General features: G+C 70.4%; 46 protein-coding genes and 1 pseudogene (2 of these 47 cut by a window edge). 19 read left to right on the plus strand and 28 right to left on the minus strand.

Annotated elements, in window-relative coordinates:
- Positions 1-330, plus strand: partial view of a TIGR02452 family protein gene (locus ACIRR9_RS40520; RefSeq protein ID WP_403762985.1) — the end only. The gene continues 495 nt to the left of window position 1, outside the view; only the last 330 of its 825 coding nucleotides appear in the window; its start codon lies off the left edge, out of view; its stop codon occupies positions 328-330.
- A gap of 4 nt (positions 331-334) precedes the next feature.
- Here the strand turns inward: ACIRR9_RS40520 and ACIRR9_RS40525 are convergent, their stop codons facing one another.
- Both ACIRR9_RS40525 and ACIRR9_RS40530 read right to left on the minus strand, forming a co-directional pair.
- The gene (locus ACIRR9_RS40525; RefSeq protein WP_403762988.1) at positions 335-784 is read right to left on the minus strand and encodes a type II toxin-antitoxin system PemK/MazF family toxin; all 450 of its coding nucleotides are present in this window, start codon (positions 782-784) and stop codon (positions 335-337) included.
- Positions 785-803: 19 nt separating this feature from the next.
- Positions 804-1,604 carry an alpha/beta fold hydrolase gene (locus ACIRR9_RS40530; protein WP_403762991.1) on the minus strand — a complete coding sequence of 267 codons (801 nt, stop codon included), beginning with the start codon at positions 1,602-1,604 and terminating at the stop codon, positions 804-806.
- Positions 1,605-1,666: 62 nt separating this feature from the next.
- Here ACIRR9_RS40530 and ACIRR9_RS40535 point away from each other — a divergent pair, with 62 nt between their 5' ends.
- Positions 1,667-2,080 carry a MarR family winged helix-turn-helix transcriptional regulator gene (locus ACIRR9_RS40535; protein ID WP_403762993.1) on the plus strand — a complete coding sequence of 138 codons (414 nt, stop codon included), beginning with the start codon at positions 1,667-1,669 and terminating at the stop codon, positions 2,078-2,080.
- A 110-nt stretch (positions 2,081-2,190) separates the two neighbouring features.
- Here the strand turns inward: ACIRR9_RS40535 and ACIRR9_RS40540 are convergent, their stop codons facing one another.
- Positions 2,191-3,615 (minus strand): amidase, encoded by a 1,425-nt coding sequence (locus tag ACIRR9_RS40540; protein ID WP_403762995.1) that lies wholly within the window; start codon positions 3,613-3,615, stop codon positions 2,191-2,193.
- Positions 3,616-3,840: 225 nt separating this feature from the next.
- On the opposite strand from ACIRR9_RS40540, the gene ACIRR9_RS40545 reads away from it, so the two are divergent.
- A complete protein-coding gene (locus ACIRR9_RS40545; protein ID WP_403762998.1) occupies positions 3,841-5,229 on the plus strand; it encodes a glycoside hydrolase family 43 protein in 1,389 nt (462 codons plus the stop codon).
- A gap of 238 nt (positions 5,230-5,467) precedes the next feature.
- Here ACIRR9_RS40545 and ACIRR9_RS40550 read toward each other — a convergent pair whose 3' ends face one another.
- Together ACIRR9_RS40550 and ACIRR9_RS40555 are read right to left on the minus strand one after the other, a co-directional pair.
- Positions 5,468-5,821: a hypothetical protein gene (locus ACIRR9_RS40550; RefSeq protein ID WP_403763001.1), complete on the minus strand. Its 354-nt coding sequence runs from the start codon at positions 5,819-5,821 to the stop codon at positions 5,468-5,470.
- A 161-nt stretch (positions 5,822-5,982) separates the two neighbouring features.
- The gene (locus tag ACIRR9_RS40555; protein WP_403763004.1) at positions 5,983-7,500 is read right to left on the minus strand and encodes a helix-turn-helix domain-containing protein; all 1,518 of its coding nucleotides are present in this window, start codon (positions 7,498-7,500) and stop codon (positions 5,983-5,985) included.
- A gap of 671 nt (positions 7,501-8,171) precedes the next feature.
- Between ACIRR9_RS40555 and ACIRR9_RS40560 the strand changes: the two genes are divergently transcribed.
- Positions 8,172-9,203, plus strand: a complete 1,032-nt coding sequence (locus ACIRR9_RS40560) for a serine hydrolase domain-containing protein (RefSeq protein WP_403763007.1) — start codon at positions 8,172-8,174, stop codon at positions 9,201-9,203.
- A 153-nt stretch (positions 9,204-9,356) separates the two neighbouring features.
- Here the strand turns inward: ACIRR9_RS40560 and ACIRR9_RS40565 are convergent, their stop codons facing one another.
- Positions 9,357-10,919: a hypothetical protein gene (locus ACIRR9_RS40565; RefSeq protein WP_403763009.1), complete on the minus strand. Its 1,563-nt coding sequence runs from the start codon at positions 10,917-10,919 to the stop codon at positions 9,357-9,359.
- Positions 10,920-11,438: 519 nt separating this feature from the next.
- Between ACIRR9_RS40565 and ACIRR9_RS40570 the strand changes: the two genes are divergently transcribed.
- From ACIRR9_RS40570 to ACIRR9_RS40580, 3 genes are read left to right on the plus strand one after another with little or no spacing between them, the layout of a single operon-like run.
- Positions 11,439-12,380, plus strand: coding sequence for a heavy metal-binding domain-containing protein (locus tag ACIRR9_RS40570; protein WP_403763012.1), 942 nt, complete (start codon positions 11,439-11,441; stop codon positions 12,378-12,380).
- A 13-nt stretch (positions 12,381-12,393) separates the two neighbouring features.
- Positions 12,394-13,254, plus strand: a complete 861-nt coding sequence (locus ACIRR9_RS40575; RefSeq protein WP_260328524.1) for a heavy metal-binding domain-containing protein — start codon at positions 12,394-12,396, stop codon at positions 13,252-13,254.
- Positions 13,255-13,305: 51 nt separating this feature from the next.
- Entirely contained in the window at positions 13,306-13,743 is a 438-nt protein-coding gene (locus ACIRR9_RS40580) for a hypothetical protein (protein ID WP_403763016.1), read from the plus strand.
- Between the two features lie 67 nt (positions 13,744-13,810).
- Here ACIRR9_RS40580 and ACIRR9_RS40585 read toward each other — a convergent pair whose 3' ends face one another.
- The 5 genes from ACIRR9_RS40585 to ACIRR9_RS40605 all read right to left on the minus strand — a co-directional run bounded on the left by ACIRR9_RS40585 (position 13,811) and on the right by ACIRR9_RS40605 (position 21,657).
- On the minus strand, positions 13,811-15,220 hold the full coding sequence (locus tag ACIRR9_RS40585) for a M1 family metallopeptidase (protein ID WP_403763019.1): 1,410 nt from the start codon (positions 15,218-15,220) through the stop codon (positions 13,811-13,813).
- Complete coding sequence (locus ACIRR9_RS40590) at positions 15,217-19,173, minus strand: Pls/PosA family non-ribosomal peptide synthetase (protein ID WP_403763022.1); 3,957 nt, start codon at positions 19,171-19,173, stop codon at positions 15,217-15,219. The genes ACIRR9_RS40585 and ACIRR9_RS40590 overlap by 4 nt, the downstream gene beginning before the upstream one ends.
- 484 nt (positions 19,174-19,657) lie before the next feature.
- Positions 19,658-20,107: a DUF6884 domain-containing protein gene (locus ACIRR9_RS40595; RefSeq protein ID WP_403763025.1), complete on the minus strand. Its 450-nt coding sequence runs from the start codon at positions 20,105-20,107 to the stop codon at positions 19,658-19,660.
- Between the two features lie 150 nt (positions 20,108-20,257).
- Complete coding sequence (locus ACIRR9_RS40600; RefSeq protein ID WP_403763028.1) at positions 20,258-20,986, minus strand: DNA-3-methyladenine glycosylase; 729 nt, start codon at positions 20,984-20,986, stop codon at positions 20,258-20,260.
- Between the two features lie 302 nt (positions 20,987-21,288).
- The gene (locus ACIRR9_RS40605; RefSeq protein WP_403763031.1) at positions 21,289-21,657 is read right to left on the minus strand and encodes a MarR family transcriptional regulator; all 369 of its coding nucleotides are present in this window, start codon (positions 21,655-21,657) and stop codon (positions 21,289-21,291) included.
- A 341-nt stretch (positions 21,658-21,998) separates the two neighbouring features.
- Here ACIRR9_RS40605 and ACIRR9_RS40610 point away from each other — a divergent pair, with 341 nt between their 5' ends.
- Positions 21,999-24,791, plus strand: a complete 2,793-nt coding sequence (locus tag ACIRR9_RS40610) for a multifunctional oxoglutarate decarboxylase/oxoglutarate dehydrogenase thiamine pyrophosphate-binding subunit/dihydrolipoyllysine-residue succinyltransferase subunit (RefSeq protein ID WP_403763034.1) — start codon at positions 21,999-22,001, stop codon at positions 24,789-24,791.
- A gap of 8 nt (positions 24,792-24,799) precedes the next feature.
- Positions 24,800-25,417 (plus strand): hypothetical protein, encoded by a 618-nt coding sequence (locus tag ACIRR9_RS40615; RefSeq protein WP_403763036.1) that lies wholly within the window; start codon positions 24,800-24,802, stop codon positions 25,415-25,417.
- A gap of 96 nt (positions 25,418-25,513) precedes the next feature.
- Here ACIRR9_RS40615 and ACIRR9_RS40620 read toward each other — a convergent pair whose 3' ends face one another.
- Complete coding sequence (locus ACIRR9_RS40620) at positions 25,514-26,662, minus strand: TDT family transporter (RefSeq protein ID WP_403763039.1); 1,149 nt, start codon at positions 26,660-26,662, stop codon at positions 25,514-25,516.
- Positions 26,663-27,081: 419 nt separating this feature from the next.
- Positions 27,082-28,365: pseudogene (locus ACIRR9_RS40625) on the minus strand (MFS transporter); the annotation flags it as partial.
- A 118-nt stretch (positions 28,366-28,483) separates the two neighbouring features.
- Between ACIRR9_RS40625 and ACIRR9_RS40630 the strand changes: the two are divergent.
- The 3 genes from ACIRR9_RS40630 to ACIRR9_RS40640 all read left to right on the plus strand — a co-directional run bounded on the left by ACIRR9_RS40630 (position 28,484) and on the right by ACIRR9_RS40640 (position 31,702).
- Complete coding sequence (locus ACIRR9_RS40630; RefSeq protein WP_403763042.1) at positions 28,484-29,359, plus strand: helix-turn-helix transcriptional regulator; 876 nt, start codon at positions 28,484-28,486, stop codon at positions 29,357-29,359.
- 348 nt (positions 29,360-29,707) lie between these two features.
- A complete protein-coding gene (locus tag ACIRR9_RS40635) occupies positions 29,708-30,289 on the plus strand; it encodes a hypothetical protein (protein ID WP_403763045.1) in 582 nt (193 codons plus the stop codon).
- 498 nt (positions 30,290-30,787) lie between these two features.
- Positions 30,788-31,702: an RNA polymerase sigma-70 factor gene (locus ACIRR9_RS40640; RefSeq protein ID WP_403763048.1), complete on the plus strand. Its 915-nt coding sequence runs from the start codon at positions 30,788-30,790 to the stop codon at positions 31,700-31,702.
- Positions 31,703-31,735: 33 nt separating this feature from the next.
- Here the strand turns inward: ACIRR9_RS40640 and ACIRR9_RS40645 are convergent, their stop codons facing one another.
- The 4 genes from ACIRR9_RS40645 to ACIRR9_RS40660 all read right to left on the minus strand — a co-directional run bounded on the left by ACIRR9_RS40645 (position 31,736) and on the right by ACIRR9_RS40660 (position 36,365).
- Entirely contained in the window at positions 31,736-32,266 is a 531-nt protein-coding gene (locus tag ACIRR9_RS40645; RefSeq protein ID WP_403763051.1) for a hypothetical protein, read from the minus strand.
- A 403-nt stretch (positions 32,267-32,669) separates the two neighbouring features.
- Positions 32,670-33,425: an SDR family NAD(P)-dependent oxidoreductase gene (locus ACIRR9_RS40650; RefSeq protein WP_403763054.1), complete on the minus strand. Its 756-nt coding sequence runs from the start codon at positions 33,423-33,425 to the stop codon at positions 32,670-32,672.
- A complete protein-coding gene (locus tag ACIRR9_RS40655) occupies positions 33,422-33,997 on the minus strand; it encodes a TetR/AcrR family transcriptional regulator (protein ID WP_403763057.1) in 576 nt (191 codons plus the stop codon). The genes ACIRR9_RS40650 and ACIRR9_RS40655 overlap by 4 nt, the downstream gene beginning before the upstream one ends.
- 187 nt (positions 33,998-34,184) lie before the next feature.
- Entirely contained in the window at positions 34,185-36,365 is a 2,181-nt protein-coding gene (locus ACIRR9_RS40660; RefSeq protein WP_403763060.1) for a SpoIIE family protein phosphatase, read from the minus strand.
- 230 nt (positions 36,366-36,595) lie between these two features.
- On the opposite strand from ACIRR9_RS40660, the gene ACIRR9_RS40665 reads away from it, so the two are divergent.
- Together ACIRR9_RS40665 and ACIRR9_RS40670 are read left to right on the plus strand one after the other, a co-directional pair.
- The gene (locus ACIRR9_RS40665) at positions 36,596-38,839 is read left to right on the plus strand and encodes a PAS domain-containing protein (protein WP_403763063.1); all 2,244 of its coding nucleotides are present in this window, start codon (positions 36,596-36,598) and stop codon (positions 38,837-38,839) included.
- 120 nt (positions 38,840-38,959) lie between these two features.
- Positions 38,960-41,818: an AAA family ATPase gene (locus ACIRR9_RS40670; protein ID WP_403763066.1), complete on the plus strand. Its 2,859-nt coding sequence runs from the start codon at positions 38,960-38,962 to the stop codon at positions 41,816-41,818.
- A 30-nt stretch (positions 41,819-41,848) separates the two neighbouring features.
- On the opposite strand, the gene ACIRR9_RS40675 is transcribed toward ACIRR9_RS40670, so the two are convergent.
- The 9 genes from ACIRR9_RS40675 to ACIRR9_RS40715 all read right to left on the minus strand — a co-directional run bounded on the left by ACIRR9_RS40675 (position 41,849) and on the right by ACIRR9_RS40715 (position 50,706).
- A complete protein-coding gene (locus ACIRR9_RS40675) occupies positions 41,849-42,379 on the minus strand; it encodes a DUF1003 domain-containing protein (protein WP_403763069.1) in 531 nt (176 codons plus the stop codon).
- Positions 42,380-42,386: 7 nt separating this feature from the next.
- Positions 42,387-43,592, minus strand: a complete 1,206-nt coding sequence (locus ACIRR9_RS40680; protein ID WP_403763072.1) for an acyl-CoA dehydrogenase family protein — start codon at positions 43,590-43,592, stop codon at positions 42,387-42,389.
- A gap of 94 nt (positions 43,593-43,686) precedes the next feature.
- Positions 43,687-44,310, minus strand: coding sequence for a DUF5134 domain-containing protein (locus tag ACIRR9_RS40685; protein WP_403763075.1), 624 nt, complete (start codon positions 44,308-44,310; stop codon positions 43,687-43,689).
- A gap of 70 nt (positions 44,311-44,380) precedes the next feature.
- The gene (locus tag ACIRR9_RS40690) at positions 44,381-44,824 is read right to left on the minus strand and encodes a cupin domain-containing protein (protein ID WP_403763078.1); all 444 of its coding nucleotides are present in this window, start codon (positions 44,822-44,824) and stop codon (positions 44,381-44,383) included.
- Positions 44,825-44,985: 161 nt separating this feature from the next.
- Positions 44,986-45,663 (minus strand): HAD family hydrolase, encoded by a 678-nt coding sequence (locus ACIRR9_RS40695; RefSeq protein ID WP_403763081.1) that lies wholly within the window; start codon positions 45,661-45,663, stop codon positions 44,986-44,988.
- The gene (locus tag ACIRR9_RS40700) at positions 45,660-47,285 is read right to left on the minus strand and encodes a cytochrome bc complex cytochrome b subunit (protein WP_403763146.1); all 1,626 of its coding nucleotides are present in this window, start codon (positions 47,283-47,285) and stop codon (positions 45,660-45,662) included. The genes ACIRR9_RS40695 and ACIRR9_RS40700 overlap by 4 nt, the downstream gene beginning before the upstream one ends.
- Before the next feature lie 155 nt (positions 47,286-47,440).
- The gene (locus ACIRR9_RS40705; protein ID WP_403763084.1) at positions 47,441-49,141 is read right to left on the minus strand and encodes an FAD-binding oxidoreductase; all 1,701 of its coding nucleotides are present in this window, start codon (positions 49,139-49,141) and stop codon (positions 47,441-47,443) included.
- On the minus strand, positions 49,138-49,860 hold the full coding sequence (locus ACIRR9_RS40710) for a lysophospholipid acyltransferase family protein (RefSeq protein WP_403763087.1): 723 nt from the start codon (positions 49,858-49,860) through the stop codon (positions 49,138-49,140). The genes ACIRR9_RS40705 and ACIRR9_RS40710 overlap by 4 nt, the downstream gene beginning before the upstream one ends.
- 39 nt (positions 49,861-49,899) lie before the next feature.
- Positions 49,900-50,706 carry an SDR family NAD(P)-dependent oxidoreductase gene (locus tag ACIRR9_RS40715; RefSeq protein WP_403763089.1) on the minus strand — a complete coding sequence of 269 codons (807 nt, stop codon included), beginning with the start codon at positions 50,704-50,706 and terminating at the stop codon, positions 49,900-49,902.
- Positions 50,707-50,977: 271 nt separating this feature from the next.
- Here ACIRR9_RS40715 and ACIRR9_RS40720 point away from each other — a divergent pair, with 271 nt between their 5' ends.
- The 5 genes from ACIRR9_RS40720 (at position 50,978) to ACIRR9_RS40740 (ending at position 55,927) form a co-directional block, all read left to right on the plus strand.
- A complete protein-coding gene (locus ACIRR9_RS40720; protein ID WP_403763092.1) occupies positions 50,978-51,805 on the plus strand; it encodes a hypothetical protein in 828 nt (275 codons plus the stop codon).
- Positions 51,802-54,117, plus strand: a complete 2,316-nt coding sequence (locus ACIRR9_RS40725) for an SDR family oxidoreductase (protein ID WP_403763094.1) — start codon at positions 51,802-51,804, stop codon at positions 54,115-54,117. The genes ACIRR9_RS40720 and ACIRR9_RS40725 overlap by 4 nt, the downstream gene beginning before the upstream one ends.
- Positions 54,117-54,911 (plus strand): ferritin-like domain-containing protein, encoded by a 795-nt coding sequence (locus tag ACIRR9_RS40730; RefSeq protein ID WP_403763097.1) that lies wholly within the window; start codon positions 54,117-54,119, stop codon positions 54,909-54,911. The genes ACIRR9_RS40725 and ACIRR9_RS40730 overlap by 1 nt, the downstream gene beginning before the upstream one ends.
- A 344-nt stretch (positions 54,912-55,255) precedes the next feature.
- Positions 55,256-55,654: a hypothetical protein gene (locus ACIRR9_RS40735; RefSeq protein WP_403763100.1), complete on the plus strand. Its 399-nt coding sequence runs from the start codon at positions 55,256-55,258 to the stop codon at positions 55,652-55,654.
- A gap of 36 nt (positions 55,655-55,690) precedes the next feature.
- Positions 55,691-55,927 (plus strand): hypothetical protein, encoded by a 237-nt coding sequence (locus ACIRR9_RS40740; protein WP_403763103.1) that lies wholly within the window; start codon positions 55,691-55,693, stop codon positions 55,925-55,927.
- Positions 55,928-56,144: 217 nt separating this feature from the next.
- Here ACIRR9_RS40740 and ACIRR9_RS40745 read toward each other — a convergent pair whose 3' ends face one another.
- Together ACIRR9_RS40745 and ACIRR9_RS40750 are read right to left on the minus strand one after the other, a co-directional pair.
- Positions 56,145-57,050, minus strand: coding sequence for an alpha/beta fold hydrolase (locus ACIRR9_RS40745; protein ID WP_403763106.1), 906 nt, complete (start codon positions 57,048-57,050; stop codon positions 56,145-56,147).
- Positions 57,051-57,134: 84 nt separating this feature from the next.
- A protein-coding gene (locus ACIRR9_RS40750) for a YceI family protein (RefSeq protein ID WP_403763109.1) crosses the window boundary here: on the minus strand, positions 57,135-57,671 show its 3' portion. Its footprint extends 60 nt past the window's final position; only the last 537 of its 597 coding nucleotides appear in the window; its start codon lies off the right edge, out of view — the gene reads right to left on this strand; the stop codon is at positions 57,135-57,137.

The raw sequence follows: 57,671 nt of genomic DNA on the forward strand, positions 1-57,671 counted from the left end.
ACCGCCGCCGCGCCCAACGCGGGCGTGATCCGCCGTACCGCCCCGGAGCGGGTCGCGGAGCTGCCCGCGGCCCTCGCCGTACGGGCCGAGCGGGTGCTGGAGGTGGCCGCGGCCCAGGGCTACCGGCGCCTGGTCCTCGGCGCCTGGGGCTGCGGGGTGTTCCAGAACGACCCCGCGCAGGTCGCGGGGGCCTTCCGGGGACTGCTCGGCTCCGGCGGACGGTTCGGGCGGACCTTCGAGCACGTGGTGTTCGGGGTCCTGGACCGCACGCCGGGATCGGTGGTCAGGGAGGCCTTCGCCGAAGTGTTTCAGGCCTCGGCGGCGAGCTGACGCGTCACTTCCAGCCGTAGCGCTCGTGCAGCCGGTTGCGTACGAGGTTGAAGCGGCCCCGGTCCAGCGCGCACGCCTCGCGGCGCATGCCGTCCTCGTGCAGCCGCAGGACGCGGTCCACGTCCACCCAGGAGTCGCGCCCGGTGCGGTCCCACGGCCCGCTGCCGATCGCCACCCACTCGCGGTCGTTGTCGTGCCGCTTGCTGGACAGCTGCACGGCGAGCAGGGTGCCGACCGCCTCGCGGGCGACGACCAGCACCGGCCGGTCCTTGCCCCGCCCGTCGTTCTCCTCGAAGGGCACCCAGGTCCACACGATCTCGCCGGGGTCCGGGTCACCGTCGTGGGCGGGCGCGTACTCGGTGCGCACCTCGCCGACCTCGCGCGGGTCGGCCTCGGTGGTCGCGGTGGGGCCGTAACGGCCGGGGACGTTCTCGTCGTCGGTAAACGCAGTCACGAGGGCACCCTAAGGGGCCTCAGCCTGCGAGAACAGGCCGGGTCCCGGTACTGGGCAGTTCCCCCTCGATCAACTCGACGGTGACATCGGGGCGTTCGAGGTGCGGAAGGTGACCGGCTTCCGCGATCAGCTCGAACCGGCCCTGGGGGAAGGCCTTCGCGAAGGCGGCTCCGTAGGCGGGGGTGACGATACGGTCGCTCGCTCCCCACACCAGCAACGCGGGCTGCCGTACGCGTCCCAGTCGTGGCAGCAGCTTCGGATCCGACATGCGCCCGCCGTCGGTGAGCAGCCGCATGGTCGCCATGTTGGCCTGACGGCGGGCGAGTTCGGCGGCGGGCAGGGTGGCGGGGTCGACGTAGAAGCGGTCCGGGTCGTGCCAGGAGTGCTCGGCGGCGGAGCGCGGATCCAGTGCGAAGAAGTCCGTGACCGGCTCGTCCTCGATGTCCGCGCCGACCGCGTTGACGAGCACCAGGCCGGTGATCATCCCCGCGGTGTCCCGTACGGCCATCTCGGCGGCGAGCCGGCCGCCGAGCGAGGAGCCGACGATCAGCACATCGCTCAACTCGCTGTCCTGGAGCAGGTGGAGGTAGGCGACGGCGAGGTCGTCGACACCCGTGAGCCAGTCCGGGCGCGGTGTGCCGTCCCAGCCGGGGTGGACCGGGGTGATGGTGCGGGCCGAATCGGCGAGCCGGGCGGCCAGGGCGGCGACCGTGACGGGGCCGCCGCCTCCGTGGAGGACGAGCACCGGGCGGCCGGTGCCGGCCTCGGTGAGGGAGAGGGGGAGGTCGGGATACACCTGGGCGATGCGGTTCTGCGTCATGCCGCACAATCTAACTAAGGATGTTTATATAAACAAGCTTAGTCATCGGTTAGGCTGGCCCCATGCACGATGACCTGCAAGTCCTCGGAAGAGCGGTCAAACAGACCCAGTACCGGCAGCACCGGGCGCTGGACAGCGCGCTCTCGGCCGTCGGCACCACCCTCGCGCAGTGGGACGCGCTGCGCGCGATCGACCGGTCACCGGGCGCCTCGGCACGCGAACTGGCCGCGGCCACCTTCCAGAGCGAGCAGGCCTTCGGCACGCTGGTGGGCCGGCTGACCGCGCAGGGCCTGGTGGAACGGCGACCGGGCCACGGGCGGCGCATCCAGCACCACCTCACCCCCGAGGGCGAGCGGATGCTGGCGGCCGGGCACGGGGTGGCCGACGAGGTGCTCGCCGACTGCTTCGCCGGGTTGTCGGCGAGGGAGCGGGCGGCGCTGCTCGGTCTGCTGGAGCGGCTCAACGCGCGGGAGTGAAGCGGCTGTTCTCTGTGGGGCTCGGCGCTGCCTCGGTGCACGGGGTGCGGAGCCGGACACGGCTGCTCGCCGCCCTGCCGCACCGGACCTGCTGCGTGGGTCGCCCGCTGCTATGCGGCCGGGGAGCCGGCGGTCACGGTGTGCGGCGGCCGGAGTTCGTGCCAGCGCAGTTCCGACTCCAGCTCCGCGGCGACCGAGACGAGCAGTGGCTCGCTGTTCGCCGGGCCGAGCAGTTGCGCGCCCACCGGCAGCCCGTCGCCGACGAATCCGGCGGGCACGTTGACCCCCGGCCACCCGAGCACGTTCCACGGCCAGGCGTAGGGGCAGGCGGCGATCATGGCCCGGTCGGTGGCGAACTGGCCGAGGCTCAGCATCGCGCCGATGCGGGGCGGGGGAGCGGCGGTGGTCGGCGCGAGGATCACGTCGTACGACGTGAAGAAGGTGCCGATCCGCCGCTGCAGACCGGCCTCCGCGCGCCGGGCGGCCCGCAGCGGGGCCCCGCCGAGCAGCCGGCCGAGGCGGGCCGCCTCCAGGGTGCGCCTGTCGAGCAGGCCGGGATGCGGTGCCTCGCGGACACGTTCCGCGATCCCGACCGTGGCGCGCGGCATGAAGGTGAGCCCGATCTGGCCGTAGGGCGGGTCCGCCTCCTCGACGGTATGGCCCAACGAGGCCAACTTCTCGGCCAGTTCGACGACCCGGGCGCGTACGTCCGACTCCAGGCGGGCGGGCAGCGCGGTGAACGGCGGTTTGAGGGAGAGCGCGATACGCAGCCGGCCGGGGTCCCGGCCCACTGCCTCGGCGAGCGTCAACTCGGCCGGCCGGTGCGGGTCCTCGGGGTGGTTCCCGCTCGCCGCGTCCAGCAGCAGGGCCGCGTCGGCGACGGTGCGGGCCAGGGTGCCGTTGACCGTGATGCCCTGGAAGGACTCAGCGCGCGGCCAGGTGGAGATACGGCCGCGCTGCGGTTTGATGCCGATCAGATGCGTCCAGGACGCCGGTATGCGCACGGAGCCGGCGCCGTCGGAGCCCAGCGCGGCCGGCACGAGCCCCGCCGCGACGGCGGCCGCGGACCCGCCGGAGGACCCGCCCGGGGTGTGCCCGGGGTGCCACGGATTGCGCGTGTCGCCGAAGGCCGGCCCCTCCGTGAACGGCCACTGCCCCAGCTCGCAGGTGTTGGTCTTGCCGACGATCACCGCCCCGGCCGCGCGCAGCCGTCGTACGGCTTCCCCGTCCTCGCGCACCGGCGGGAAGTCGCCCCGGCAGCCGAATGCGGTCGGCTCGCCGGCCACGTCCATGTCGTCCTTCACCGCTACCGGCACGCCGAGCAGCGGCCGGCGCACTCCGGCGGCCAACTCACGGTCGGCGGCGTCCGCTTCGGCGAGGGCGGCCGAAGTACGCACGATCCGGAAGGCGTTGAGGGAACCCTGGGTGGCCTCGATCCGCGCCAGGCACGCCTCGACCAGCCGGCGAGATGTCAGTTCACCGTCGGCCAGGGCGCGTGCAGACGAGGCGAGGCCCGCGGAACGGTCGTAGGACATGGAGGACCCACCTTCGGCGGCGCTGCGTCTACCGGAGGGTAACGTCGATCCGGCTCCCGCAGTACAGGTTTCGCACAGCAGGTGTTCAGCTGCGCCCAAGTCCCGCCCAAAGCATTGACGTGAACCTGCCGTTCCTCTTACTTTCTGCGCGACTTCTCGAACCAAGTTCGAAATACCGGACGCGCCGCTGTGTCCGGGTCTGCACGAGCCACCGGGAGAGCCGCCGTGACCACACGTCCCCCCACCCCGTCCCGCCGCACCCTGCTCCGTGCGCTGGCCGCCCTGCCCGCGTCGGCCCTGGTCCTGGGCGAACTGCCCGGGCTGCTCGGCACGGCCGATGCCGCCGCCCCCGCGAGCGGCTACGCCACCCGCTACACCATCGTCCCGTTCCTCAACAGCGACGACGGCACGGTCAACGTCTACCAGTCCGACGACGCGACGGACTTCCGCCTCCTCCAGTCCTCCGCCTACACCCCGCCCAGCAACCGCATCCGCGACGCCAGCGTCTTCAAGCACACGGACGGTTACTACTACATCACCTACACCACCCACACCTGGGAGGACGAGAGCACCACCATCGGCTTCGCCCGCAGCTCCGACCGGGTCAACTGGACCTTCCTGTACGACTACACGATCCCGATCACCGACCTGTCCCGCGCCTGGGCGCCGGAGTGGTTCGTGGACAGCGACGGCAGCGTCAACGTCATCGTGTCCTGCTCGACGACGGACGACGAGTGGATCTTCACGCCGTATGTCCTGACGGCGAGCAACTCGGCACTCACCGCCTGGAGTTCACCGGTCGCCCTGTCCGGCATCGGCACCAACCACATCGACACGTACATCGTGAAGGTCGGCTCGACCTACCACGCGTTCACCAAGAACGAGACGGCGAAGTACATCGAGTACGGCACCGCCGCCAGCCTCAAGGGCCCCTACACCATCTCCAAGACCGGCGACTGGGCCGGCTGGGGCAGCTACCGCGAGGGCCCCTCGGTGATCCAGCTCGACAACGGCGGCTGGCGGATCTTCTTCGACGGGTACGGCGACGGCAACTACTACTACAGCGACAGCTACGACACGTTCGCCACGTGGAGCACCCCGACCGCGCTCGCGACCCTCTCGGGCACGGCCCGCCACTTCACCGTGATCAAGGAGACGGTGTCGGGCGGCACTTCGGTGACGAAGAACGTGACCCGCTCCTTCCAGTCCGCCAACTACACCACCCGCTACTGGGAGGAGGTGTCCTCCCTCCTCAACCTCCCGGTCGTGACCAGCTCCAGCGCCTCGGCGGACAAGACGGCCGCCACCTTCACGGTCGTGGCGGGCCTGGCGGACTCCAACGGCTACTCCTTCCGCGACTCGTCCGGCAACTACCTGCGCCACTACAACTTCCGCGGCCGCTTCGACGCCAACGACGGCACGACGGCCTTCGCCAAGGACGCCACCTTCATCGCCCGCACGGGTTCGTCCAGCGGCTCGGTGCGCTTCGAGTCGTACAACTACCCGGGTTACTACCTGCGCCACTACAACTACCAACTACGCGTCGACATCTCGGACGGCACGGATCTGTTCCGCCAGGACAGTTCGTTCGTTCCGGTGGCATCCTGGGCCTGACCTGCACTGTTGCTGACCTGGGTGAATGCTTTGGCGGCCAGTCGGTAGTTCCCGCGAGAAGAGCCTGGCGAGTACCAGAACGCTCGCCAGGTCCTCGATGCCGAGGCCTGGGTGCGGCCTCGGTGCTCGGGGACGCCTTCGATGCTGAGATGGTGGCGGTGGTGGCCGGGACCAGCCAGGCGCGTCGCGGGGCGCCGTGGCCTGCCTGTGGGAGGTTGGCGGGCCGGACGGCCTTTGGCTAGGCGCGGCTGACGCTGACGCCGCCGATCAGGCCCCAGGCGTCGATCCGGACCGTCGGGCCGCCCGGCTCGCTCGGGCCGTCGTCCTTCACCCCGCCCAGGCGCAGCCCGTGGACCTCCACCCGGACGTCGCGGCGGACCTTGAGACTGACGCCGCCGATCAGGCTCAGTTTGGTGATGCGGAGATCGGCGCCGTCCGGGATGGCGATGTCCGTCAGATCGACGTCGGCACCACCGATGAGGGAAGCGGTGACGGTCCGCTCGTGGAGGGTGGCTCCTGCCAGGCGGTGACCGCCGATCAGGCTCACCTTGATGTCGGTCTTCTGCGGGTTCTCCCCGTTGTTCTTCGTCATGGGAAGTACCGTACGGACGTCGGCCCGTGGGCCCCAGTGCCCTGCATCCGGCGTTGTGCATGACAGGTGTCATGCCGGAGCCGGCGCCGAACCCGAGTGGAACGCGGCGGGCGTTCCCGGCCGAAGCGGCAGCAATCGGCCCGAGCGGCTCCCACGTTCCCTCAAGAGTCGGTGGGCACCCACTGACGTACACCGTGGCCGTTCGTGCCGTACCAGTAGTGGGGCAGGCCCTTGATGCCACTGGTGCGGAACGGGTGACCGTGGTCGTCGATACGGACCGTGCCGGTGCGGCCCTGGGAGGACCAGTCGAGTTCCAGGTACCAGGTGCAGTCATGGGCCTCGGTCGTCGCGGTGACCTGCAGCACCTCCGGGTCCTCGGCGGAGACGCGGTAGGGGAACTGCACCGCGGGGAAGGGCTTCCCGCTGTCGTTGCCGGGGCGCGCGTGGGCGATCGGGCGGTTGACGTCCAGGTCCACGGAGAAGTTGCGGGGCGGCAGATCGCTGCCGCAGCCCTGGCCCATGGCGTATGCGTTGCCGGTGACCGGGGTGCCGCGGCTGACGATACGGACCCGGAGGGCCGTGAGGACCACGGCCGTGGACGACTTCCCCTGCACCGAGATCTGCACCATCGTCTCCCGCCCAGGGACCGCCTGCTGCGTCGCTGCCCACACTCCGGCGTCCTGCTCCACCGGCGGCGGGGGCACCTGGACCGGCTCCTTCTCGATGACGTAGTCGTGGCCGCAACCGCCGTCCCAGATCTGCGAGTCGGCGGTCCACGCGAGCGGCACACCGGTTGGCGCGGGGGCGTTGCTCTTCGTGTCCGCCGACGGTCCACCCTTCGACTCGGGGCTTCCGGAAGCCCGTACTCCTGTGGAGGGCGAGGCCGAAGCACGGCCGTGGGAGGGGCCGGCCGCAGTGGCCGAGGGGTGGTGTGACGTACCGGCTCCTGTCGTACGGGACTGACCGGGGGCCTTGGCGGAGTTGGCGTGAGACCGGTCGGCCGACAATGCCGACACAGCGCTCAGCGTCGCCAGCAGTACGGTCGCCGCGGCGGCGCCGACGACGGTGCGGCGACGGCGGTACCAGGGCCGGGTTGAGCGGACCGCATCCCACAGGGCCGTCGACTCGGGACCGCCCGGTCCGGGAGCGGCGGGAGCAGGCGGCGCGGCGTCGGGTGAGCCCCCGTCGAGTCGCGGTGGTGAACCGCTTGGGCCGCCCCCGTCACCACGGATGCCGTCAACGCCGCCACCCACACTGCCCGCGCTGCCACCGGCACGCCCTGCCGTCCGGCTGTCCGGACCCGAAGTCCGCTCATCCCCTGTCGGTTCCAGCGGCCCCTCGGTCTTTGCCGGATCCGCTGCCTCCTCGCCCGCCCGTGGCCGCTGACGTGCCGTCATCGCGAGCAGCCACAGGCGGTGCAGATCGAGGCGTTCCTCCGAGGTCGCCCCGCAGAAGGCGGCCAAGCGCTCCACCGGGGCGTAGTCCTGCGGGACCGCCTCGCCCGTGCAGTAGCGGTGCAGCGTGGAGGTGTTCATGTTGAGACGGCGGGCCAGGGAGCCGTAGCTCCTGTCCGTGCGGTTCTTCAGCCGGCGCAGCAGCGCGGCCAACTGCTCGACGTCCTCCTCGGTCGACACCGTTCCCCTGTCCTCCGACGTGTCCCCATATCCCAGGCGGTCCATGTAGCTGCACGTCAGATGGGCTGGGATGGTTCCACCGTCGCCGGACGGGCGTCAGGCGTTGCGTCGGGCCGTAGTGATGACTGATGTTCTTGGTGTCGCACCGGCCAGGACCGGGCCGACCAGTTGGCGGCGGGCGATGAACGACACTCATGCACTCTCCGCCACGGGGGCGCGGAGGGCGGCCCATCGAACACTGACAGAGCCAAGCCAAGTAACCGATACTCATCCTTTTCACCCTGCCTTCGGCTATCCTCCGAAGGATTTCCCAGGGCTGTGCAGCGCCCACCGGAGCCGGCTTCGCCTCAGTGCCGGGCGGCAACTCGCCATGCACAGCCCCGTGTTCTTCTCCTCGTACCCCGATCGTGCCCCACGGCCTTCCCGGACTCTCGAAGGAGCATGAATTGCGAGTGGATGTGCGTGTCCGACGGCGCCCGCAACTGACGGGGTTTCGCGCAGTGGCAACAGTTGCGGTGTCCGCGGCCCTCGTCGTGCCCCTCGCCGCGACCCCGTCGAGTGCGAACACGGTCCGCGCGAGTGCGGCGGTCCGCGCGAGTGCGGCCGTCGGCCCTCGGACGCTTTCGGCGGTCCGGCAGGACGGCGACGGCACTGCGAAGACACGCGCTCACCTGCGGGAGTTGGCGCGGAAGTTGGTGGAAGCAGGAGTGCCTGGGGTGATCGTCCGGGTTGACGACGGTCACGGCAGGCCCATCGAGATCTCCGAGCAGGCCGCCTGGACGAAGAAGGACCATCGGCTCAGGGCGGACGACGAGGTGCGAGAAGCGTCCAACACCAAGACGATGATGGCCACCCTCGTCCTCCAACTGGTCGCTGAGCACAGACTCGCCCTCACCGACCCGGTCGACAAGTGGCTGCCCGGCCAGGTGCGCAACGGCAGAGCGATCACCCTGCGCATGCTGCTCAACCACACGAGTGGGTTGTTCGACTACACCGACGACCCCGCCCTCGCACCGGCCCTGACCGGCCGGGACTCCCACGTATGGACGTCGACGGAAATCCTGCGCCTGGTGAGCGGACACCCGGCACTGTTCGAGCCCGGCACCGAGTGGTCATACAGCAACACCAACTACATCGCGATCGGCGCCGTCCTGGAGAAGGCCACCGGTAAGAGCCTCGCGGCGCTGGTGCGGGACCGGATCGCCGGACCCCTGGGGCTCCGGCACACCTTCTACGCCACCGGTTCCGCCTGGCGCGACCGGCACGCGCACGGCTACGAACCCGACGCCGCCCACATGCCACCGGACGTCCCCGACGAGTTCAGGAACTATGCCGGACCGCAGCACGACGACCACGTGGACGTCACCGGCGACTACGTCACGGCCGACGGAGCGGATGCCGCGATCGTGTCCACCGCCGGTGACTGGTCCCGTTTCTACGGCGCGTTGATGTCGGGCCGCCTGCTGCCCGCCGCCCAACTGGCCGAGATGCGCACCACCGTGCCTGAGGACGGGCCGGGGGACCCGGACGAACTGGGCTACGGGTTGGGCATCGAGACGGCGAAGACCTCCTGTGGCACGGTCTGGGACCACGTCGGCATCGTCCCGGGCTATGCGACCTACAACGTCACCGACTCCACGGGGCGTCGCACGGCCGCCTTCTTCTTTGCCACGTCCACTCTCACCAAGCAGGCGCACCAGACCGGCGCGGCCCTGATGGACGCGGTCAACTGCGCCATTTTCGACTGACCTGCGCGTTTCCGTGGAGGAGCCGCCTCCGGATCATGATGTGAACCGCCCAACTGAGTGATTTCAACTTGGGTGACCGGGCGACGAGTTGGCGTTGGGTCGCCGGCCGGTGACGAGTTGTCCGGCCGGGCGACGCGGGGACCGGTGTGACTGTCAGGAACTGTGGCGGTGGTCTCCATGGGACCGCTGTGCCTTCGGGGACGTGGGGGCACTGGTCGGCGCGGTGGGTCGGGCGGTGGCGGTGGCGGTGCCGGTGGCGGTGCCGGTGGCGGTGGCGGTGGCCGTGGCGGTGGCCGGACTGTTGCTTGTGCCGGACGACGGGGTGCTCGGTGACGCGGACGGGGGAGGTGTCTGGCCGAGCGCTGTCAGTATCGCGTCGGCGACCGTTCCGTCCGCGTTCGTGGTGAGGGTGACCGGGTCGGCGGCGCCGAGCAGTTGATCGCAGCCCAGGTTGATGAACGTCTGGTTGGCACGTGAGGCGAGGAAACCGAAGAGGTTCGGTGCCACGCCCGTGTCCGGCGAGGGCGCCTTCTCGAAGAGTGCCTTGTCCCTGAAGACGCGCTGGATGCCGGCCGGGTCGCGGAAGAGGGTGGTGCAGAAGGCCGCACCGTCACCACTGTCGGCGCCGGCACCGACCGCGGGCATGTTGACTCCGATGCGGTACGCGTTGGTCTTCGCGACGCTGCCACGGCCGTCGACGAGTGTCATCGGGTCGTTCTGCGGGACCAGCGCGATCGGCGCCTTCTGGCCTGCCGCGGCGGACAGTTCGTCCAACGCGAGGGCGGACGTGGCCCGGCCGTCGCCGGACTGGTCGCGCGCGGTGAACGGCTTGCAGCCAAGAGCAGGGTCCATGAACTGGGTCAGCAACAGGTTGTCGCTGCCGTTGGCCAGGTCCCTGGGGGTATAGGCGGCCGCCGACTTGGCCTTGCCGTAGGGCCGGTGGTGTCGGTCGCCGCGGTTGTCCAGCCGGGCGGCCTTCGCGAGTGCGGCCCTGCTCGCGGCGTTGTTCTGGGCGATCCGGCCGCGCCCGTCCGCGAGGTAGTGGGTCACCACGTTGTCGCTTCCGTCCTGGTCCACGACGGAGAAGTCCCGTGTGGTCGGGCAGGGCAGGCCGTCCTTGGCGGTGCCGAGCGCCGGAATCCTGAGGTGCTTCCTGGCGATCTGCGCGTTGGCCGCCCGGAAGAAGGCCGGTGCGTTGCAGTACGCGAACTGACCGAAGATCGATCCCGGCAGGCCGTTGACGCACTTGCCCTGCGCGAGGCCGTTCGTACGACCACTTGTCCGCAGGGTCAGATTGGCGTTGTTGAAACCGAACCAGATGCCCACGGTCGAGCCGCGCGGCACCGAGGCCTTGGCGGGGCGCGCAGCCGGCCTCGTTCCCTTGTCGATCACCAACGGGTTGTAGACGGTCAGCTTGCCGTTCGGGGTGACGATCGCGGCCTCCACGAACGCCGACTGGTCGGGGTCGGCTTCGTGGCAGGGGCCCTGTGCCGGATCGGTCGCGACGAGTCTGTACGGCGTGGCCAGTCCTCTGGCGGTGAGCGGGTTGCCCGGCACCAACAGGGTGCAGTTCGGGTCGGGTTGGCCGGCCGCCTCGGGCCGCGCGGCGGCTGCCTGGTTCCCTTGCGGGCGGTGCTGGTCGTGGCCTTCCGCCGCGAACACCGAACCCGCGACGACGGCGAGAACGACCGGCCCGCCGAGGAGGGCGAGTGACATCTTCGACCGCTTCAGGCGTAGGGCGTGTTCCCGCCGTGAAGCACGCGATGACTGTGTCAGGTTCTTGCGGGCCACTGAGCTGCTCCTCACTGTGCGTCCTTCCGTGGGAGTGACCCACGGTCGCGCGGGCGCACGACGGTCGTGATGGTGCGGACCCTTCTCGGCGTGGCGGAGGGGCGGTCAACCCGATCGCGCGGCAGGGCGGATCCACTCGCGGTACGCACCGGGCACACAGCATGCTCAAAGGTTGCATCAGCCGTTGCCGAACCATGCCGAACCTTGAACGAGCGGGCGTTCGGCCTGGTGGCAGAGGGGGTCCCGGTCCGGTCTTCCACGGCGTGGCCGGGCTCGGACGGATCGGTGACCTGCGCGGCCGGAACCGACCCGCCGGTGAACGGGCCGCCACCGCCGATGCCGCCGGGCTCCGCGGCGTCGGCCTCACCCAGGTCGATCCGGCGGCCGGGCATACACTTGAGCCGCTGTGCCTCGGGCCGGGCATGAAGCGGGGAGTTGGTGTCCATGAGCGGGGACTGGGCGGGAGCGGGGCTGCCCCCGGCGGCAGCGGCGCGCATCGCGGAGGTACGGGACAGCGGCACGTGGTCCTCGGCGCTCTCCACGGGGGAGTTCGCCGCACTGCGCGCCGTGGGGTTCGAGCCGGTGGGCCAGGTCATGGGCTCGGCCGTGTACCACGTGGGCCGCAGCGGCCGGTACTGGGGCTATCACGACTGTCTTTACGGGGGCGTGCAGTACGCCTTCAGCAGCGCCCCGGCGCCCGTCGCCCTCTCCGGACACGGTGCCCCGTCCGCCGGGCTCGTCGAGGTGCTCGACCGGGCGCGTCGTTCGGCCCTCGACCGGATGACCGCCGAGTGCTCGGCTCTCGGCGGCGACGGCGTCGTCGCCGCGCAGTTGACCGTGGCGCCCTTCGTGGCGCAGGCCAACTGCCTGGAGTTCAAGGTGATCGGGACCGCGGTGCGCGCGGCCGGGACGGTACGGGCGCCGCAGCCGTTCACCTGCCACCTCGACGGCCAGGGGTTCGCGAAGCTGGTGACCGCGGGATGGGTCCCGGTGGAGCTGCTGTACGGGATGTCCGTCGGCGTACGCCACGACGACTACCGCGTCCGCTCACAGGCGCGCTCGTGGAACAACACCGAGGTCGGCGGTTGGAGCGAGCTCGTCCAGGCCGTGCGCTCCGACGCCCGTGCGCACCTGCGGGCGCAGACGGGGCGGCGCGGCGGCGACGGCGTGATCCTCTCCGCGGGCGGCCTGCGCATCTGGGGCGAGTCGTGCATGCGCAGGAGCAACGACGACCAGCGGGACCATGTGGCCGAGGCGACGTTGCTGGGTACCACCGTCGCCCGCTTCACGGTCCGCGAGCAATCGCCCCGCACACTCACCGTGATGCCGCTCGACCCCGAACGACGCCGGCGGATCATGCGTCGCACCGCCACCGACATACGATGAGGGGAACCCGTTCATGAGCGTCTTCAACCCCGCCGATGGCAGCCCTGACGGGATGTCCGCCCAGGGCGTGCCGGCCGACGCGATGCGGCGGCTGGCCGAGCTGCAGCCGGGCAAGCCGGGTTCGATCTTCACCAGCGACCTGTCGGTCAACGAGTTCCTGCTGGTGCGCGAGGCGGGATTCCGGCCCATCGGCCTCGTCCTGGGCAGCTCGATCTACCACGTGGGCATCCAGCTGGGCCGCTGGGGCAAGAACCAGGAGCTGACGACGCTCAGCCAGGCGATGTACCACGCCCGTGAGCTGGCGATGACCCGCATGGAGGCGGAGGCGGCCCAACTGGGCGCGGACGGTATCGTCGGCGTGCGGCTGAGCGTCGAGGCCCGTGAATTCGGCAACGACGTCGCGGAGTTCATCGCGATCGGCACCGCGGTCAAGGCCGATCACCCGGCGCCGGGCGGCAACGGCGGCAGCTGGCGCAACCTCAAGGGCCAGCCGTTCACCTCGGACCTCAACGGTCAGGACTTCTGGACGCTCATCCGCGCCGGCTACGCCCCGCTGGGCATGGTGATGGGCACCTGCGTCTACCACATCGCCCACCAGAAGATGGGACAGATGTTCTCCAACATCGGCAAGAACGTGGAGATCGAGCAGTTCACGCAGGCGCTGTACGACGCGCGGGAGCTGGCGATGGCGCGGATGCAGCACGAGGCGGAGGAACTGCGGGCGGAGGGTGTCGTCGGCGTACAGCTCAACGCGCACAACCACCGCTGGGGCGGTCACACCACCGAGTTCTTCGCGATCGGCACGGCCGTACGGCCGCTGCGCGAGGACCACGTCATCGAGCGACCGACGATGGTGCTCAGCCTGGACGGCTGAGCGTCCGGCCCAGCAGACTCGGACCAACCGCACACCACGAGAGGCCCCGCGATGACCTCGCCACCCGACCCCGTCCCGTTCGAGCCCGACGGCGCATCGGACTCCATCGACCTGCTGACGGCCGCGCTGCGCAGGGACGCCGCCGATCTGGACGTCTACGCCCAGGTGGTCACCGTGACACTCTCGGAGGCGCTGCCGCCGGGTTCCGTCGTCGTCGAGCGCAAGCGGAGCATGGCCGATCGGCTCTCGGGCCGCGCCGGCCGCGTCGACCGGCTCGAGGTCTTCCTCGGCGAGCAGCGTCTCGTGCTCGACCTCAAGGGCGGGCAGCCCACGGGCGAGGTGTGCAAGGAGGTCCGCGGCGTGGTGCTCTCGCGGCGCCCGGTGGCGCTCGACGAGTGGGTACGGGAGCTCGCGGTGGCGATCGCGGCCCGTGCACAGTCCGACGCGCGGGCACGGGCGGCGCTGGAGCGACTGGTACTCGGGGAGTGAGGGCGCAGCCTCGCTGAAGGCCGGCGCCCGACAGGGAGAACGTCGGCCTCAGAGCCGCGCCGGGGCGTCAGGGCATGGCCGGCGGCAGTGGTGGGAGGCGGTCGTCATAGAGCCAGGCGTGCAGCAGCGGCTCGACCGTCGCGGGCATGGAGCGTCCGGCGTGGGCGATGAAGGTCGCGGTGTCGGCGCTCCTGCCGCGGTGGGCGTGGTGCCAGCCGCGCAGCATCGCGAAGAACCGTTCGTCGCCCGCTGCCAGCCGCAGCGCGTGCAGGGTGCACGCGCCGCGGGTGTAGACGCGGTCGTCGAACATGTGGTCCGGTCCGGGGTCGGCGATCCGCAGGCCGTCCCGTTTCCGCGCCAGCGTGTGCCAGGCCGCCCTGGCGATGGTGTCTGCCGAGTCCTCGCGGATGTGCTCCGACCACAGCCACTCCCCGTAGGTGGCGAAGCCCTCGTTGAGCCAGATGTCCCGCCAGTCCCGCAGGCTCACGCTGTTGCCGAACCACTGGTGGACGAGTTCATGGGCGACGAGCGTCTCCCAGGTCCGGCCGCCGTCGATGTGGTTGCGGCCGAAGACGGACGCGGTCTGGTTCTCGACGGGCTCGTCCAGGTCGGCGTCCACCACGACCGCGCCGTACGTCTCGAAGGGATACGCACCGAACCAGCCCGTGAACGTCTCGAACATCTCGGGCTGGCGGGCCAGGTCGTACCCGGCCTGCCGGGAGAGACGGGTGGGGTACGCGTCGCGGCCGGTGACCAGGCGGCCGGTCGCGGTGTCGCGGGCCCGCCAGGTCCGGTGGTTGAAGCGGCCGGTGTACAGCGCGGCCAGATAGGGAGCCATCGGCCCGGGGTGGTGATACGTCCAGCACTCGGTCGTCCCCGTGCTGCTGTGCTCCAGCAGCGTGCCGTTGGCGAGCACCTGGTGGCCGCGTGGCACGGTCACCCGGAAGGTGAACTCGGCCTTGTCGTCCGGCCGGTCGTTGCACGGGAACCACGACGGCGCGCCGAGCGGCTGGGCGGCCACCAGGGTGCCGTCGTGCGGGTCGCCGGTGCGGTCCCAGCCGATGAGGCCGAACGGGGTGCGCACCGGGCCCGGCCGGCCGCCGTAGCCGATCTCCAGGGTGAACGGCGTGCCCGCCCCGATCGGGCGCGGTGCGGGCAGGACCAGCTTGCGTCCCGTGCGGCGCGGGCGCACGGACACCCCGTCGACCCGGGCGTCGCGCACGCTCAGCCCGGCGAGGTCGAGGTTCACCTGACCTAGTGTCCGCTCGGCCACCGCGCGGATGTGCGCCCGGCCGTCGAGCGTCGCGGCGACCGGGTCGTAGGTCAGCCGCAGGTCGTAGGCGACGGTGCGGTGATCGTGGGTGCCATGGCCCGCGAAGTAGCGTTCGGCCTGCCGGGGCGGACTGTCCATGGCCGTCACCGCGAGCGGGGCGAGCGCCGCGCCGCGGATCAGCGCGCGTCGGCTGCACCACGTCATGCCGCCTCGCCCTCCCCGAAGCGGGCCACGCCGTCGGCCTCGGAGACACCGGCGATGGGGTTGCCGGCCCAGCGTGTGCCGTCGGGCACCGTCTCACCGCGCATCACGAGGGAGGCCGCGGCGACGGACGCGCCGGCGCCGATCGTGGTGCCGGGCAGGGCGATGCTGTGCGGGCCGAGAGACGCTCCGGCGGCCAGGCGTACGGCGTCCATCCGCATGATCCGGTCGTGGAACAGATGGGTCTGCAGGACGCATCCGCGGTTGACGCTGACCCCGTCGCCGAGGCTGACCAGGTCGGTCTCCGGCAGCCAGTACGTGTCGCACCACACCCCCCGGCCGACACGCGCGCCGAGCGAGCGCAGCCACCAGTTCAGCGCGGGCGTGCCGAGGTGCGCGCCCGCGCCCCAGGGCACGGCCAGCGTCTCCACGAACGTGTCGAACAATTCGTTGCGCCACACGAACGACGACCACAGGGGTCGTTCGACCGCCCGGAAGCGCCCCACGAGCAGCCACTTGGCGCCGGTCGTGGTCAGACATGCCAGCACGGACGCGGCAAGCAGCAGAGGGGCGCCGACCAGTGCGGCAAGGGGAAGCCCGCCGCGGTCCAGGGCGTCCTGCTCGGTGAGGAACACGCCCTCGGCGAGGAGCGTGCCGAGGATCACGGGCAGCAGCCGGCACAGCTCCACGGCCGCGCGGGCCGCCACCAGCCGTCGGCGCGGGGCGAACGTCCGCGCGGGGTCGGTGCTGTCGGCCACGCGCGGCAGCGGCATCACGGGCCGGCCGATCCAGGACATGCCCGGCCCGCCGTGGGCCGGTGCGTCGGAGAGCACACCCACGAGTGCCCGGTCGGGGACGTCACGGCCGGGTGCGACGATCCCCGAGTTCCCCACGAACGCGCGCGCCCCGATCCGCACGGGTCCCAACCGCATCCATCCGTCGCGCAGTTCGAACGGTGCGACGAGCGTGTCGTCCGCCAGGAAGGCCCCGTCGTCCACCTGGAGCAGGGACGGCAGCGGCAGCACGGTGGAGATCTCGGTACCGCGGCCGACGCGGGCGCCGAGCAGCCGCAGCCAGTACGGCGTGGCCAGACTCGCGTAGAGGGGGAACAGGCTGCCGCGGGCACCGTCGACCAGCCGGGTCACCAGCCACGCCCGCAGGGCCACGCCCCCGTCCGCGTGGTGCACACCGGGCTTGATCGAGCGGCTCAGCAGACGCACGGCGACCGCGGTGACCAGCGCCCCGCACACCATGGTCAGGACCGCGAGCAACGGCGCGGCGACGAGCAGATGCCCGGCCGCGCCCGGCAGCGTCGGCGTGTGGCGCACCAGCAGCCAGGTGACGAGCAGTGCCGGGGCCGCCGAGAGCAGCGACAGCAGGGGCAGCAGGCCGAGGCACAGCGCGTAGGCCAGGTGCCGGCCGCGCGAGCGGACCGCCGGCCGTGCGGGCCAGCCGACGCCCGCGAGGCGTTCGGCGGGCTCGGCCGGCCGGGCCGGCGAACCGGTCCATACCTGGCCGTCGGGGACCCGGCCGTCGAGACAGCTCCCGGCGGTGAGTTCCGCGCCGCGTCCCAGCACGGCGCCCGGCAGCAGTGTGCTGCGGTGGCCCACCCGGGCGCCCGCCCCGACGGTGACGGTGCCGATGTGCAGCCGGTCGCCGTCGAGCCACCAGCCCGCGATGTCCGCCTCGGGCTCGACGCTGCAACCGTCGCCCAGTTCGGCCAGGCCTGTCACCGGGGGCATGGTGTGAAGCCGTATGTCGCGCCCGGTCCGGCAGCCGAGGGTCCGGGCGTACAGCGCGGCCCACGGGGTGCCGAGCAGGGCGGGAACACCGAACGCGGCCACCGCCCGTTCCGCGGTCCACAGCCGCAGATGGACACGTCCGCCGCGCGGATACTCTCCCGGGATGATCGAGCCGGCCAGCGTACGGGCGAGGACCGCGCCGATCAGGCAGCGCAGCGGCGCGCTGAACAGCACCGCCCAGCCCACCAGGACCAGCCACCACGACGTGTGCGGGGCCCAGCGGTGCGGGGCGATCCAGCCGAGCACGTTGTCCACCGCCGCGAGGCCGACCAGGCCGCGCAGCCCGGTGATGCCGTAACCGGCCTGGGTGACGAGGAACTGGACGACAGCGGTCCGCCGCGGTACCGGCCGGACGGGGCGTAACTCCCGCACGGAGCCGGTCAGGGAGTCGAGGTGGTCCGCCATGCTCTGGAGCACGGGGTGTCGGTAGAGGTCGGCGACGGAGAGACCCGGGTGGTCCTCGCGCAGCATCGAGGCCATCCGGGCGGCGGTGAGGCTGCTGCCGCCGAGAGCCACGAAATGGCTGTCGGGGCCGGGCCGCAGGCCCAGCAGTTGCTCCCAGACGTCCGCCAGCCGTGCGGCCGTCCCGTGCAGGTGCTGCGCGGCGCCGTCGTCGTCGGCGTCGGCCAGGGGCACCGGCCAGGGCAGCGCCTTCCGGTCGACCTTGCCGGACGCCCGGGTGGGCAGGTCCGTCACCTCGGCCAGGACCGGTACCAGCGGTGCGGGCAGCCGCTCGCTCAGCAGTGCCCTGGCCTTGGCGGGCTCGAAGGCGGAGCGGCCCTCGGCGGCCTGCTGCGGGATGACGTAGCCGACCAGTACCTGGGCACCGGCCGCGGTCGACTGCACGGCCGCGGCTGCCCCGCGCACGCCCGGCAGAGCGAGGAGGGCCGCGTCGATCTCGCCGAGTTCGACACGGCGTCCGCCGAGCTTGATCTGGTCGTCCACGCGTCCGAGGAAGACCAGTCCCTCGGCGTCGGCGCGCACCAGGTCGCCCGAGCGGTAGGCGCGCGGCGAGTCCAGCGCCGGGCACGGCCTGAAGCGCTCCGTGTCCTTGACGGGGTCGAGGTAGCGCGCGGTTCCGGCGCCGGCGATGACCAGTTCGCCCTGCTCGCCGTAGGCCACCGGTTGCCCGGTCTCGTCCACCACCGCCAACTCCCAGCCGGCCAGCGGCAGTCCGATGCGCACCGGCTGCCCGGGCGTCAGCAGGGCGGCGCAGGCCACGACGGTGGTCTCCGTGGGGCCGTAAGTGTTCCACATCTCCCGCCCGGGGCGGGCGAACCGGTCGACGAGACCGGGAGGGCATGCCTCGCCGCCGAGGATCAGCAACCGCACCTGGGCCAGCGCCTCCTGGGGCCACATGGCCAGCAGCGTGGGGACGGTGGAGACGACGGTGATCCCACGCCGCGTCAGCCAGGGGCCCAACTCGTGGCCGGCCCGTACCAGGGACCGTTCGGCCGGCACCAGGCAGGCGCCGGAACGCCATGCCAGCCACATCTCCTCGCAGGAGGCGTCGAAGGCGACGGACAGCCCCGCCAGCACCCGGTCGCCGGGGCCGAGCGGACGGCCGCGCAGGAACAACGCGGCCTCGGCGTCCACGAAGGCGGCGGCGGAACGGTGGGTGACGGCCACGCCCTTGGGCGCACCGGTCGAGCCGGACGTGAAGATGATCCACGCGTCGTCCCCGGGAGCGGGCACGGTTCCCGCCAACGCTCCGGACGGCGGGGCGAGGTCGGCCGGCTGCGGGTGCGGCCCCAGGACGTGGCACACGCCGGCCTCGCGGAACACCGTGGCGGCGCGCTCCTCGGGATCGTCGGCGTCGACCGGGACATAGGCCGCACCGCAGTGCAGTACGGCGAGGATCGACAGATACAGCTCGGCGCCACCCGACGGCACACGAATACCGACCCGGTCGCCGGGGCCGATTCCCAGCTCGGTGAGGTGTCGGCCCCGTCGGTGGGCCTCGGCGCGCAGTTCGAGGTACGACAACACCTCGGCGCCGGTGTCCAGGGCGGGTGCGTCCGGGTGCAGGGCGGCGGTGGCCTGCAGGACATCGACGAGGGTGCGGGGCGACGCGGCCGCCGCGGAGCGGAAGAGGGCCCGGTCCTCAGGGGGCTCGGGAGACGGTGGCAGGGCATCGAGTGCGGTCGATGTCAAAGTCGTGCCTCTGGATTTCGGTACCTACGGGCTTCAAGCCCCTTATGCACTGTGAGAGGGCTGTGAGCATCGGCACGTTCGCCAACTCCGAGCAATTGATTAACTGCCCTGCCATGGGAGGAAATTGACGAACCGTAGACCCTGGCGGTGTGATTCGATCACCTTGCGCGGACTCTTTTCGATTTCGGAAAGAACTGGACGAGAGTCTGGTTCGTTTCTCCGGGCGAGCTCTGTCGAAGCCGTAAAGGAAAAGCGCGTCGGACCGCAGCCGGGTCGCAGTGCGGTCGCGATGACGGAATAGCCGCCTCGGAGGTTGCCGACGGTGTTTTCGCCTCTGTGTGTGCTGGTTGTGGCAGGAGCCGCAGCGCATGCGTCTTGTGTGCATCAGCGGTCGTTCGCATGGCTCGGTCACGTCGGCAGACGTGCTGCGTCGCCTCGGGCGCCGAGGACCGGCGGCCTGGCGGCCGCCACACGTGGCGTCATGTCAGAGGTGGTCCCGATTCTCGCGCAATGCTGCAAGCCGGGCCATCTGCTCACCCATACCGCGTGCTCCGGCCAGCGGCGTGTAGACGTGGGGCCAGACGGAGCGCACGAGGCTGATGTGTCGTGCACCGCCGAGGGCGACCACGGGGTCAAGGCCGACGATGTCACGCACGGTCGCCTGCTCCAGAAGGACCTGGCTCGTCACCGCGTCGGCAGCGCCATGGGGTGTGTCGTACGGCTCGATGACGTCGTCCAGTTCGAGGAGTCCGTGGCGTGCGGAGAGAATGAGCAGCCGGTCGGGTTGCAGTGCGTCGGCCGCCTTGCGGCATGCCCGGTGGTAGGAGCCGACGTACATGTCTGCCGAGCGTGCGGGCACGCCGAGTTTGCGGCTGCCGCACGGGATGACGACGAGTTGTGGCTTGCAGAGGTCGAGATGGTCGTTTGCGGTCATGCGTGTCGTCCTGTCTGCGCGTGTGATGTGGGCGGTACCGATCGTGTGCGCGCCCCGTGCGTCCTGGCGGAGCGGCAGTTCGGGAGAGCGGGGCCGGGCCGTTCCGGGGGGCTTGGAGCGCCTGCAGTGTCCCGGGAGGTCCGGGAGGGGTCAGTCCTCCGCCCTCATCCGTCGGCGGGCCCCCGGGTGCGCCCGATAGGGGCTGACGCTCGGCTCGCCCAGGATCCAGAAGCGCCAGGGGTACGAAGCAGCAGGACCGCCCACCCCCGTCCGCGGCCCTCGGCCGACCCGCGCGGGTGGGACGTCCCCGGCGGGCTCCGCGAGGAACAACTCGGCAGCCGCGTCGCAGGCCGACTGCCCGTCATGGCGCAGATCGGCGATGCCCAACGCCCGGGCGAGGTTGGCCGGGCCACGCGCCAGGTCGCGCGCCCGCACCCGAGGCCCCCGGCGTTCTTGCGCCATGTCCCTCCCCTCCACGACGGTGCCGGCCCGGAGCAGCACCGAAGCGGGACGCCGCCCCGGTCCGCACACGGTGTTCAGGCACCGATGCACCGCGTGCGTCCGGTACACATAGAAGGTCCCCGGCGCCCCGAACTCCGCTTGATTGGTCCGGTTCGGGCCCCGGAACGCGTGCGAGGCCGGATCGTCCGGTCCCTCGTACGCCTCCACCTCGGTGATACGCACGGCCGTCACGCCGTGCTGCGAGCGCGAGACCACGAGAGCCCCCAGCAGTCCGGGAGCCACCTCGAGAGCAGGCCGGTCGAAGAAGGGCTCGCGCAGGGCGGGCCGTCCTGCCGACGCGGCCCCCGGCTCATCGAACGCCCGCAACTGCTCGTGATCGGTCCCGGCCGGGCCGGGGACCGCCCAGTTCTCTGTCAAGCCGCTGCCTCCTGTCGAGGTTCCGGGGCGCGCGATCCCGCGCCCCACCGTTCCAGCGCTCTCCTTGTGTCACCCCATGGCCCGAGAAACGGCCGTGGGGCCCTCGGATGTGGACGTTCGAGCCCGACGCCCGTCATGCCGTTGCGGGAGGGACCGCGAGGCCGCGGGAACTCCCGTGTGCCTGGTCGCTGGCACGGGATGCTCGGCCAGGGAGGGGAGCATGGTGTCCGCCCGCGGTTCGACCCCGGGTTCCGTCCACCGGTCTCCTGGACCGTGGCCGGCGACCGTCGAGGGTGAATCGGTCAGGGGGAGAGCTGTCGGCGCAGCCGCACGTGCGCGGTCTTCTCGGCGTCGGCGAGCCTGGCACGTCCCGTCTCGGTCAGGGTCACCTCGACCGTCCTGCGATCGCCGTCACGGCGATCGCGGTCGATCAGTCCGGCCGCCTGCAGGCTCTTCAGGAGAGCGGACATCCGGGTCCCCGATTCCTGGAGGAACGCCGTCAGGCGGGTCACGGGCACGGGCCTGCCCCCGGCTTCGGCGAGGGCGCCGAGGATGAGGCAGTCGTGGAGCGACAGGCCGTGCGCGGCCCGCAACTCGCCGTGCAGGAGGCCCAGGCTCCACAGGATGGACGGAGGCTGCCGTGTGGTGTCCGCCGGATCGCGGTCGGTCATGTTTCCTTCCCGGGGTGGGTCCACCGGCCGCGGACTCGCGGCCACACGTTCACAACCGCGTTCTCCGCAAGGCCGATGGCGGGCCGGTGGACATGAAGCCCTCGGATCAGGACACGCGGCCTGCCGCCTGGCGGATGTCCTGATATGAGGCTGATGTGGCCCGGAGGGCTGTACGTCCCTGCCCTCTCCCGGATCTAACGTCGTGGACGCGACGTGGTCGCACAGGTCGGTCCGTGCAGCGGGGTTCCAGATCCTCGGACACGTGACACGTGGGGCGGGCGACCGGTCAGGACCGCGCCGGGATCGTACGACTTCACACAGGGAAGAAGGCGTTCTACGCCATGGCCTCGCAATCGGACACCGCACGAACCGTGGTTCACGGGCTGGATTTCGGACTCAACGCATGGGTTGTCGACGAGCAGCGGCAGCGCTACCTGCGCGACCCGGGCTCGGTCGAGGAGACGTGGCGGGACTTCTTCGCCGCCCCGGCCGCTGCGGCCCGCCCGCCCGTACCAGCCGCCCCGGGTACATCGGCAGTCCGGGCGACGCACGCCGACTCCGGCCCGGAGTACCAGGACGGCGACGAGGCGGCACTCAAGGCCGTCCGGGTGGCGGCGCTCATCCACGCCTACCGCGTGCGCGGTCACCTGATGGCCGGCACGGACCCGCTCACGCCACAGCCCGCCGCCCATCCGGAACTGGACCTCACCGCGTTCGGACTCCATGACGCGGACCGGGCGCAGGACGTCGTGGTGGACGGGTTCGCCGGTCGCACCACGATGACGCTCGACGAAGTGCTGGGCGCGTTGCGGGAGTTCTACTGCCGCAGTGCCGGGTTCGAGTACATGCACATCCAGGACGCCGGCGAACGCCGCTGGATCCAGGAGCGCGTCGAGAAGGCGCCGGGCCGGCCGGACCGGGCCCGGCAGCTGCGGATCCTCTACCGGCTGGGCGCGGCGGAGGCCTTCGAGACGTTCCTGCAGACCAAGTACGTGGGTCACAAGCGGTACTCGCTCGAAGGCGGCGAGTCGACGATCGTGCTGCTCGACTCCCTGCTGCTCGGGGCCATCGAGGACGGTGCCGCAGAAGCTGTGATCGGAATGGCGCACCGCGGCCGGCTCAACGTCCTGGCCAACATCATCGGCAAGTCCTACGCCCAGATCTTCGGCGAGTTCGAGGACGCGGAGGACCTCGGGTCCGTGCAGGGTTCGGGGGACGTGAAGTACCACCTCGGCGCGGAGGGCACCTACCGTGCCCTGCACGGCGGCACGATCGCCGTCTCGGTCGTGGCGAACCCCTCGCACCTGGAGATCGTGGGACCGGTCGCCCAAGGAGTGGTGCGCGCCAGGCAGGATGTGGCGGAGGCGCACAGCGGGTGGCTGTCCGTCCTGCCGGTCGTCGTCCACGGAGACGCGGCCTTCGCAGGCCAGGGCGTGGTCGCCGAGACCCTGAACATGTCGCAGCTGCCCGGCTACCGCACGGGCGGGACGGTCCACGTCGTGGTCAACAACCAGGTGGGCTTCACGACGTCGCCTGCCCACGGCCGCTCCAGCACCTACGCCACCGATGTGGCACGCATGGTGGAGGCGCCGATCTTCCACGTCAACGGTGACGACCCGGAGGCCGTCGACCGCGTCGCGCGGCTCGCCTTCGACTACCGCCGGACGTTCCACAAGGACGTCGTGGTCGATCTGGTCTGCTACCGGCGTCATGGACACAGCGAAGTCGACGACCCCTCCATCACACAGCCCGTCATGTACGACCTCATCGACGCCAGGGCCTCGGTGCGCACGCTGTACGCCCAGGCCCTGGTGGCCCGTGGGGACATCGGTGAGCGGCAGGTGGAGGCGGCCCGCCGCAACTACCAGGACCACCTGGAGGGGGCCTTCGCCGAGACCCGGACGTTGCCCGCTCCCCACTTCGGCCACGACGTGCCTGCCGACGGCGTGGGACAGCCGACCGCCCCGCGCGCGGCCCGCCACACGGTGACCGCTGTCGACGAGGCGACCGTCCGGCAGGTCATCGCCACGCAGAGCGACCTGCCACAGGGCTTCACCGTGCACCCGCGTGTCCTGCCGCAGCTGCAACGGCGTACGGCTGCGCTCGAGACGGGCACGGTCGACTGGGCCACCGCGGAGATGCTGGCGATCGGTTCGCTGCTGCTGGAGGGAGTGCCGGTGCGACTGGCCGGGCAGGACTCGCGGCGCGGCACCTTCGGCCAGCGCCACGCCGTCCTGACCGACCGGGGCACCGGCGCGGCGTACACACCGCTGAACTCCCTCGGCCCGCGGGCCGCAGCTTTCGCACCGTACGACTCGATGCTGTCCGAACTGGCGGCGCTGGCCTTCGAGTACGGCTACGCGCTGGCCCGCCCCGAGGCCCTGGTGCTGTGGGAGGCCCAGTTCGGGGACTTCGTCAACGGTGCGCAGACGGTCGTCGACGAGTACATCGCGTCGTCGGAGCAGAAGTGGGGTCAGCGCTCGGCAGTGACGTTGCTGCTGCCGCACGGACTGGAGGGCCAGGGCCCGGACCACTCCTCCGCCCGGATCGAGCGCTTCCTGCAACTGTGCGCCCAGGACAACATGACCGTGGCCATGCCCTCCCTGCCGGGCAACTACTTCCATCTGCTCAGGCAGCAGGCACTGGGCGGCCGCGGACGGCCGCTGGTCGTCCTCACCCCGAAGTCGATGCTGCGCTCGAAGGCCGCCACCTCCGCCCTGCCCGAGTTCACCCAGGGCGGCTTCCGCCCGGTCCTGCCGGACGACACGGTCGACCCCGCCCAGGTCAGGCGCGTGCTGCTGTGCTCGGGCAAGGTCTCCTACGACCTTGACGCCCACCGGCACGACACCGGCTCGACCGGCACGGCGATCGTCCGAGTGGAACGCCTCTACCCGTTCCCCGAGGCGGAGCTCGCGGCGGAACTCGCCCGCTTCCCTGCGGCCGCGCACGTGCGGTGGGTGCAGGAAGAGCCGGAGAACCAGGGGGCGTGGTCCTTCGTCGCGCAGCGTCTGTACCGGCTGACAGGACGCCTCGTGGAATGCGTGAGCCGGCCTGAGGCGCCCGCTCCCGCGGTCGGCTCCGCCCGTAGGCACGGTCTGGAGCAGAAGGATCTCCTGACATCGGCCTTCCGGTGAGCAGCGCCATGAGCCTGCCGGCACGCATCGACCTGCCCGTGCCGGCGGTGGTGTGCTGGGGCGGCGGGCTGATGCGGTACCCGTTGGTCGCGGCGATCGTCCTGGCCCGGCTGCTGGCCCGGCCGGTGCGGCCGGAAGGCCTCATGACGTCCGTCTGGATCTTCATGGGAGCGGCGGCGATCTCCGTGCTCGCCGGTGTGCGGCTGATCGCACTCCCGCCGGGCAGCACGATGCTGTCGCGTCCTCTCATCGTCGGGTCGTCCGTCGTCCTGTGGGCGTTCTCCAGCTGGCTGATCCCGTTCCTGCTGGCACTGGGGGTGTGGCTGCACGCACTGCGCCACATTCCGCTGCGCTACGAGCTCGGCTGGTGGAACCTCGTCTTCCCGGTCGGTATGTACGCGGTCACCACGCACGAGTTGGGACGCGCGACCGGAACCTCGTGGATGACGAATGCGGGGCGCTGGGAGGTCTGGGTCGCCGCGGCGTTCTGGGCCGTGGTGTTCGCCGCCATGGTGGCCGCCAGGCTCCGGCCCCGCCGCACGACCGCGCATGGATCCGCCGCCGGGGCGGGGCAGGCGGCCGGCCGGGAGGGCGCTGCCTCGACGTCGCCTCGGATGCTGCCGTAGGTGCGGGAGCCGGTGCAGCGCGAACCCGCCTGCCGGACGGCGGCGTGGCGGGTCGGCGCTGTGTCCCGCGTCATGCGGAGGGGCACACCGGCGCCGTCACCGTCGGGCGCGCTCACGCTGCCGGGAGGTCGCGTGGCGCAGGGAGTACCAGGCGACCACCGCCCAGGCGGCGACGAGCAGGGCGTACAGGACGACAGCGATCCAAGCGAACAGCTGTGATCCGGTACGGGCGGCGAGGGCACTCGTGCCGGTGACGGCGGCGCCGAGGGGGAAGATGAAGGACCACCAGGTGGGTGCGAAGGGCAGCCCCTTGCGGACCTCCCGCACGGTCAGCGCCGTGGCCAGTACCAGCCACAGCAGGGCGAAGCCCCAGATCCCGAGTCCGCCCAGGAGCGCCGCGACCGCACTCCCGCGCGCGTACGGGGCGGGCAGCGCGCTCGGTGCCGCCGTGGCCAGCGTCCCCAGCGCCGTGACCGCCTGGTCCAGCGCCCCCACGCCGATCCACACCGTGGGCACCACCGCACCGCTGGGCGCGTCGTGATGCACCAGGCGGCTGTAGACCATGGCCAGCACCAGCAGGACCGCGACCAGCCCGAGTCCGAGCATCGCGTAGCAGCCCAGCAGCAGGGCCAGCCGTGCCTGCCCGCCCGGTGCCCGCGGGACGAGCAGCGCGCCCGTGGCGGCGGAGACCAGCGGAGGCACCACCGGCAGCAGCCAGCCGCCGAACGCCGCGTCCGGTGCGAAACGGTGCCGTGTGACCATCAGGTAGGGAATCGTGCAGGTGGTGGCAAGACCCAGCACCGTACCGGCCGACCACAGCACCCAGTCCACGTCCGTCGCCGCACGCTCCCCGATCAGCCGTCGGCCGAGCAGCAGCGTCCCGGCCCCGACGGTGAGCAGCGCCACCGGCGGCGCCCCGAAGAACTGGGCCTGTACCGGATCACCGGTATGCGCCCGCAGTGTCCGCTGTCCGGCGTAGCTGCCGGCGAGCACGATCAGCAGCAGTGCGGTCCCCGCCCAGACGACTGTGGCGGCCTCGTCGAGCCAGCGGAAGCCGCGCGGCAGGGTGACGGCCGCGACGGCCACGATCCCGCTGCCCATGACTGCCGCGAACCAGCCGGGACCGAGCCGGCCCCGCTCCCTGCCGTTCGCCCCGTCCGGCTGGTCACGGGCATGTGAGGACCGGCTCGGAACCGGCTCGTCCTGGGACGGGATCGCCCGGCTGGTACTGGAGTGGGGTGCCACGGTGCGGAGTGCCTTCTCTTGTCGTGTCGGATGCGTCACCGCCCAGGGATCGGCGACGGTGACCGGACGACCGGCCGGACCGCGCCCGACAGCTCACGGGGGCACGGCCGGGACCGTCGGCCCGTCGGTGCCTGCGACGCTATGGCGAAGCACGGCTCCCGCCACAGAACAGCGCGCGCCATGACACCCTCACACCAGGACATCGAGGCACCGTGCGGGTCCGTTGCTGCATGACGGCGGATGCCCCGACCGGGCCGGACAAGGCCGACCGATCAGGCTTCCAATCCGTTCGCGCCGAGCGGTGCCTCCGGCGTGGGGCGATGGCGAGGCCGTCGGGCAGGTCGTCGATGGGCGCGGGGAGCGGGGTATCGACCCCGCCGGGAGCGGTCAGGCCGGTGTGGGACTCGTGTCGCCGTGAGTCAGTGCGCGCTCGACCGGGCGCCGGGCAGGAACAGGGCGCTGGTGAGGGTGCCGACGAGCACGAGGGCCGCGTTCACCGCGATCGCGACCTTCAGACCACCGAGGACGGCCGCGGCACCGGTACCGGTCATCGCGGCGGTGGCGACGGCGCTCATGACCGGCGTGCCCATGGTGATGCCGATCTGCTGGGTCATGGTCGCGAGCCCGGTGGCCAGGCCCTGCTCGTGGTCGGCGAGACCGGAGGTGGCGGTGACCATGAAGCCGACGATGACGAGCATGTTGCCGACCCCGCCGGCGAAGGTGGCCACGAGCAGCAGCCACATCCAGGAGCGGCCGTCGCCGAGGCCGAGCAGGGCGGCCGTGAACACGGTCTGCAGGATGCCACCGGCGATCAGCGTCTGCTTGCTGCCGATCCTCCCGATGACCTTCGGGGCGACCGAGCCGCCGACGACCGTTCCGAGACCCAGCACGCCGAAGGACAGGCCGGCGGCGAGCGGGGAGAAGCCGAGCACCTCCTGGAGGTACAGGGTCAGCAGGAAGACCAGGGAGGTCTCGGTGAGGAAGGCGATCAGACCGGCGACATTGCCCCAGGCCACCGATCGCTTGCCGAGCACGCTCAGCGGCACCAGCGGGGCGGCCGCCTTGCGTTCGACGGCCCAGAAGACGATCAGCAGGACCACGCCGGCCGCCGGCGGCAGCAGCGCGGACGAGGAGCCCCAGCCCTTCTCACCCGCCTGGGTGAGGCCGAGGACGATGGCCAGCAGGCCGAGCGTGACGCTGACAGCCCCGGGCAGGTCCAGCTTCGGGCGCTCGTCCGGCCGGGACTCCCTGATGACCGTCGGGGCGATGAACAGCACGGCGACGGCGACGGGGACGTTGATGAAGAATGCCCAGCGCCAGGACAGCAGGTCGGTCAGCAGACCGCCGAGGATCGCTCCGGTGGTGAACCCGGCGGACATCAGTGCCCCGTTGAGACCGAGGGCCTTCTCCCGCAGCGGGCCCTCGGGGAACGACGTCGTCATGAGCGACAGCCCGGCCGGGGTCACCGCCGCGGTGGCCAGACCCTGGAAGACACGGGCCGTGATCAGCACCTCCGGGTTCTGCGCCAGGCCGCCCACCAGCGAGGCCGCGCCCAGCACCACCAGACCGCCGAGGAAGAGCCGGCGGCGGCCGAACAGGTCCGCGACCCGGCCGAACAACAGGGTGAAACCCGCCGCGCACAGTGCGAACGCGGTGCCGATCCACTGCAGGTGCGCCAGCGAGAAGCCCAGGCCCTCGCCGATACCACCCTTACGGCCCTCGGGCCGCCCGGTGGGCGGGCATCATGGGGGATGACTCGCGGCTCGCCAGGCAGGGTGCTCAGGGCCGTGCGGCCGGACACCCGAGAAACCGGAGGCATCGATGCACGCTCCGTCCGAGCTCGGAGACTTCCTCAAGTCCCGCCGTGCCGAGCTGCGCCCGGAAGACGTCGGCATCTCGCCGCATCCGACCCGTCGCCGCGTCACCGGTCTGCGCCGCGAGGAGCTGGCCATGCTCGCCGGCGTCAGCATCACCCACTACACCCGTCTCGAACAGGGCCGCGCCATCAGCGCCTCGGACGGCGTACTGGACGCGATCGCACGCACTCTGCGCCTGACCGAAGACGAGACCGCCCATCTGAAAACCCTCGCCCGCCCGGCCGGCGCGTCCCGCCCTGCTCCACCCCGCGTCGAGCGCGTCGGTGCGTCGGCGCGGCAGCTGCTCGCGGCCATGTCGGACGTACCGGCGCTCGTCCTCGACCGCCGCAATGACGTGCTCGCCTGGAACCGGCTGGGCCGTGCGCTGCTCGCCGGACACCTGCCACCCGACAGCCCCGACAAGCAGGCCGTCCGCCCCAACGTGACGCGGATGCTCTTCCTGGACGAGCACTACCGGGAGCTGTACACGAACTGGGACGAGGAGGCCCAGCTCGCCGTCGCGTCGCTGCGCCTGGTCGCCGGCCGTCACCCCGACGACCGCCGTCTGGCCGAGCTGGTGGGCCAACTCGCCGCGCAGTGCGATGAATTCGCCTCTCGCTGGGCTCGTCATCCGGTGCGCACCTGCACATCGGGAGTGAAACAACTGCGACATCCGCTGGTCGGCGCCATGGAGCTCAGCTTCGAGAACCTTGTCATCCCCGGCTCGTCCGGCCAGCGCCTGATCGCCTACACGGCCGAGCCCGGCTCGCCCTCCGAGGCGGCTCTGCGCCTGCTGGGCAGTCTCACCGAGGAGACCGAAGACACCTCCGCGACAGTGTGACCGCCACGTCCGCCCAACTGGGCTGAATTGCCGGGATGTTGGCGGCCTACCGCGACAGAACCTCCCTCCCGAGCCGCTCGACGAGATCTTGGATCCGACCGGTTACCGAGGCATCTCCGGAACGGAACCCCCACAGTCAAGCGCTCATGGCGGTGACGGCCCGGGCCCTGGACCTGCGCCCTCCGTGATGGGGCGAACCCGGAGAGTGCCTCCGGGGCGCTGCCCCGGCACTGGAGGGTTCCGTCGCCGTCGCTCTGCCTGCGGACGGGACATGGGCTCGCCGTAGTATCGAAGGACGTTCGACCAGGGTCGGCTCGGGTCGGGGGCTGATATCAGGGACAGGCAAGGATGAACGAGCACAGTAACCCCACCGCCTCGACAGGTGCGACGGCCAACGAATTTCCGCTGGACGGTTCCACGCTGCGCCGCCGCCAACGACGGGCGGTAGGGCAATTCGCGCTGTGTGTGTTCGTGCTCGCCCCCTGGACCGTCTTCCTGGCCGTCTCGCTGCCCGATCGCTTCGAGGCTCGGTACTGGCCCATGGTGTGGGTGGGCTTCGACGTCATGCTGCTCGTCTCGCTGGCCGGGGCCGGGGTGGCGGTACTGCTGAAGCGGCAGGCCCTGGTCCCGTTGTCCTTCGTGGCGGCCTCGCTCCTGGTCTGCGATGCCTGGTTCGACGTTTCCCTGAGCCTGGGCCGAGGTGACGTGTGGGAAAGTGTGGCCTCGGCCGTGCTGGTTGAACTGCCGCTCGCCTTCCTGCTCGTCATCCGCGCACGCCGGGTGCTGAAGCTCTCGGCTCGGCTGGCCTGGCAGCGACTGGGTCTGGCGGGCGAACCTCCCCCGCTGTACAAGCTGCCGCTGTTTGTCGCCCTGGCCTCGTCGGGCAGCGTTCAGTCCGACCTGGACCTGAAGGGCGCCAAGGACGCTTGACAGTGCCGGATTTGCACGGCGGGCGGCGTCACTGACGGTCACGCTGTGTATGCGTACCTGAGGGTCTGCCGGTCGGCCGCGAGTCATATCACTAGATCATGCGATGCGCCTGGGGAGTGCCCTGGGGCATGCTGCCTGGTCAGGGCTCTCCGGCTGGCGCTCATGGCGTGTTGGGCGCCTGCGGGACACCGGTGAGTCGCCCGTGACGTGGTCACCCACCTCGGGGCCAGGTTCGGACGTCCGGTCGAATCACTCGATCATGCGATGCGTCTCGGTACCGCTATGAACCAGTCTGTTCTGGTTGGCGAAGAACGCATCCCATTGCGGAAAGAGAAGCGCATCTGTCGGTCAGGGTTCTGATCTGAGCCACAGGGGGCGTGAGACCGCCAAGTCTCCGCCTGACGCCTGCTTGCGCGCGGTAGCGATGCGATCCCGCCACGCGACAGCCGTATCCGTAGGAACGAGGACCGCAGGATCATGTATCTCGAGTCGCCCCCTATGACGAGTGACCTTGACGAGGCTGTTTCCGTCTTTGTGCAGTACCGGGCGCGCCTCTTCGGGATCGCATACCGGGTGCTCGGCAGCGTGGCCGAGGCCGAGGACGTGGTCCAGGAGGTGTGGCTGCGCTGGCAGAAGACCGACCGCTCCCTGGTGGTGAGCCCGGTGGCGTTCCTGTCGAGCGCGACGACCCGCTTGGCCATCAATGTGGCGCAGTCGGCGCGAGTGCGTCGGGAGACCTACATCGGGCCGTGGCTGCCCGAGCCCGTCGACACCAGTTCGGATCCGGAGGTGGGCGCGCAGCGGGCGGAGGCTCTGGAGTTGGCCCTGCTGCTGGTGCTGGAGAAGCTGAGCCCAGCTGAGCGGGCCGTGTACGTCCTGCGCGAGGCGTTCGACTACACCTATCCCGAGATCGCCGAGATCCTGCAGCTCAGCGTCGTCAACGTCCGGAAGATCGTGAGCCGTTCCCGCAAGCGTCTGTCGGGCGAGCCGCGGGTGAGCGTGGACGAGGTGGAGCATCGACGTCTGCTGGAGGCCTTTGTCTCAGCGGCTCGTACGGGGGATGTGGCCTCGTTGGAAGCCGTCCTCGCCCCTGACGCGGTCAGTCTGTCCGACGGCAACGGTGTCCGAGGTGTCGCCCGAGTACCTGTAGTGGGCCGTGCACGCGTGGCCAACCTGGCGACCGCCACCCGGCAGTTCTGGCGGGAGGCGGAACTGCGCCTGGTCCAGGTCAACGGTCGTACGGGCGTGATGATCTGCCGTGACGGTTCCCCCGCCACCATCCTGACGATCGCCGCCTCGAAGGAAGGCATCCACAGGGTGATGTGGGTGTTCAACCCGAGCAAGATCGCCGCATTCCTGGGCTCTCGCTCCCGCTGTGCAACCGTTCCCGCTCTTGCGTCGGTTGACGGGTGAGACAGGAAGAGGCCGCGTTGGCGTCGCCGGACCCTAGGGTGCGGTCGTCGCGGTGCGGTAGATCTCGGCTGCGGTGACGTCGGCGGGGACGCCGAGTTCGGCGGCGACCGCCGTGATCGCGGCCTCGCCGACCTCGAGGTCGGCGAGGCCGTCGGCGGTGAAATACGGGGCGATGAACGTCTCGTAGTGCGCTCGGGCTTCTTCCGCGGTCTGTCCGCCCAGGAACGTCCGGATGTGCCGCACCGTGGTGTCCGGGTCGTCGTGGATCACCCGCAGGGCGCGCCGGTGGGCTCGTACGACGGCCTGGACCGCGGGGTCGTCGGGGGCGATGTGGGTGGGGTCGACGGCCACACCCACGGTGGGGATCCGGAAGTGGTCGCCGACCCAGGCCAGCAGCTGCCAGCCGTGCTCGGCGGCCACCGCCTCCGGTGCCATGGTGCTGCCCACGTAGGCGGCGTCGATGCTGCCGTCGTGCAGCCCCCGCAGGTCCAGGCGGTAGTCGCCGGGTGCCCGGACGACGGTGTGGAGGTCGCGGTCGGGATCGAGACCGGCCCGGCGCAGCACGATCCGGGCGAAGCAGCCGGGTGCGGTGTGGGGCGTGCACGGCCAGCCGCCGGCCCGCCAGGTCGGGCAGGGAGGTCAGGCCGGGGCGCGCGAGAAACCAGAACAGCGGACGGTGCGTGTTGACACTGAGGGCGACCCAGGGGGTCCCGTCGGTGAGTCGTGACAACAGGGCCCGGCCCAGCCCGACGGTGGCGCAGCGGCGCAGCCGCTCCTCGTCCCAGGCGCAGCCGTCGCGCAGTGCGACGTGGACGCCTTCGTCGGCGTAGTAGTCGTGCTGGTCGGCGATGTAGGCGGCCGGCTCCTCGTGCAGGCCCCGCCCGACGTAGGCGAGATCGATGGTGTGCATGAACGTCCTTCTCGGTCGTGTCGTCGCCATGCGTCCGCGAGTGCCGGACAGCGGGCGTCAGTACATGGCCATTCCGCCGTTGACCACGGCTGTGGTGCCGGTCATGAAGGAGTTGTCCTCGTCGGCGTAGAAGGCGATCGCCTGGGCGACGTCGGCCGGGCGTGCCAGGCGGCCCAGCGGGGTGGCGGCCACCTGCCGCTGCTTGACCGCGTCGTCGATCACGACGGCCATGCGTGTGTCCTCCACCGCACCGGGCGCGACCACGTTGACCGTGATGCCCATCGGACCCAGTTCCTGGGCTAGATAGCGGGCCAGCCCCTCCAGCGCGGCCTTGGCCGTCCCCAGTGCCACCATGCCTTCCCGGGGGCGGCGGCTGAGACCGGCACCGAGATAGACGATGCGCCCCCAGCCCTGTTCGGTCATGTGGGGCAGGACGGCCTTGGTGACCGCGAACGCCGAGTGCATCTCGGCGTCGAGCTTGCCGCCCAGCTCTTCCCAGGTCATGTCCTGGAACGACTTGACCGCATACGGGACGAGCGCGTTGTGGACGAGCACGTCGATGCCGCCCCATGCGGCCCGGACCTGTTCGGCCATGCCCTCTACCGCCGCTTCCTCGCGTACGTCGGCCTGTACGGCCATGGCCTGGCAGCCGGCGGCCTCGATGCCGGCCACGACCTCCTCGGCCGCCGCGGCGCCGCGGAGGTAGTTGACCACCACGCGCGTCCCTCGCACGGCCAGCAGCCGCGCGGTGGTCGCACCGATTCCGCTGCTGGCGCCCGTCACCAGCGCCACCCTGCCGGTTGTCCCGGTCATGGGCCCAACTCCTCCTGGTCGTCGCGGGCCGTCGGAATCAACGCGCGGCGTCGCCCGTCGTCGATGCCGGGGGCCGCCGGGCGGATCGCACCGTAGAGCACGGTGCCGACAGCCGCCCGCAGCAGATCGGCGGCGGTCCAGTCGAGTTCGCGCGTCAACCGCGAGGTCAGCAGCCGCTCCAACGCGCCGCGGGTGATCTCGCTCAGCAACTCGGGTGGCGCCGGCAGCAGCCCGCGCCGGTGTCCGTCGTGGAAGAGGTCGTCGAGCCGCCGGTAGATCACCTCGTCCACGCGCTGTTCCACGTACCGGCGCAGCAGGGCATCGCCTCGGCCCGTGGCGAGCTGTGCCGCACCGATCCGTCCGAGCTCGGTGCCTGCCGCGACAAGGAGTCGATGGACCCGGATGCCGAAGGGCTGCTCTTCCGCGTCCTGCGCGGCCGCCGCCAGCGTGCGCTCCACCGCCGCGAACTGCCGGTCCAGCACCGCGGTCAGCAGGCTGTGCCGGTCCGGGAAATGGCGGTAGAGCGTCTTCTTGCTCATCCCGAGCTCACGGGCGAGATCGTCCATGCTCACCCGGGCGACGCCCGGTGGTGAGGAACAGCCGGCCGGCCGCCTCCACGATCAGGTCGGTACGCTGGCTTTCACCTGCGGAAACTTGAGAAACTAGACCAGTTTCCATGGTTTTCAGGCTTGCTCTCCGCCCCTGCGCTGTCAAGGAGGGGGAAGGGAGCCGCACCGGCCCGCGCCTCGTGGGCCGGCTCTACCCGGCGGTGGCGAGCCCTATGAGCAGCAAGGCGATGTCGTCCGTCCGGGGAGCGGTTCGCCGTGCATGGTCGATCAGGGCCGTGGCGAGCTGTTCCATCGGCTGGTGCCGGGCCCGGGCGAGTTGGACGGCGAGCCCGGACATGGCGTCGTCCAGGTCGACTCCGGGGGTTTCCACGAGTCCGTCGGTGTACAGGGCGAGGACGGTGCCGGGCGGCAGCGGGATCTCGGCGGAGGGATAGTCCGCGTCGGGGTCGATGCCGAGCAGCAGCCCGGGCGGCAGGGGAAGGACCTCGGCCTGTCCGTCCGGGTGGCGCAGGATCGGCGGGGGATGCCCGGCGGTGGCCAGGACGGCCCGGCGGTGTGCGAGATCGAGGTGCGCGTAGAGACAGCTGACGAAGCGGCCCTGGTCCAGGTCGACCAGCTGGCGGTTGACCTGGGAGAGGGCCTGCGCCGGCGCGGCTCCGGCGGCGGCGTGGGAGCGGATGGCGGGGCGGATCCGGCCCATGAGCGCGGCGGCGGTGACGTTGTGGCCCTGGACGTCGCCGATGAACACGGCCGCGGTGGTCTCGTCCACCCGGACCAGGTCGTAGAAGTCGCCGCCGATGTCCATACCGCGGGCGGCGGGCAGGTAACGGGCGGCCGCATCCAGTCCCGGGATGTCGGGCAGCGAGTCGGGGAGCAGGGCCGCTTGCAGGGTCTGCGCGAGTTCCTTGCTGCAGTCGTACAGGCGGGCTCGTTCCAGGGCCTGCGCGATCAGTCCCGCGAGTGCGGTGAAGACGACCCGTTCCTGCTCGGGGAAGGGGTGGGGGTGGTCGAAGGCGAACACGCACGAGCCCACCGGGCGCCCGGAGGTGATCAGCGGCAGAAAGGCCCAGGCATACACATCTTTCTGACGGACGGCAGGAGGGTAGGCGCGGGACAGTTCCTCGAACGTGGCGAAGAAACTGGGCCGGCCGGTGGCGAGGACCCGGACCGGGGGTGCCGGGCAGGTCAGCGGAGCTCCGTCGAAGTACTCCAGGATTTCGGGGTTGTATCCGCGACGGCCGATGACGCGCATTCTGCCGTCCTCGGCGGCGAGCAGGGCCACGGTCCGGGCGCCGAAGGCCGGCAGAATCTCCTCGGTGACCAGGTCGACCACGTCGCGCACGCCCACCGCCTCGGACAGGGCGGCGGCCAGGTGGAGTACCTGATAGACCTCGCCCAGGGGGATCGGCTCGCCCAGGAACGTCTCCGTCCTGGCGGGCCCGGCCCGTGCGGACGGGGACGGGCCGGTCGGCGAGATACGGACGCTCACCCCGGATCCATCGGGGTAGAGCTCGAAGGCGAGCCACTGGTCCGGCGGGCGCTCGGCGGTGAAGGAGGCGGGGCTGCGACTGGCCAGGGCGCCGCGGTAGCGGTCCTCGAAGGCGGAGTCGGTGCACCAGGGCAAGGACTGCCAGGGACGCGTGCCGGTCAGATCGGGGACGCTGCCGCCGAGCAGCAGGGCGGCGGAGGCGCTGACGTAGGTGAACCTGCCCTCCAGGTCGAGCGAGCAGCTGCCCTCCGGGAACCGTTCGACGAGGTCCGCCGCGGCCAGCGCCTCGGCCGGCAGGCGTCTGCGGGCCGGCGGCCGGGGCAGGGTGCGCGGTGCCGGGCCCGGACGGACGGCGTGGCCGGTGTCGGCGGCGTCGCGCAGGAACCGCCCCAGGCGACGGCAGGCGGCGGCCACCCGATCGGGCCCGGGATCGGCGGCCCCTCCCCCGGCGGTGTCGGAGCCGGGCCACAGGAGCAGCAGCGAGCCCCAGGCTCGGGTGCCGGTGACGATCGGTGCCACGGCCGCCGCCCAGTGGTACGGAAGCGCGATCGCCGTGCGGGGATAGCGCCGGGCGAACTCCTCGGGGTCGGACAGCCAGACCAGCCGCCGTCGGTGCAGCGCCTCGGCCACCGGAACAGGACTGGACAGCGCCACCCGGGACCAGGGCGACAGAAACTCCGCCGGCAGGCCGGCGGTCACCTCCAGCCACAGCGCCTGTCCGTCGGGCGCCAGCAGGAAGACCGCGCCCGCGAGCACCCCCGTGTCGTGCACGGCGAACTCCAGCAGCCGGTCCAGCTCCGCCCGGCGAATCGATCCGGAGGCGGGTGAGGACGGACGGGGCCCGTAGGGCGGTACCGCGCCGTCTTCCCGCTTGGCGCACATACCAGCACCGTACGTCCGCACCGGCCGACCTCGCGCGGGAGGACCGGACGTGCCCCCAGCGGGCCGGCATCCCCTGTCACAGATCCGAGCACTGTCCGGTCAATTGCCTTAAAAGGAGCAAGTGAGGATGAAATCTCGGCCACATTCAGGTCCGGCATGGAGGACGGAGACAGAGCACGGCTTGCCGCAGACATCCGCCCCGCCGCCATCTGACCGAGGACGACGATTCGATGATCGACAATGACGAACTGGTACCCGGTAGCCGGCCGAACATCCGCGAGCCCTCGGAGTCGGCGATCGCGATGCTCGACGACCAGGGGACGGTGGTCGGATGGACACGGGCTGCCGAGCGGCTGGTCGGGTACTCCGCCGGCGATGTCGTGGGCCGGTCGGCCTCGGCCGTACTGCCGCACTCCGAAGAAGCGCCGACGACGGCGGAGTTCGTCGACCGGTGCCGTGCCCGGCGCGGCTGGTCGGGCACGACGACGGTCCGGCACAGGGACGGTCACGGGCTCGACGTGAGCCTGCGGGTCTCGATGCTGTGGGGGCACGGTGAAACGGTCCGGTGGCTCGTCTCCGTGACAGACATCGGCGAGGCCTCCGCGGAGACGACGAACGGACTGGTGCGGGAGTCGCTGCTCGCCCGCGTCCCCATGGGCATCGTCGTGCGGGACCCGCAACTGCGGTGCACCTGGGTGAACGACACCATGGAGAGCCACGACGGCATTTCCCGCGAGCGACGGCTCGGACGCCGATTCACCGATGTGCGGCCGGGCGCCGAGGCCGAAACACTCGAGTCGGCGATGCGGGAGGTGATGCGGGGCGGGCCCGCCAAGGTCCAGGACCACCGGACGTGGCTGCCGTCGAGCCCGCACCGGGAGCACGCGTACGCGGCCTCGGTCTTCTGCCTCCAGGACGCCGACGGCCAGGTGCTCGGGGTGTGCGTCATCAGCGTCGACCTCACCGAGAGCCGGCGGGCGCGCGATCGCCTCGCCATCCTCAGTGAGGGCAGCACCCGCCTCGGCAGCAGCCTGGACGTGATGCGGACCAGCCAGGAACTGGCCGACCTGGCCGTGCCGTTGCTCGCCGACTACGTCGCCGTCGACCTCGAGCAGTCGGTCCCGTTCGGCGAAGGGCCCCCGGTCCACATCGGCTCCACGGGTCAGCGCCTCCCCGTTTTCCGGCGCGCCGGTCTGGCCTCGATCCACCATGGGGTCCCGGAGTCCCCGTGGGCGCACGGGGAGGTGGTCCCCTGGCCGCCCGACTCACCCGTCACCGACGTCCTGTGCACCGGGATGCCCCACCTGGAGCCGATCCTGGACACCGCTCCGGGCACATGGATCGACCAGGACCCGGCGAGGGCGCGGAAGATCCACGAGAACGGCATCCACTCCATGATGCTCATACCCATCCGTGCGCGCCGTGTCCTGCTGGGCATGGTCCTGCTCGTCCGCACCTCGGACCCGGGGCCGTTCCAGGAGATCGATGTGCTCCTCGCCGAGGAACTGGTCAGCCGCGCCGCGCTGGCGCTGGACAACGCACGCCAGTACGCCCGCGAGCACACCGCTGCCCTCGCCCTCCAACGGAACCTGCTCCCGCACCGTCTGAAGGGCGGCGCGGCGGTCGAGACGGCGTCCCGTTACCTCCCCGCCGACCTGGATCACGGCATCGGGGGCGACTGGTTCGATGTGATCCCGCTGTCCGGCGCCCGGGTGGCCCTCGTCGTCGGCGATGTGGTCGGACACGGGATCAACGCCGCCGCGACCAAGGGAAGTCTCCTCGGCCTGTACACCGACGGCCTCATCGAGACCCGCGACCACGACATCGACGTGGGCATGCACCGCCTGGGCACCGCCCTGGCACAGCCGGGCCGCTCCCTGGAAGACGTCTGCAGCCGCGCGATGGAGACCCTCCCGGGACAGGCACCCTCCGACGACGCCACGCTGCTCCTCGTCCGGACCCGGACGATCAGCCCTGACCAGGTGGCCTCCTGGACGCTGCCCAGCGACCAGACCGCCGCTCGCAGCGCCCGGTGCATGGCAGCCCGTCAGCTGGACGAATGGGACCTGGGAGATCTCGAGGACGCCACGAAGCTGATCGTCAGTGAACTGGTCACCAACGCCGTCCGCCACGGCAACGGTCGTATCACCCTGCGCCTGATCCGGCACCAGGTCCTGACCTGCGAAGTGTTCGACACGAGCGCGTGCTCGCCACGTCCGCGCAGCGCACGCACCAGTGACGAGAACGGCCGCGGCCTCTTCCTGGTCGCCCAGGTGTCCCGCAGGTGGGGTTTCCGCTCCGTTGCGGGCGGCAAGGTCGTCTGGGCCGAAGAAGAACTGGCCCCCGCATCGGCACCCGCACGGACCCTCGGGACACCACCCGTCATCGAGGAGCACCCCGTGCTCGCCCCCGTGCCGCCGCCGACGCCCGCGTCCCGCGTCGTCGTCGCGGGACGCGGTCCCGTGCCCCGGTGAAGCTTCCGCCCGGGTCGGGGCCTCAGGAGATTCGCCGCCCGAGGGATCCCGTCCCCGTTCCCGGCCGATCACAGGGGGACCGGCGTTGAGGGCCCATGTGGCCTGCGGCATGCTTGCCCCATGCGCAGCACAGCCCCCTCGGGCGCCCTGGACCCCGGGCGCGGTGACCAGGGTGGGACCGGGCTGCGCCTCAGAGGACGCGACCGTGAGATCGCGGCTGTCCGCGAGGCCCTGGCGACGGTGCGCGGCGGACGGGGCGCCTGCGTCGTCGTGGAAGGCGCACCCGGCGTCGGCAAGAGCCGGTTGCTCGCGGAGCTGGACGGGCGGGCGCGGCGGTGCGGGTTCGAGGTGGTCCCGGTACGGGCCGACGAGTTCGACCAGTACGCGGCAGGAGCCGCCTTGCAGTCCGCCTTGCAGGCCTTCGGCGGTTCCGCCCGAGCCGCCGCGGCCGCGGACGACCAGCGGCTCTGGCTGCTGGACAGCATCGCGGACGCCCTGGAGGATCGGGCTCAGCGGGCCCCGGTGCTCGTGCTCGTGGACGACGCGCAGTGGGCGGACCCGGCCACGCTCTTCGTGCTGCGCACCCTGCCGGGACGACTGGCCGCATCGCCGATCCTGTGGGTGCTGGCGGTACGGTCGGAGACCGAGCGGCCGACCGTGGCCAGGGTGCGGTCGGACCTCGAACGCCTCGGAGCCCGCTGGCTGACCCTCGGCCCGCTGCCACAGCAGGAACTGGAGCACATCGCGGCAGACGTGCTCGGGGAGAGCCCGTCGCCCGCTCTGGCCAGGATGCTGCGGGGCGTCGCGGGCAATCCGTTCCTGGCCATCGAACTGGTGCGCTCCTTCGCCGACACGGACGCCGGGAAGGCGGAGGAGGGCGTGGCCGGCCGCCTGTACCACGACATCCCGGTCGGCTTCCGGCTGAGCGTCGCCGCACGGCTGGAGCAGCTCCCGGAGGACGCCGTACGCCTGCTCCAGATCGGCTCCGTCCTCGGCCGTGAATTCGACTTCGGCACGGCCGCCCGCATGCTCGGCAGACAGGTCGGCAGCCTGCTGTCAGGCGTGGAGGCCGCCCTGAACGCCGGTCTGCTCTCGGCGGACGGCTCGCGACTCGCCTTCCGCCACGACCTCCTGCGGCAGGCCGTCCACGAGAACCTGCGGCAGGCCGTACGGTCCGCTCTGCACCGGGAGGCCGCCGAGAGCCTGCGCGCCACCGGGGCACGATCGGCGGAGGTGGCCTGGCATGTCGTCATGGCGGGCGGCCCGGTCGACGACGACGCCGTGACCACGCTGCACACCGCCGTACGGGAGCTGTCGGCGACGGCACCCGACGCGGCCGCGGACTTCGCCCAGCGGGCCGCCGGTCTGCTGTCCCCGCGCGACCGGCGTCGTGTCGGCCTGCTGACCGAGGCCGCCGAGTACCTCGGCCGGACCCGCCGGGTGCACGAGGCGCTCGACCTGGTCGACGCCGCCCTGTCGGACGGCCTCGAGCCGCTGCAGGAGGCGAATCTGCGCCTGGTGGCCGCCGAGATCCACCAGGCCGCGGGCGACGACTCCGCCGCGATGAGACACGTCCAGAAGGCCCTCGACCTGCCCGGGCTGCCATCCGAACTGCGGGTCCGGCTGCTGAAGACCGAGACGATGGGCCATGTGCACCTCGGGAACATCACCGCTGCCGAGCAGACGGACCCCGGGCTGGTCGAGGCCGCCTACCGGAGTCACGACCCGGCCGTCGTCGTCAGTGTCATGGTGTTCCAGTCACAGACGTTCTTCTACCGTGGGCGCCTGGCCCGGGCCCTGGAGCTCGCCGAGGAAGCCACCGAACGCGCTCGCACCGAGCCCACCGTGCCCTATCTGCGGCCCCCGAGAATTCCGGCGCTGTGGCTGGCCACGCTGCTGACCACCACGGACCGGCTCGCGGACACCGAGCGGATCCTGCGGGAGGGACAGCAGGAAGCGGAGGCGCTGGGCCTGGGCTGGTCGCTTCCCCATTGGCATGCCCGCCGTGCCTGCGCCCTGCTCGAACAGGGCGCTCTGGACGACGCGGCGGTGGAGGCCGAGGCCGGCCTGACGGTGGCGGACGAACTCGAGATCACCCAGCCGAATCCGCTGGCCCGCTCCGTGCTGGCACTGGTGGAGATCAGGCGCGGTGGCCTCGTCAGGGCGAGGGACCACCTCCGCGCAGCCCAGGCCGGCTCCGGCACGTACGCGCAGCGGTACGGCCTGTGGGTGTCGCTCGCGCGCGCCTGCCTGGCGGACGCGGAGCACCAGGACACGGCGGCGGCAGCGCTCATGGGCAGCTTCGAGGACCATGAGCCGACGCGGCTGCTCGCCCTGTCGCCTTCCCACTGGCCGGGGATCGTGCGTATCGCGCTGCGCGGCGCGGAGCCGTCGGTCGCGCAGGCCGTGTCCGGCGCACTGCGCACCCTGACCGCCCGGGACGACAGCCAGGAGATCATCGGGGCCGTCCGCGCCCATGTGGACGGCCTGCTCCACAGCGACCCCCGTGCACTCATCTCCGCCATCACCGGTTACCGGAGCACCGGCAGGCGACTGGTGCTGGCCGCGGCGTACGAGGACCTCGGCGAACTCCAGGCCGCATCGGCCGACACGGCTCCGGCGATCCCTAACCTCGAAGAAGCGGGCCGGCTGGCGCTGGCTTCGGGAGCCCTGCGCGACCACGAACGGATCGGCCGGCGTCTGCGGCAACTCGGCGTTCCCGCGGGCGACCCGAGCCACGACACGATCAGCCCTCCGGGGTGGAGCAGCCTGACCGAATCCGAGCGGAAACTGATCCCGCTCGTCGTGGACGGTCTCACCAACCGGGCCATCGCCGACCGGCTCTATGTGTCCGTGCACACTGTCAACACCCACATGAGGCACATCTTCGCCAAGCTCGGCATCAACACCCGCGTCGAACTGACGCGGTTGGCCGTCGAGCGGGGCGAGCGGGGCGACAGCGCCGACGGGACCGGGTGAGCGGTGCCCCTGCCCCGGACAGGGACACGTTCACTCAGCCTCCGGGGTCACCGGTTCGACCCCGGACTCCGGGTCCATCGCCCTCCTGCTCTGCCGGAGGATCTCCTGGACATGCCATTCGACCTGCTCCGGGTCCAGGCCGAGCGCCTTGCCCATGTGCACGGCCCAGACCTCTGCGCGAACGTTGGTCTCGAAAACCAGATCGGCCCGGATGTTCTCCCTCGCGGCCTGTCGGTTCTGGCTCACCATCACGAACGTGGACAGGAAGATGGCCTCCAGGCTCACGATCATGGTGAGAAGCCCGAACGGGTAAGGGTCGAAGACCGCTGCCGGGCCGAACAGGCTCAGGTTGAGGGCGATCCACACCGCGAACCAGACGGTGTGGACGTAGACGAACCCCATCGTGCCCGCGAACGCGGTGATCGCGTCCGCGAACCGGTCCTGCGACGTGCGCATCCTGGCGGAAACCAACTGCTCGTGGCGCAGGCGGGGGCCGCGGCGGTGGCTGCCGTCGGGAGCGGAGCCCCGCCGGAATCCCGGGGCCTCAGGGTCTGCGGTCATTCCCGGCTCACACGAAGGCGCTCTGCCCGGTGATGGACTTGCCGACGATGAGGGTCTGCATCTGGCGGGTGCCCTCGTAGGAGTAGAGGGCCTCCGCGTCGGCGAAGAACCGTGCGATGTCGTGGTCGAGGACGATGCCGTTGCCGCCGAAGATCTCGCGGCCGGCCGCGACGACCTCCCGCATTCGGGACGTGGTGAACCCCTTGGCCAGTGCCGAGTGGTCGTCGCGGAAGACGCCCTGGTCCTGCAGCCGGGCGAGCTGCACCAGCATGCCCCAGCAGGCTGTGATGTCGCCCAGGCTCTTCACCAGCAGGTCCTGCACCAGCTGGAACCCGGCGATCGGACGGCCGAACTGCCGGCGCTCCTTGGCGTAGGCGAGTGCGAGCTCGTAGGCGCCGATCATGACACCCAGGGCCTGCCAGGCGACCCCGCTGCGGGTGAAGCGCAGGATCTCCGCGACGTCTCTGAAGGAGTTGATGTTCTGGAGGCGGTTGGCCTCCGGCACACGCACGTCGGTCAGGGTGATCTCGGCGTTCTGTACGATCCGCAGCGCGATCTTGCCCTCGATCTTCACCGGCACGAAGCCGGGGGTGCCCTTCTCCACGACGAAGCCCTTGACCTGGTTGTCGTGCACGTCCCGTGCCCACACCACGACGTGGTCGGCGAAGGTGGCGTTGCCGATCCACCTCTTCGCGCCGTTGAGGACCCAGGTGCCGCCCTTGAGTTCGGCGGTGGTGCGCATGCCACCGGAGACGTCGGAGCCGCCCAGCGGCTCGGTCATGGCGAAGGCGCCGATCTTCTCCATCGAGGCCATGGCGGGCAGCCATCGATCCCGCTGCTCCTGGTCGCCGCCGGTGAGGACGGAGTAGAAGCTGAGCCCGTTGTGGACGCCGAAGAAGGTGGCGACCGAGGCGTCGACGCGGCTCATCTCCATCGCGAGCATGCCGCCGAGCAGGTGGCTGACCGCGGGCAGGTGCTCACCGTAACCCTCGTAGGACAGGGCGGTCAGCCCGCTCCCGCGGAACTTCTCTATCAGCTCCACGGGGAACTCGCCCTTGTCCCAGTACCCGTTGACCAGCGGCTTGACTTCGTCGCGCAGGAAGGCGCGGGCCTTGAGCAGTATTTTGCGTTCGTCGTCCGGGAGCAGCGTCTCGTAGCGGTAGAAGTCGGCGCCCAGCAGCTCGTCCGGCGGTGCCGGGGGAGTGGTGGTCAAGTCAGTTCTCCTTTCGGTGGCGGACATGGTGGAGATCCAGGACTCCGGACCACCAGTTGACCGACCTGCGACCCCGTTTGTGACGGCCTGGAGGTCAATGGGCCATCAGGAGCATGACCACCGTGCCCAGGGCCGTCACTCCGTCCCAGAAGCGGCTGCAGGCGCCCTTGACACAGGTGGAGGTGTCGGACGCTTCCGCGGTTCCGCGCAGTGCGGGCATGTCACGGGTCAGCGAGCGGAGCGCACATGTGAGGAGGTACAGCGCCAACACTCCTGTGACGACGCTGCCGGCCCTCGACTCCCCCATGGAGTGGCCGAGATGCAGGGCCGGGTCCGCTGTCGGAACGCCCTCGGCCATGGTCTGGTGCGAATGGCCCGCCGCGCGGTACGACATCCAGGTCATCGCCGCCATGCCGACCGCGTACGGGAGTCTCCGCGCGGTCGCCGACAGTTGCCGTTCCCGGCCGTTCCTGACGGCGGTCAGCGGGAACCACAGCGCGGCGCAGGCGAAGAAGACCGACTGGGGCAGCCCCGGCAGGGCGCTGCCCCAGCTCCATGGCATCGCCGCCATGGCCAGGGCCATGGCGGCGTGCAGCAGATGGTCGATGCGGCTGCGGCAACCACGAGTCCGTATCAGAACGGCCTGCCGGAGCGCGCGGACGGCGGCGGCCGCGAACAGGGCGGTCAGCATGCAGTGGACGACTTCGGTGGCACTCATGCCGAATCGCGCCCTTTCGCGGAGCGGTCCGGATCCGCGTCGGAACTGCTGTGTGTGAGTGGGGTGTTGGTCAACGCGTGGGTCGCGGGGCGCGCAGGTGGGCCCGTTCGGCGAGTTCCTTCTCGTCGACCAGTTCGAGCATGGGCGCGCCCGGCGCGCACATCATGGTCACGACGAACCGGGTCCGGGCATCCGTCAGCGCGTTGCCGTCCTGATAATGGATCACATCACCCCCCGGCTCCCAGAACGTCCCGCCGGCTTCGATCACGTGCTCGGGCTGGCCCTCGAGCTCGAAGCGGACCGCTCCCTCCAGGACGTACCCGAAGGCCGGTCCCGAGTGGCGGTGCGGCGGCGTTCCCGGATCTCCGGGCTCCCACTCGATATGAAGGGTCATCGCCGACGCACCCTCGGGAACGGTGAACGGTGCGGCGTCCTGAAGCACCGTCGCCGCCGTCTTCCACGCTTCCGACAGGGACTGCTCACCGTGACCGTGCACTGCATCCTTGTCCGGCATTGTGTTGCACCTCCGTAGATCCATCGTGCCTTGAGCCAGACATACCTCGCGAAAGGTCCGTCCCGGGGCAGACATACCGTTGGTCGGCCGCGTGTTCCCACGTCCTGGTCCCACGCACGTTCATCGGTGATGACCGGGCGCACGGCGAATCCGTGACACACCTACGGACTCGGCCGCAGGGCGACGCCCAGCAGTTCCTCGAGCCGTGTCGTGGAGTGCTCTGCGCTGCGGTGCAGGACAGTGGCCATTCCCAGTGCCTCGGCGGGCGGCAGGTTCGCCGCGTTGTCGTCGACGAAGACGCACTCCCCGCCGGGCACTTCGAGCATCTTGAGGATGAGCTCGTACACCGCCGGCTCCGGTTTGCGCAGTCCGTGCCGCTCGGAGATGAGCGTCGCGTCGAAGGCCGCGTCGATGTCGAAGCCTCGATACATGTTCCACGGCCCCAGGCCCATGCTGTTGGACAGCAGACCGGTTCTCAGTCCGCAGGCGCGGGCCCGAGCCACCACCGACACCATGGCTTCGTCGAGGCGGGAATCCGCGAAGATCCGGCCCAGCAGGCCGGTGCCGTCGATGCCCAGCATCCGGCCCAGGCGACGGTTCCAGTCGAGCTGAGTGGCCCTGCCGCGTTCGAGGTCGTGAGTGAGCTCGACCATCGCCGGATCCCGGTACCAGGTCCGGTCCACCGCTCCTTCGGGAAGGCCTTCACGGATTTCGAAGCCGCGCACCGCGTCATCGAGCGATGTCGTGAGTACACCGCCGAAGTCGACTATGAGACATGTTCTCGGCACAGTCTTTCGAACCTCCCGCTCTCTGCCGACCTCTGTTGCCACGTTGTTCATCGCGGGTGTTCGCCGGTGATCTCCCGGTACTCCTGTGCCGTCGGCTTGGGGATCTGCGCGCCTTCGCCGTACAGGGCACGGCTGAACGCGACCCGCAAGCGCCGGGCGAAGCCGGTGTCGGCGCTTGCGTCCCCCGCGTTGCCGTTCGAGCCGGGCGCGATCGGCGGGTATTGCTCATGCTGGGTGAGAAGGTGGAGATCCTCCTGGCGGAGAGGCTCGTGCAGCTCGACGAACTCGCCGTTCGGCAAGCGCTTGATGACACCGGTCTCCCGGCCGTGCAGCACCATGTCGCGGTCTCTGCGTTGCAGGCCGAGGGCACACCGCTTCGCCACGGCGTAGGCCGCGAGGGGTGCGACGAAGAGCCCGACGCGGACCGCCCACGTCACCGATTCGACCGAGACATGGAACCGGGTGGCGATGATGTCGTTCGCCGCGCCGATGAGCGACACCAGATAGAAGCTGATCCACGCGACACCGAGCGCCGTTCGCACCGGGCGGTTGCGCGGCCTGTCGAGAAGGTGCTGTTCACGATCGTCCCCGGTCACCCAGGACTCGATGAACGGATATGCGCCCATGGCCAGGAAGAGGCCGACGCCCACCGCCAGTGGTATCAGGTTGTCCAGCGCCAGGGTGTGGCCCCAGAAGTCGATCTCCCAGCCGGGCATGACGCGCAGGAGTCCGTCCGCCACTCCCATGTACCAGTCGGGCTGCGATCCGGCCGAGACCTGGTCGGTGCGGTAAGGGCCGTACAGCCAGATGGGATTGATCTGCGCGAGTGCGGCGATGACGAAGATGGCGCCGGTTACCAGCAGGAAGAAGCCCGCGGACTTCACCGCCCGCACCTTGAGCGGCAGGCCCACGACATTCCTGTTGGTCCGCCCCGGGCCCGGATACTGCGTGTGCTTGTGGTGGAGCAGCAGGATCAGATGGGCCACGAGCAGTCCCACCATGATGGCGGGGATGATCAGAACATGGATCGTGTTGAAGCGTGCGACCAGTTCACCGCCCGGGAACTCACCTCCGAAGAGAAACATCGAGAGGTAGGTTCCGACGATCGGCAGGGAAAGGATCGTTCCGTTCACGACGGCGAGCCCGGTTCCGGAGAGCAGGTCGTCCGGAAGGTCGTATCCGGTCAGCCCTCCGAACATTCCGAGGACCAGCAGGAGGAACCCGAACAGCCACTGGAATTCGCGGGGTTTGCGGAAGGCGCCGGTGAAGAAGACGCGCAGCATGTGGACGAGCATGGCTCCGACGAATACCAGGGCCGCCCAGTGATGGGTCTGTCGGATCAGGAGGCCGCCCCGCACGTCGAACGAGATGTGCATGGTCGAGTTGAACGCCTCTGACACGGTCTGCCCTCGCAGCGGCAGGTAACTGCCGTTGTACTGCACCTCGTTCATCGACGGATGGAAGTACAGGCTCAGATAGATCCCTGTCACGACAATCACGATGAAGCTGTAGAGACAGAGCTCTCCCAACAAGAAGGACCAGTGGTCCGGGAAAGCCCTGCGCGCTTTGGCCCGGATCAGGCTGTACGGCCCCAGGCGCCCGTCCGCCCAGTGGGCAAACCTCTCCCCACTGCCTCCTTCGTCCACTTTTCTGTTCTCACTCTGCTCGTCCATGCCCCTGCAACCATTCTTCGTCCGACCCGAAAGGGGCGCTGATGGCCTTACGGATTCCGTTTTTCCCGGCTTGGAGTCAGCGCTGCTTCCACCTGTATGACCGAGCGCGAGGCATGGATGTGACACGCAGGGCGGTGAGTTGGTGCTCCGCGTGATCAGACCACGATCTTGCGGGGGTTGAAGTTGCCGCCCGGGTCGGCGGCGTCGAAGAGGCCCGACATGATCGCGACACCCTGTGCGGAGATGTCCTCCTCCAGCCAGGGCGCGTGCTCCAGGCCCACCCCGTGGTGGTGCGAGATCGTGCCGCCGGCGTCGACGAACGCCTGCTGGATCGCGCGCTTGACGGTGTCGTACTCGCCGAGCGGATCGTCACCGAACACAAAGGCGAAAGTGAAGTAGAGGCAAGCTCCAGAGTGGTACGAGTGCGACATGTGTGACATCGTCCAGCCCTTGCGGCCGATCTTCTCGTAGGCCCGGTCCGCCGCCTCGTAGACCGCCGCATGGATGCCACGAAGCTTCGACCACGGACCGGCGGTCTCGCTCACGTCACCGGCGGCACCACGGTCGAGCAGGAAGTCGCGGATGTACGGCGTGTCGAACTTCTTCTGGTCGTAGAGCGCGCCGGGCCCCTTGCCGACGCCGATGCCGTGATGCTTGCGCACGATCCGGTCGACGAGCGACTTCTGCCGTTTCGCGTGCGCCTCGTCGCCCTCGAAGCCGATGAAGGAGAGGCACATCTCGTCGAGGTTCCAGCCGCGCTTCTTGAGATACGCCATGAGACCGGCCTGTGCCTTCTTCTGCATCCCCTTCGACTCCTTGCTCGTCGCCAGGGAGAAGGCCGTCTCGTGTGCGTCCGAGACACGGGTGACCGAGGGCGAGACGTCACTCTCGGCGATCTCCTGCATGGCGGCGAGGCCGCGGTCGAGGTTCCTGAAGAAGTAGGCATGGATGGCACGCTTCTCGGGAAGCCGGTGCACCTGCACCGTGACCTCGGTGATGACGCCGAGCCGTCCCTCCGAGCCCACCACCATCTCCCGCACGCTCGGCCCGGTCGACGCGCTCGGCACGGCACGGATCACGAGGACCCCGCCGACCCGCACGACACGCAGCCCCTTGACGATGTCCGCGATGTCGCCGTACTTGTCCGACTGCATGCCGGACGAGCGAGTGGCGACCCACCCGCCGAGCGTCGAGTGGGTGAACGAGTCGGGGAAGTGCCCCATCGTCCAGCCGTAGCTGTTGAGCTGGGCCTCGAGATCGGGGCCCAGCGCTCCGGCCTGGATACGCGCCAGGCCGGACTCGGCATCGATCTCCAGCACCCGGTTGAGGCGGCCGAGGTCGAGTGAGACGACCACCCGCGTGTCGCCCGGGTGCGGCTCAAGACTGCCCGCGATATTGCTGCCGCCCCCGAAGGGGATGATCACGGCGTCCGCCTCGACGGCTGCGTCCACGACTCTCTGCACCTCGGCCTCGTCGGCCGGATAGACGACGACATCGGCACTGCGCGAGATCTCGCCCGCTCGGATGCGGACCAGGTCACGCAGGCTCTTGCCGTACGTGTGGACGATCCGGGACAGGTCGTCGACGACGGTGTTCCCGGCTCCGACGATGCTGCTGAGAACCGCGACGAACTCCTCCGGAGCCGACGAGGCAGGCACCTTCAGCTGCGAGAGATCGGGCCGTTCCATGTGCTCGCCCGCCCAGAGGTCGAGACCGATGGCCTTCTGTACGAACGGTGCGAAACCAGGCTTGTCCTCGTGATGGAAGCCGACACCTTCCACGCCCCAGCCCCACCACTTCATGTGCTTCACATCATCGGTGCGCATCGCGTCGGTGCGGCTGATGGGTCCGGTCACGAACGGTCTCCTTCAGGTGTACGACATGAGGTGGCAGGCACGCCGAGGACGCGGTCGGAGTTCTCCTCGGCCAGGGCGACGATCGCCGAACGGATGCGTTCGGTGAACTCGCTCCTCAACTCCCCGGGAAAGGCGGTGAGCGGTTCACCGAAGACGACCCCGACCGGCTGGCGGCCCGGCTTGGGCCAGTTCGAGCCGCGAGGATGCGCCGCATGCGCGCCGATGACCGCGACGGGGACCACCGGCACCTCGGCCGACGAGGCGAGTGCCGCCGCCCCCGGCTTGAACGCCCCGAGGGATCCGTCGCGCGAGCGGGTCCCCTCGGGAAAGATCAGGAGCGGCACTCCCCGGTTCAGCAAGGCTTTGGCGCTCACGCCGCGCGCGTTGACTCCGGTGCGGTCGACCGGGAAGGCGTTGAAGAAGAGAGCGGTGAGGCCGCGTCGCTGCCACACGTCGAAGAAGTAGTCGGCGGCGGCTCCCACCGCGAGGTAGCGCGCCAGCCGGCGCGGCAGCGCGCCCATGATGAGTGGCGTGTCGAGGTGCGAGGTGTGATTGGCGACGACGACATAGGCGTCCTCGACCTTCGCCAGGCGCTCGCGCCCAAGTACCGTGACACTGGTCACGCTCCATACGACGGGCTTCAGCAGCCCTCGCTGCGCGACGAAACGCGCCGCAGCGTGGGAGCGTGAGGTGAAACGGTCGCGTATGGCCGCAGGCATCCGCTTCCTTCCCGTGCGGGCCTGCCCGCACTGATTCTTTCAGTGAGTACGACTGCCGTTGCGGCTGGACGAAATCCGTCGCGAGATCCACCGCACCGTGTGACGTGGAAGATGACGTGTGAACCAGATGAGCAGCCGGTACCGGAAGCTCGGCATGGAGATCACCCGTCCGCGGCGCACGTCGCGCAGACTCGTCTCGACGAGCCGCTGGGCGTCGAGCCAGAGGAAGTCCGGAATGCTCGACGACCGGATTCCGGCCCGCGTGTGGAATTCCGTGCGGACCCAGCCAGGGCAAAGTGCCGTCACGGTGACGCCCGTTCCATGGAGCTCGTTCGCCAGGCTCTCCGTCAGCGAGGTCACAAAGGCCTTCACGGCCGAATAGCTCCCCATCGTGACGAACCCGGCCGTGCTCGAAACATTGACGATCGCACCGTGCCCGCGCTCGCGCATGGCCCGTCCGGCGGCGCCCGCGAGCACCAGCACCGTGCGGCCCATGACCTCGATCGCCCGGTCGTGCGCAGCGGTGTCGGCCGAGGTCATCGGCGCGTGCACGCCGAAACCGGCGTTGTTCACGAGCATGTCCACCGGACGGGCGGGGTCCTCCAGCCGGGCGGCGACACGCTCGACGTCGGCACGGTCGGACAGGTCGGCGGGCAGCACCTCGACAGTACGGCCCCGGGATTCGAGCTCGGCCGCCGTACGGCCGAGCCGTTCCCTGTCGCGCGCCACCAGGACGAGGTCCCAGCCGCGGTCCGCCAGGGTGCGGGCGAACTCCGCTCCGATACCCGACGTGGCACCGGTGACAAGGGCGACCCGGGTACGGCTCAGCACAGTTTCAGATGCCATCTACTCGACATGCGAGTTCCCGCTCGTAGTTGTTGCGTCGGGCGCATGTCACACCTTTCGTTTCTCGGATCGTTCCGTTAGACCGGACACGCATCCGTCTTGTGACACGAGCTTCCTCACCTGCTCAGGCGGCCCCGTGCGTCCATGCGGAACCAAGTCGTGTGTCACACATGCGCCGGTATCCCGGTCTCAGATGACGGCCCCGACGCCTCTTCGCGCGATTCGGGGCCTCTGCAGAGTCACCCCCGTTCCCGCCCCAGAAAGTCCGTGCATGAACTCGAACAACGAGACGACGACCGGGCCGCCCGAGACAGCGGAATTCGACGTGCGTGAGTTCGCCCGTACGGCACACGGCAACCACCGCGGAACGCTCGACCTCGGGGCGCTCGCCGAAGAGCCGCTCGACACCGAGTCCCTCCGACTCGTGCGCGCGCTGCGCGACATGGAACGTGCGACGCTGCACCGTGTGCGCGACCGCCTCGTCACGGCGACACACAAGGACGCCCGGGTCACCGCTTTACTCGCCACGTGGATGTTCGAGAGGTTCTGGATCGCCGACGCCCTCGACGCCGTCCTGGATGCCTCTCCCGCCACCCGTGATCTCCCGCCGAGCGACGGTCCGGCACGGTCGGTACTGGCGGAGCGCCGTGAGCGCCGTGGCCCGGTCGCGCGCTCCCTCATCGCCAACATCACCGGCGCGCAGATCGTCGCCGAACACGTGACGACGGGCCTGGTGGACGAATGGATCACGCAGGCGGCCTACCGGCGTCTGGCCGGCGTGTCGCCCGCCATGGCGGCGATCATCAATCCCGTGGTGGAGATCAAGCATCGCCACAGCCGCTTCCTCGCCGAGGAGGCGGAGCGGCGGCTGCGCCGGTCGGCCCGCGCCCGGCGCATCACCCGCCGCGCCCTCCGGCACACCGCCTGGCCGCTCGGTTCCGTCGACCGGTCCGAGCACGAGCGCACCTTCTTCGAACACCAGGTCTTCGGCGACCGGAGCGGACGGGCCGAGGCACACCGCATCCGCGCGAGGGTCGCCGCGCTCCCCGGCATCCGTCCCCGTGTCGCATCCATCGTGGAATCGAGGCTTCTTCCGTGATACCGCACAACGCGAAGGCCCAACTCGGCAACGGACACGTCCTGCTGACCGGCGCGACCGGCTTCGTCGGGCAGGCCGTGCTGGAGCGACTGCTCGCCGATCACCCCACCACCCAAATCTCGCTCCTGGTGCGCGGGAAGGGCAGCCAGACCGGGCAGGACCGGCTCCGGCAGCTGCTGCGCAAACCCGTCTTCGCCCGCTGGCGGGACGCGGTGGGCGCCGAAGACGCCGAGCGCATCGTCCGTGAGCGGGTCACGGTGCTCGACGGCAGCATGACCAGCATTCCCGAGCTGCCCTCCGACCTCGACGTCGTCATCCACTCGGCGTCGACCGTCTCGTTCGATCCGCCCATCCACGAGGCGTTCGACACCAACGTCCATGGCGCCGTGAGCCTCTACGAGGCACTCCTCGCGTCCGGATCCGACCCGCACGTCGTTCATGTGTCGACCTGCTACGTCGGGGGACTCCGGCGCGGTGTGGTGCCCGAGGCCAAGCTCGAACACGACGTCGACTGGCACACCGAGTGGAACCTGGCGGCACAGGCCCACGAGCGCACCGAACTCACCTCGCGGGAGCCGGCGATGCTCGAGTCGTTCATGTCCCGCGCCCGCGGCAGCCACGGGAAGGAGGGACCGATCGCGGCGGCCCGCGCGAGCGAGAACGCGCGGCGTGAATGGGTGCGTTCCCAGCTCGTCGCCGCCGGCCGACGGCGCGCGCAGAGTCTGGGGTGGACCGACGTCTACACGCTGACGAAGGCACTCGCCGAACGGGCCGCGGAAGACCTCTGGGGCGAGGCCGGACACCGGCTTTCGGTGGTCCGGCCCGCGATCATCGAGAGCGCCCTCCAGCATCCGTTCCCCGGCTGGATCGACGGCTTCAAGGTCGCCGATCCGCTGATCTTCGCCTACGGCCGGGGTCAGCTGCCGGACTTCCCGGGCCTGCCCGACTCGATCCTCGACATCATCCCCGTCGACTTCGTCGTCAACGCCATCCTGGCCGTGGCGGCCACCCCGACCCCCGTCGACGAGCCGAAGTACTTCCACATCGCCTCGGGCGCGTCGAATCCGCTGCCCTTCCACCGCATGTACGAGAACGTGCGCGACTACTACACGCAGCACCCGATACCCAAGGACGACGGATTCGTCGACGTACCGACCTGGAAGTTCTCGGGCGAGCGCAGGTTCGACCGCGGCCTCCGGCTGGCCAGGAAGAAGGCCGACCTGCGGGACGCCCTGCTGCGGCTGATGCCGAACGACGAGCGCAAGCGCGCTCTGGCGACCCAGAACGCCAAGCTGCGCGCCGGCATCGCCACCCTCGGCAACTTCATCGACCTCTACCGGGCGTATGCGCAGACCGAGATCATCTTCGACGACCGCAACACCCGCGCGCTGAACAGCGCCCTTCCGGCCGAGGTACGCGCGGACCGTGGCTTCGATGTGGACCGGATCGACTGGGAGGAGTACCTGCAGAAGGTGCACCTGCCCGCGCTCAGCGAACTGACAGCCGCCCACCGTCGCAGGAAGGCCGCGGCCGCCCGGCTCGGGAACGCCCGGCCGGAACGCGAACTGCCGCGGCGTACCGACGTCGTCGCCGTCTTCGACCTCGAACGGACCGTCGTCGACTCCAACATCGTCGAGCAGTACCTCTGGGTGCGCACCACGGGCTTCCGCAAGGCCGCCTGGCCGAAGGAGGCGGCGGACCTGCTCACCTCGCTGCCCGGTTACCTCCGCGCCGAGCGGCGGGACCGCGGCGAGTTCATCCGCGCGTTCCTGCGCCGCTACCGCGGCATGCCCATCGCCCGCCTGCAGGAGGTGGTACGGCGCGGCTACGCCGACACGATGCTGCGGCACACGAGCGCGGACGCCGTGGCGCGCATCCGCGAGCACCGGGCGGCAGGTCACCGCACCGTCCTGGTCACCGGCTCCATCGGCCTGCTCGCCGCTCCGCTCGCCGACCTGTTCGACGAGGTCGTCGGAAGTTCCATGCACGTCAGGGACGGTGTGCTCACCGGCTACCTCGCGAAGCCGCCGCTCGTCGACGAGGCGCGGGCCGCCTGGCTCCAGCGGTACGCCGAGGAGGGCGGCTACGACCTCGCGGCCTCCTACGGCTACGGCGACAGCCACGCCGACCTGCCGTGGCTCTCGCTGCTGGGGACCCCCTCGGCGATCAACCCCGACGCCGAACTGACACGCGAGTCGCACCGGAGGAACTGGAACATCTACCGCTGGAAGAGCGGCGGTTCGGGTGTGCGCCAGGACGTCATCACGGCACGGGCGACGGATCCGGCACGCACCCACGAGACGGGCGACTGATGGCTTTCGACATAGACAAGTACACGAAGAACTCCACCGGCGTGCAGTGGGCCGACCTCGACTTCGACGAGTTCGAGCGCAACCCGCTGCCCGAGGAGACGCTGCGCACGCTGCGCTACATGTGCGACATCGAATACCACACGGTCTGCTACCTGCGTGATCTCCTGACGACGCCGTCCCACGACGAGCCTGCGGTGGGCGCGTTCATGACGATGTGGAACCGCGAGGAGTTCTGGCACGGCGAAGCGCTCGCGGCCGTACTGGAGCGCCACGGCCTCCGGGTCGACTTCGACGAACTCAAGGCGACCCGTCTGAAGCTCGGCTGGAAGGACCGCCTGGGGACGGTGAAGCAGACGGTGATCGGCCGGCTGGTCGGACACGACTTCGTCGCCGTGCACATGGCATGGGGTGCGGCGAACGAGTGGTCGGCGACAGCCGCGTACCACCGGCTCGCCGCACTGGAGAGCCACCCGGTGCTGGTACCGCTGCTCAGGCGGATCGCACAGCAGGAGACGAAGCACGTCGCGTTCTACGCCACACAGGCGCGCGACCGGCTCGCGGCGAGCAAGAAGGCCCGCGCGATCGCCCGGCTGGCACTCGAAAGGGCCTGGGGCCCGGTCGGCTCGGGCATCATGCCCGAGACCGAGGTCACGCACGTCATGACCCACCTCTTCGCCGGCTCCGAGGGCCGCAAACTCGTCCGCGACATCGACTCGCACATCGCGAAGCTGCCGGGCATGGACGGGCTGCGCATAGTCGAGGACGCCATGGACAAGCGCGGCATCGCTTCCTGACACACCGAGCGCACCGTCCTGACCGGACGACCACCCCGGCCGTCACTCCGTTACGAACCTCATTCCCGCACCCCCTGTCGGGCCGCAGCGAGTCTCGCAGCGGCCCGACAGGGGGTGCGGTCGATTTCTCTGCCCAGGCAAAAGGTGTCCGGATCGAGTGCCGCGACCACCGGACCGCCGTCGGCCTCGGTGTCCCCACCCTGGAGCCGTCCTCTCCGAAGCCGCCGTCCCAGCCGTGACTCCCCGCAAAAATCGGAAGGAGAAGGGATGGGGCGTGCTGCCAGAATCGGAGTGTGACCAGCCGGGAGATCCACTTCGACTGCCGACGTCATACTGATCGTGGCGTGCTCGAAGTCGTCCCGTGCATCGACGGTGTACCGCTCACCGACTTGATCGACCGGTTCGAGGCAGACGCTGAGATGCGGCCGGCCGGCGATGCCTACGGGGGTCTTGTCCCGGAGTTCTACCGGTTCGGCCCGATGGAAGACCACTTCCACGGACGATCGACCGGCGCGATCGGGCCCAGGACGCCCGTACTCGGCTGCGAATGCGGCGAGTGGGCGTGCTGGCCGCTGATGGCCGGCATCACCGTGACACCTGACCACGTGACCTGGCACTCCTTCGAGCAGCCCCACCGCACGACACGCGACTACTCGGGGTTCGGCCGGTTCCTGTTCGACCGCCGTCCGTACGACGACGCCGTGCAAGTCCTGAGCGCGGCGATCGGCGTCGACGGCACGTGAGCACATTCCATCGGCCGGCGGGGGAGAGGAGAAGTCATGTTCGACCACATGATCGGAGTGAGCCCCGAGCAGGCCGCTCGCTGGGTTGCGCTGGTCGAGCAGTGCCGACCGGTCCTTGAGAGCGACGGGATGGAAGCCGTCCAGACCTTCCTGGCCGACAGCGGCTTGAGCGTCATCCAGGCGATCGTCATCACTCGGGCGCTGCTGGGACATGCGGAGACACCGCTTCGAGTCGCCATCGACATCGTCACCACCGGCACGGCTCGACAGTAGGTTCACAACGGCCGGGTCGAGAACGAGGTCGGCCATCTCCGCCGTATGCAGGGCCGCCCCCGCCCGGATGATGCGGGGCGGGGGCGGGGAACATCGTGCGGTCCGGCCAGAAGGGGGGTGCGGCCGGGTGCCGAGGCGGCAGTGCGGCGCCGCGTTCCAATGGTTGTGCCCGATCCCGGTGATTACCGTAGCCACCGGGATCGCACAGCACAGCGGATCAACTGGCGCGGGCCGCGGTGATGATGAGGTCGGCCACGGCGCCGGGATGGGAGACGAGGGGGAGGTGCGAGGAGTTGATCTCCTTCACCTTGGCGTGTGCGACCTTTGCCGTCGCCTCCTGCGCAGCCGCCGGAATGATCTTGTCCTGGCGCCCGATCAGAGCCCATGAGGGGATGGTCTTCCACGCCGGGTCGCCCGACGGCTGGGTGACCGCGGAAGCCTCCAGCGGGCGCTGGGTCGCGATGATCTGGTTCTGCTGTTCGGCGGACAGGTCCTGGGCGAACGAGGAACGCACGACCTTCGGCTTCAGGTAGAGGTCCGCGTCGCCGGCCGATGCGCCGGGGAAGGGGACGAGGTTGAAGACCGTCGTCGGATCCGGCACGATCACGGCCGAACCGGGCTGGGAAGCGGCGATCTCTCCCGCCGACTGCCCCTTCGCGGGTATGAAGGCGTCGATGTACACGAGCGCCTTGACGTCGGTGTTGCCGAGGGCCGCGTTCGTGATGACCATGCCGCCGTACGAGTGACCGACCAGCACGATCGGTCCCTTGATCGTCTTGAGGTAGTCGGCCAGGTAAGCGGCGTCACCGCTCACACCGCGCAGCGGGTTCGGCGGGGCAACGACGTGGTACCCCTGGCTCCGCAGACGGTCGATGACGCCGTGCCAGCTCGATCCGTCGGCCCAGGCGCCGTGCACGAGTACCACAGTCGGCTTGTCCGCAGCGCCGGACCGATCGAACAGGGTGACCAAGGTCGTCGCAGTCGCCGAGGTGGATGCCCTCGCCGGATTGACCGCGGTGACGAAGAGAGCAACTCCGACGCTCGTAGCAGCCAGGACGGCGAGGGGAGTGCGGCCGCGTCGGTACAGATAACGATGATTCAAGGGAAGCCCTTTCGGGGGCACAGGTTGAATTGCGCTGTTTCTGGAAAGTGGCCGATTCGGCAGCTCAACGGGAGGGGAGCCGCTGCAGAGTGGGCGCCTCCCGGCCTATGAGCCGGCAACCTGGTCCAGCCGCACGGCATGGATGTCGAGAATCAGCTTCACCTTGTCGCTGATCAGAACTCCGCCCGTCGGCAGGGCCTTGCGGCCGTCAAGCCCCCAGCCGGAACGCCGCAGGGTGGCGGTGCCCGCGAAGGCGACACTGTGCTGCCGGTGGGCGTCCCGGCCTGCGCCGGCGAAGCCGAGGTCGAGGTGAACGGGCAGTTCGACGCCCTTGACCAGGAGGTGCCCCGCCATGCGGAAGCGACCGTCACCGGCAGGGCGGATTTCGCCCGAGCGGAAGCTCATGAGAGGGAACGTCGCCGAATCGAGGAAATCCGGTCCGGTGACATGAACGTCCCGTTCCGGATAACCCGTGTCAAAACTGCCGGTCTGGACACTCAGGTAGGCCTCGGACCGAGTGGGACGTGCCCCGTCAAGCCTGAGAATCCCCTCGAATGCAGTGAATTTGCCGCATACGTTGGTGACCATGCCGTACCGGACGGAGAAACCGATCGTGCTGTGGATCGGATCGACGGCGTAGAT

The organism is Streptomyces sp. NPDC101234, assembly GCF_044767525.1.
Lineage (GTDB): Bacteria > Actinomycetota > Actinomycetes > Streptomycetales > Streptomycetaceae > Streptomyces > Streptomyces sasae.

Bases quoted from the DNA above. Each gene is read 5' to 3' on its own strand.
- ACIRR9_RS40730 (WP_403763097.1), top strand. From the start codon at position 54,117: ATGGCTTTCGACATAGACAAGTACACGAAGAACTCCACCGGCGTGCAG.
- ACIRR9_RS40615 (WP_403763036.1), top strand. From the start codon at position 24,800: ATGAGCCTGCCGGCACGCATCGACCTGCCCGTGCCGGCGGTGGTGTGC.
- ACIRR9_RS40570 (WP_403763012.1), top strand. From the start codon at position 11,439: ATGAGCGGGGACTGGGCGGGAGCGGGGCTGCCCCCGGCGGCAGCGGCG.
- ACIRR9_RS40720 (WP_403763092.1), top strand. From the start codon at position 50,978: ATGAACTCGAACAACGAGACGACGACCGGGCCGCCCGAGACAGCGGAA.
- ACIRR9_RS40650 (WP_403763054.1), bottom strand. From the start codon at position 33,425: ATGACCGGGACAACCGGCAGGGTGGCGCTGGTGACGGGCGCCAGCAGC.
- ACIRR9_RS40595 (WP_403763025.1), bottom strand. From the start codon at position 20,107: ATGACCGCAAACGACCATCTCGACCTCTGCAAGCCACAACTCGTCGTC.
- ACIRR9_RS40610 (WP_403763034.1), top strand. From the start codon at position 21,999: ATGGCCTCGCAATCGGACACCGCACGAACCGTGGTTCACGGGCTGGAT.
- ACIRR9_RS40640 (WP_403763048.1), top strand. From the start codon at position 30,788: ATGACGAGTGACCTTGACGAGGCTGTTTCCGTCTTTGTGCAGTACCGG.
- ACIRR9_RS40630 (WP_403763042.1), top strand. From the start codon at position 28,484: ATGCACGCTCCGTCCGAGCTCGGAGACTTCCTCAAGTCCCGCCGTGCC.
- ACIRR9_RS40635 (WP_403763045.1), top strand. From the start codon at position 29,708: ATGAACGAGCACAGTAACCCCACCGCCTCGACAGGTGCGACGGCCAAC.
- ACIRR9_RS40740 (WP_403763103.1), top strand. From the start codon at position 55,691: ATGTTCGACCACATGATCGGAGTGAGCCCCGAGCAGGCCGCTCGCTGG.
- ACIRR9_RS40605 (WP_403763031.1), bottom strand. From the start codon at position 21,657: ATGACCGACCGCGATCCGGCGGACACCACACGGCAGCCTCCGTCCATC.
- ACIRR9_RS40530 (WP_403762991.1), bottom strand. From the start codon at position 1,604: ATGACGCAGAACCGCATCGCCCAGGTGTATCCCGACCTCCCCCTCTCC.
- ACIRR9_RS40700 (WP_403763146.1), bottom strand. From the start codon at position 47,285: ATGGACGAGCAGAGTGAGAACAGAAAAGTGGACGAAGGAGGCAGTGGG.
- ACIRR9_RS40665 (WP_403763063.1), top strand. From the start codon at position 36,596: ATGATCGACAATGACGAACTGGTACCCGGTAGCCGGCCGAACATCCGC.
- ACIRR9_RS40585 (WP_403763019.1), bottom strand. From the start codon at position 15,220: ATGACGTGGTGCAGCCGACGCGCGCTGATCCGCGGCGCGGCGCTCGCC.
- ACIRR9_RS40670 (WP_403763066.1), top strand. From the start codon at position 38,960: ATGCGCAGCACAGCCCCCTCGGGCGCCCTGGACCCCGGGCGCGGTGAC.
- ACIRR9_RS40710 (WP_403763087.1), bottom strand. From the start codon at position 49,860: ATGCCTGCGGCCATACGCGACCGTTTCACCTCACGCTCCCACGCTGCG.
- ACIRR9_RS40550 (WP_403763001.1), bottom strand. From the start codon at position 5,821: ATGACGAAGAACAACGGGGAGAACCCGCAGAAGACCGACATCAAGGTG.
- ACIRR9_RS40555 (WP_403763004.1), bottom strand. From the start codon at position 7,500: ATGGACCGCCTGGGATATGGGGACACGTCGGAGGACAGGGGAACGGTG.
- ACIRR9_RS40660 (WP_403763060.1), bottom strand. From the start codon at position 36,365: ATGTGCGCCAAGCGGGAAGACGGCGCGGTACCGCCCTACGGGCCCCGT.
- ACIRR9_RS40685 (WP_403763075.1), bottom strand. From the start codon at position 44,310: ATGAGTGCCACCGAAGTCGTCCACTGCATGCTGACCGCCCTGTTCGCG.
- ACIRR9_RS40675 (WP_403763069.1), bottom strand. From the start codon at position 42,379: ATGACCGCAGACCCTGAGGCCCCGGGATTCCGGCGGGGCTCCGCTCCC.
- ACIRR9_RS40565 (WP_403763009.1), bottom strand. From the start codon at position 10,919: ATGTCACTCGCCCTCCTCGGCGGGCCGGTCGTTCTCGCCGTCGTCGCG.
- ACIRR9_RS40715 (WP_403763089.1), bottom strand. From the start codon at position 50,706: ATGGCATCTGAAACTGTGCTGAGCCGTACCCGGGTCGCCCTTGTCACC.
- ACIRR9_RS40540 (WP_403762995.1), bottom strand. From the start codon at position 3,615: ATGTCCTACGACCGTTCCGCGGGCCTCGCCTCGTCTGCACGCGCCCTG.
- ACIRR9_RS40580 (WP_403763016.1), top strand. From the start codon at position 13,306: ATGACCTCGCCACCCGACCCCGTCCCGTTCGAGCCCGACGGCGCATCG.
- ACIRR9_RS40575 (WP_260328524.1), top strand. From the start codon at position 12,394: ATGAGCGTCTTCAACCCCGCCGATGGCAGCCCTGACGGGATGTCCGCC.
- ACIRR9_RS40535 (WP_403762993.1), top strand. From the start codon at position 1,667: ATGCACGATGACCTGCAAGTCCTCGGAAGAGCGGTCAAACAGACCCAG.
- ACIRR9_RS40690 (WP_403763078.1), bottom strand. From the start codon at position 44,824: ATGCCGGACAAGGATGCAGTGCACGGTCACGGTGAGCAGTCCCTGTCG.
- ACIRR9_RS40695 (WP_403763081.1), bottom strand. From the start codon at position 45,663: ATGAACAACGTGGCAACAGAGGTCGGCAGAGAGCGGGAGGTTCGAAAG.